This is a genomic window from Bacillus sp. PPSBB_11 (genome assembly GCF_038023285.1).
Taxonomy (GTDB): Bacteria; Bacillota; Bacilli; order Bacillales; family Bacillaceae; genus Bacillus; species Bacillus altitudinis.
In genome coordinates this window covers 1,157,660-1,215,330 of sequence record NZ_CP150633.1, presented here as the reverse complement: position 1 = coordinate 1,215,330, position 57,671 = coordinate 1,157,660, and the positions used below count along the sequence as shown (strand labels likewise).

The 57,671-nt window shown below is 42.0% G+C and carries 60 protein-coding genes and 1 riboswitch; of the genes, 44 read left to right on the top strand and 16 right to left on the bottom strand.

Features of this window, described 5'->3' with window-relative positions; all coding sequences use genetic code 11:
- Positions 1–112: 112 nt before the first annotated feature.
- The 13 genes from sigY (at position 113) to V7L95_RS06110 (ending at position 11,389) form a co-directional block, all read left to right on the top strand.
- Positions 113–643, top strand: coding sequence for an RNA polymerase sigma factor SigY (gene sigY, locus V7L95_RS06170; RefSeq protein WP_007497895.1), 531 nt, complete (start codon positions 113–115; stop codon positions 641–643).
- Entirely contained in the window at positions 643–954 is a 312-nt protein-coding gene (locus tag V7L95_RS06165; protein ID WP_008345570.1) for a YxlC family protein, read from the top strand. The genes sigY and V7L95_RS06165 overlap by 1 nt, the downstream gene beginning before the upstream one ends.
- Positions 951–1,163, top strand: a complete 213-nt coding sequence (locus V7L95_RS06160) for a transcriptional regulator (RefSeq protein ID WP_340968484.1) — start codon at positions 951–953, stop codon at positions 1,161–1,163. The genes V7L95_RS06165 and V7L95_RS06160 overlap by 4 nt, the downstream gene beginning before the upstream one ends.
- Positions 1,164–1,472: 309 nt before the next feature.
- Positions 1,473–2,843: an NADP-specific glutamate dehydrogenase gene (gdhA, locus tag V7L95_RS06155; protein WP_017358690.1), complete on the top strand. Its 1,371-nt coding sequence runs from the start codon at positions 1,473–1,475 to the stop codon at positions 2,841–2,843.
- 83 nt (positions 2,844–2,926) lie between these two features.
- A complete protein-coding gene (locus V7L95_RS06150) occupies positions 2,927–3,040 on the top strand; it encodes a hypothetical protein (RefSeq protein WP_008345567.1) in 114 nt (37 codons plus the stop codon).
- 111 nt (positions 3,041–3,151) lie between these two features.
- Positions 3,152–4,534, top strand: a complete 1,383-nt coding sequence (locus V7L95_RS06145; RefSeq protein ID WP_048002463.1) for a hypothetical protein — start codon at positions 3,152–3,154, stop codon at positions 4,532–4,534.
- Positions 4,535–4,603: 69 nt separating this feature from the next.
- Positions 4,604–5,218: a class F sortase gene (locus tag V7L95_RS06140; protein WP_017368312.1), complete on the top strand. Its 615-nt coding sequence runs from the start codon at positions 4,604–4,606 to the stop codon at positions 5,216–5,218.
- 242 nt (positions 5,219–5,460) lie between these two features.
- Positions 5,461–7,404: a BglG family transcription antiterminator gene (locus tag V7L95_RS06135; protein ID WP_017358693.1), complete on the top strand. Its 1,944-nt coding sequence runs from the start codon at positions 5,461–5,463 to the stop codon at positions 7,402–7,404.
- 121 nt (positions 7,405–7,525) lie between these two features.
- On the top strand, positions 7,526–7,831 hold the full coding sequence (locus tag V7L95_RS06130) for a PTS sugar transporter subunit IIB (RefSeq protein ID WP_007497889.1): 306 nt from the start codon (positions 7,526–7,528) through the stop codon (positions 7,829–7,831).
- Positions 7,832–7,845: 14 nt separating this feature from the next.
- Positions 7,846–9,195 carry a PTS cellobiose transporter subunit IIC gene (celB, locus tag V7L95_RS06125; protein ID WP_007497888.1) on the top strand — a complete coding sequence of 450 codons (1,350 nt, stop codon included), beginning with the start codon at positions 7,846–7,848 and terminating at the stop codon, positions 9,193–9,195.
- 26 nt (positions 9,196–9,221) lie between these two features.
- Positions 9,222–9,548 (top strand): PTS lactose/cellobiose transporter subunit IIA, encoded by a 327-nt coding sequence (locus tag V7L95_RS06120; protein WP_008345561.1) that lies wholly within the window; start codon positions 9,222–9,224, stop codon positions 9,546–9,548.
- Positions 9,545–10,873, top strand: a complete 1,329-nt coding sequence (locus V7L95_RS06115; protein WP_007497885.1) for a 6-phospho-beta-glucosidase — start codon at positions 9,545–9,547, stop codon at positions 10,871–10,873. The genes V7L95_RS06120 and V7L95_RS06115 overlap by 4 nt, the downstream gene beginning before the upstream one ends.
- Before the next feature lie 117 nt (positions 10,874–10,990).
- The gene (locus V7L95_RS06110) at positions 10,991–11,389 is read left to right on the top strand and encodes a hypothetical protein (protein ID WP_007497884.1); all 399 of its coding nucleotides are present in this window, start codon (positions 10,991–10,993) and stop codon (positions 11,387–11,389) included.
- Positions 11,390–11,713: 324 nt separating this feature from the next.
- On the opposite strand, the gene V7L95_RS06105 is transcribed toward V7L95_RS06110, so the two are convergent.
- A complete protein-coding gene (locus V7L95_RS06105; protein WP_008345553.1) occupies positions 11,714–12,805 on the bottom strand; it encodes a branched-chain amino acid aminotransferase in 1,092 nt (363 codons plus the stop codon).
- A 358-nt stretch (positions 12,806–13,163) separates the two neighbouring features.
- Between V7L95_RS06105 and V7L95_RS06100 the strand changes: the two genes are divergently transcribed.
- The 5 genes from V7L95_RS06100 (at position 13,164) to V7L95_RS06080 (ending at position 19,416) form a co-directional block, all read left to right on the top strand.
- Positions 13,164–14,591, top strand: coding sequence for a right-handed parallel beta-helix repeat-containing protein (locus V7L95_RS06100; protein WP_052320535.1), 1,428 nt, complete (start codon positions 13,164–13,166; stop codon positions 14,589–14,591).
- A gap of 117 nt (positions 14,592–14,708) precedes the next feature.
- A riboswitch (SAM riboswitch) is annotated at positions 14,709–14,818 on the top strand.
- A gap of 173 nt (positions 14,819–14,991) precedes the next feature.
- Positions 14,992–16,110 (top strand): sugar ABC transporter substrate-binding protein, encoded by a 1,119-nt coding sequence (locus tag V7L95_RS06095; RefSeq protein WP_007497873.1) that lies wholly within the window; start codon positions 14,992–14,994, stop codon positions 16,108–16,110.
- Between the two features lie 72 nt (positions 16,111–16,182).
- Positions 16,183–17,679: a sugar ABC transporter ATP-binding protein gene (locus tag V7L95_RS06090; RefSeq protein WP_340968472.1), complete on the top strand. Its 1,497-nt coding sequence runs from the start codon at positions 16,183–16,185 to the stop codon at positions 17,677–17,679.
- Positions 17,676–18,689 (top strand): ABC transporter permease, encoded by a 1,014-nt coding sequence (locus tag V7L95_RS06085; RefSeq protein WP_017368303.1) that lies wholly within the window; start codon positions 17,676–17,678, stop codon positions 18,687–18,689. The genes V7L95_RS06090 and V7L95_RS06085 overlap by 4 nt, the downstream gene beginning before the upstream one ends.
- Before the next feature lie 94 nt (positions 18,690–18,783).
- The gene (locus tag V7L95_RS06080) at positions 18,784–19,416 is read left to right on the top strand and encodes a GTP pyrophosphokinase family protein (RefSeq protein WP_007497867.1); all 633 of its coding nucleotides are present in this window, start codon (positions 18,784–18,786) and stop codon (positions 19,414–19,416) included.
- 51 nt (positions 19,417–19,467) lie between these two features.
- On the opposite strand, the gene V7L95_RS06075 is transcribed toward V7L95_RS06080, so the two are convergent.
- Entirely contained in the window at positions 19,468–19,617 is a 150-nt protein-coding gene (locus V7L95_RS06075; RefSeq protein WP_017358698.1) for a hypothetical protein, read from the bottom strand.
- A 19-nt stretch (positions 19,618–19,636) separates the two neighbouring features.
- On the bottom strand, positions 19,637–20,722 hold the full coding sequence (locus tag V7L95_RS06070; protein ID WP_182488984.1) for a Rap family tetratricopeptide repeat protein: 1,086 nt from the start codon (positions 20,720–20,722) through the stop codon (positions 19,637–19,639).
- Positions 20,723–21,251: 529 nt separating this feature from the next.
- On the opposite strand from V7L95_RS06070, the gene V7L95_RS06065 reads away from it, so the two are divergent.
- The 3 genes from V7L95_RS06065 (at position 21,252) to V7L95_RS06055 (ending at position 23,456) form a co-directional block, all read left to right on the top strand.
- Positions 21,252–22,016 (top strand): transporter substrate-binding domain-containing protein, encoded by a 765-nt coding sequence (locus V7L95_RS06065; RefSeq protein ID WP_007497862.1) that lies wholly within the window; start codon positions 21,252–21,254, stop codon positions 22,014–22,016.
- Positions 22,017–22,086: 70 nt separating this feature from the next.
- Positions 22,087–22,731: an amino acid ABC transporter permease gene (locus tag V7L95_RS06060; RefSeq protein ID WP_007497860.1), complete on the top strand. Its 645-nt coding sequence runs from the start codon at positions 22,087–22,089 to the stop codon at positions 22,729–22,731.
- The gene (locus V7L95_RS06055) at positions 22,728–23,456 is read left to right on the top strand and encodes an amino acid ABC transporter ATP-binding protein (RefSeq protein WP_025208197.1); all 729 of its coding nucleotides are present in this window, start codon (positions 22,728–22,730) and stop codon (positions 23,454–23,456) included. The genes V7L95_RS06060 and V7L95_RS06055 overlap by 4 nt, the downstream gene beginning before the upstream one ends.
- Before the next feature lie 87 nt (positions 23,457–23,543).
- Here the strand turns inward: V7L95_RS06055 and V7L95_RS06050 are convergent, their stop codons facing one another.
- Positions 23,544–23,927, bottom strand: a complete 384-nt coding sequence (locus tag V7L95_RS06050; protein WP_008345541.1) for a VOC family protein — start codon at positions 23,925–23,927, stop codon at positions 23,544–23,546.
- Between the two features lie 117 nt (positions 23,928–24,044).
- Between V7L95_RS06050 and V7L95_RS06045 the strand changes: the two genes are divergently transcribed.
- Positions 24,045–25,226 carry a class I SAM-dependent rRNA methyltransferase gene (locus V7L95_RS06045; RefSeq protein WP_340968466.1) on the top strand — a complete coding sequence of 394 codons (1,182 nt, stop codon included), beginning with the start codon at positions 24,045–24,047 and terminating at the stop codon, positions 25,224–25,226.
- Between the two features lie 37 nt (positions 25,227–25,263).
- On the opposite strand, the gene V7L95_RS06040 is transcribed toward V7L95_RS06045, so the two are convergent.
- Both V7L95_RS06040 and V7L95_RS06035 read right to left on the bottom strand, forming a co-directional pair.
- Positions 25,264–25,944 carry a CidB/LrgB family autolysis modulator gene (locus V7L95_RS06040; RefSeq protein WP_007497850.1) on the bottom strand — a complete coding sequence of 227 codons (681 nt, stop codon included), beginning with the start codon at positions 25,942–25,944 and terminating at the stop codon, positions 25,264–25,266.
- Positions 25,938–26,321, bottom strand: coding sequence for a CidA/LrgA family holin-like protein (locus tag V7L95_RS06035; RefSeq protein WP_017368298.1), 384 nt, complete (start codon positions 26,319–26,321; stop codon positions 25,938–25,940). The genes V7L95_RS06040 and V7L95_RS06035 overlap by 7 nt, the downstream gene beginning before the upstream one ends.
- 165 nt (positions 26,322–26,486) lie before the next feature.
- Here V7L95_RS06035 and V7L95_RS06030 point away from each other — a divergent pair, with 165 nt between their 5' ends.
- From V7L95_RS06030 to V7L95_RS06015, 4 genes are all read left to right on the top strand, one after another.
- Complete coding sequence (locus V7L95_RS06030) at positions 26,487–27,374, top strand: LysR family transcriptional regulator (RefSeq protein WP_017360156.1); 888 nt, start codon at positions 26,487–26,489, stop codon at positions 27,372–27,374.
- A gap of 17 nt (positions 27,375–27,391) precedes the next feature.
- The gene (gene thiM / locus V7L95_RS06025) at positions 27,392–28,216 is read left to right on the top strand and encodes a hydroxyethylthiazole kinase (protein ID WP_081114247.1); all 825 of its coding nucleotides are present in this window, start codon (positions 27,392–27,394) and stop codon (positions 28,214–28,216) included.
- Positions 28,203–28,892 (top strand): thiamine phosphate synthase, encoded by a 690-nt coding sequence (gene thiE / locus V7L95_RS06020; protein WP_340968462.1) that lies wholly within the window; start codon positions 28,203–28,205, stop codon positions 28,890–28,892. The genes thiM and thiE overlap by 14 nt, the downstream gene beginning before the upstream one ends.
- A gap of 113 nt (positions 28,893–29,005) precedes the next feature.
- A complete protein-coding gene (locus tag V7L95_RS06015; RefSeq protein ID WP_008345523.1) occupies positions 29,006–29,380 on the top strand; it encodes a nuclear transport factor 2 family protein in 375 nt (124 codons plus the stop codon).
- A gap of 349 nt (positions 29,381–29,729) precedes the next feature.
- Here the strand turns inward: V7L95_RS06015 and V7L95_RS06010 are convergent, their stop codons facing one another.
- From V7L95_RS06010 to V7L95_RS05985, 6 genes are all read right to left on the bottom strand, one after another.
- Positions 29,730–30,068 (bottom strand): DUF4288 domain-containing protein, encoded by a 339-nt coding sequence (locus V7L95_RS06010; protein ID WP_017360152.1) that lies wholly within the window; start codon positions 30,066–30,068, stop codon positions 29,730–29,732.
- Between the two features lie 294 nt (positions 30,069–30,362).
- The gene (locus V7L95_RS06005; protein WP_041091531.1) at positions 30,363–31,901 is read right to left on the bottom strand and encodes a cation acetate symporter; all 1,539 of its coding nucleotides are present in this window, start codon (positions 31,899–31,901) and stop codon (positions 30,363–30,365) included.
- Positions 31,898–32,212 (bottom strand): DUF485 domain-containing protein, encoded by a 315-nt coding sequence (locus V7L95_RS06000; RefSeq protein ID WP_024719499.1) that lies wholly within the window; start codon positions 32,210–32,212, stop codon positions 31,898–31,900. The genes V7L95_RS06005 and V7L95_RS06000 overlap by 4 nt, the downstream gene beginning before the upstream one ends.
- A gap of 107 nt (positions 32,213–32,319) precedes the next feature.
- The gene (locus V7L95_RS05995; protein ID WP_035389886.1) at positions 32,320–32,988 is read right to left on the bottom strand and encodes a glycosyltransferase family protein; all 669 of its coding nucleotides are present in this window, start codon (positions 32,986–32,988) and stop codon (positions 32,320–32,322) included.
- Positions 32,981–33,670, bottom strand: a complete 690-nt coding sequence (locus V7L95_RS05990; protein WP_017368290.1) for a class I SAM-dependent methyltransferase — start codon at positions 33,668–33,670, stop codon at positions 32,981–32,983. The genes V7L95_RS05995 and V7L95_RS05990 overlap by 8 nt, the downstream gene beginning before the upstream one ends.
- A gap of 298 nt (positions 33,671–33,968) precedes the next feature.
- On the bottom strand, positions 33,969–34,109 hold the full coding sequence (locus V7L95_RS05985; RefSeq protein ID WP_008345506.1) for an anti-repressor SinI family protein: 141 nt from the start codon (positions 34,107–34,109) through the stop codon (positions 33,969–33,971).
- A gap of 458 nt (positions 34,110–34,567) precedes the next feature.
- Here V7L95_RS05985 and V7L95_RS05980 point away from each other — a divergent pair, with 458 nt between their 5' ends.
- Both V7L95_RS05980 and V7L95_RS05975 read left to right on the top strand, forming a co-directional pair.
- On the top strand, positions 34,568–34,951 hold the full coding sequence (locus V7L95_RS05980) for a GtrA family protein (protein ID WP_024719496.1): 384 nt from the start codon (positions 34,568–34,570) through the stop codon (positions 34,949–34,951).
- A 26-nt stretch (positions 34,952–34,977) separates the two neighbouring features.
- Complete coding sequence (locus tag V7L95_RS05975) at positions 34,978–35,235, top strand: hypothetical protein (protein WP_340968453.1); 258 nt, start codon at positions 34,978–34,980, stop codon at positions 35,233–35,235.
- 34 nt (positions 35,236–35,269) lie between these two features.
- Here the strand turns inward: V7L95_RS05975 and V7L95_RS05970 are convergent, their stop codons facing one another.
- Positions 35,270–36,115, bottom strand: a complete 846-nt coding sequence (locus V7L95_RS05970; protein WP_340968451.1) for an AraC family transcriptional regulator — start codon at positions 36,113–36,115, stop codon at positions 35,270–35,272.
- A gap of 175 nt (positions 36,116–36,290) precedes the next feature.
- Between V7L95_RS05970 and V7L95_RS05965 the strand changes: the two genes are divergently transcribed.
- From V7L95_RS05965 to qoxD, 8 genes are all read left to right on the top strand, one after another.
- Complete coding sequence (locus V7L95_RS05965; protein ID WP_017368289.1) at positions 36,291–37,475, top strand: galactokinase; 1,185 nt, start codon at positions 36,291–36,293, stop codon at positions 37,473–37,475.
- A complete protein-coding gene (galE, locus tag V7L95_RS05960; protein ID WP_017368288.1) occupies positions 37,475–38,467 on the top strand; it encodes a UDP-glucose 4-epimerase GalE in 993 nt (330 codons plus the stop codon). The genes V7L95_RS05965 and galE overlap by 1 nt, the downstream gene beginning before the upstream one ends.
- A 31-nt stretch (positions 38,468–38,498) precedes the next feature.
- Positions 38,499–40,019 (top strand): UDP-glucose--hexose-1-phosphate uridylyltransferase, encoded by a 1,521-nt coding sequence (galT, locus tag V7L95_RS05955; RefSeq protein ID WP_058213469.1) that lies wholly within the window; start codon positions 38,499–38,501, stop codon positions 40,017–40,019.
- A 7-nt stretch (positions 40,020–40,026) separates the two neighbouring features.
- Positions 40,027–41,109 (top strand): aminopeptidase P family protein, encoded by a 1,083-nt coding sequence (locus tag V7L95_RS05950; protein ID WP_340968446.1) that lies wholly within the window; start codon positions 40,027–40,029, stop codon positions 41,107–41,109.
- A 513-nt stretch (positions 41,110–41,622) separates the two neighbouring features.
- Positions 41,623–42,579, top strand: coding sequence for a cytochrome aa3 quinol oxidase subunit II (gene qoxA, locus V7L95_RS05945; protein WP_089374137.1), 957 nt, complete (start codon positions 41,623–41,625; stop codon positions 42,577–42,579).
- Between the two features lie 27 nt (positions 42,580–42,606).
- A complete protein-coding gene (qoxB, locus tag V7L95_RS05940) occupies positions 42,607–44,565 on the top strand; it encodes a cytochrome aa3 quinol oxidase subunit I (RefSeq protein WP_008345496.1) in 1,959 nt (652 codons plus the stop codon).
- Positions 44,565–45,182 carry a cytochrome aa3 quinol oxidase subunit III gene (gene qoxC / locus V7L95_RS05935; protein ID WP_099682291.1) on the top strand — a complete coding sequence of 206 codons (618 nt, stop codon included), beginning with the start codon at positions 44,565–44,567 and terminating at the stop codon, positions 45,180–45,182. The genes qoxB and qoxC overlap by 1 nt, the downstream gene beginning before the upstream one ends.
- A gap of 1 nt (position 45,183) precedes the next feature.
- Entirely contained in the window at positions 45,184–45,564 is a 381-nt protein-coding gene (gene qoxD, locus V7L95_RS05930) for a cytochrome aa3 quinol oxidase subunit IV (protein WP_007497818.1), read from the top strand.
- 77 nt (positions 45,565–45,641) lie between these two features.
- Here the strand turns inward: qoxD and V7L95_RS05925 are convergent, their stop codons facing one another.
- Entirely contained in the window at positions 45,642–45,905 is a 264-nt protein-coding gene (locus tag V7L95_RS05925; protein WP_008345491.1) for a spore morphogenesis/germination protein YwcE, read from the bottom strand.
- Between the two features lie 477 nt (positions 45,906–46,382).
- On the opposite strand from V7L95_RS05925, the gene V7L95_RS05920 reads away from it, so the two are divergent.
- From V7L95_RS05920 to V7L95_RS05910, 3 genes are all read left to right on the top strand, one after another.
- Complete coding sequence (locus V7L95_RS05920; protein WP_008345489.1) at positions 46,383–47,594, top strand: FtsW/RodA/SpoVE family cell cycle protein; 1,212 nt, start codon at positions 46,383–46,385, stop codon at positions 47,592–47,594.
- A gap of 110 nt (positions 47,595–47,704) precedes the next feature.
- Positions 47,705–48,454 (top strand): oxygen-insensitive NADPH nitroreductase, encoded by a 750-nt coding sequence (nfsA, locus tag V7L95_RS05915; protein WP_017360135.1) that lies wholly within the window; start codon positions 47,705–47,707, stop codon positions 48,452–48,454.
- A 54-nt stretch (positions 48,455–48,508) separates the two neighbouring features.
- The gene (locus V7L95_RS05910; RefSeq protein WP_326115183.1) at positions 48,509–49,513 is read left to right on the top strand and encodes an LLM class flavin-dependent oxidoreductase; all 1,005 of its coding nucleotides are present in this window, start codon (positions 48,509–48,511) and stop codon (positions 49,511–49,513) included.
- An 11-nt stretch (positions 49,514–49,524) separates the two neighbouring features.
- Here the strand turns inward: V7L95_RS05910 and V7L95_RS05905 are convergent, their stop codons facing one another.
- Positions 49,525–49,752 (bottom strand): hypothetical protein, encoded by a 228-nt coding sequence (locus V7L95_RS05905; RefSeq protein ID WP_017360133.1) that lies wholly within the window; start codon positions 49,750–49,752, stop codon positions 49,525–49,527.
- A gap of 81 nt (positions 49,753–49,833) precedes the next feature.
- Positions 49,834–52,257 (bottom strand): S8 family serine peptidase, encoded by a 2,424-nt coding sequence (locus V7L95_RS05900; RefSeq protein WP_052320532.1) that lies wholly within the window; start codon positions 52,255–52,257, stop codon positions 49,834–49,836.
- 501 nt (positions 52,258–52,758) lie between these two features.
- Here V7L95_RS05900 and V7L95_RS05895 point away from each other — a divergent pair.
- From V7L95_RS05895 to V7L95_RS05875, 5 genes are all read left to right on the top strand, one after another.
- Positions 52,759–53,037, top strand: coding sequence for a hypothetical protein (locus tag V7L95_RS05895; protein ID WP_052320531.1), 279 nt, complete (start codon positions 52,759–52,761; stop codon positions 53,035–53,037).
- A 51-nt stretch (positions 53,038–53,088) separates the two neighbouring features.
- Positions 53,089–53,922 (top strand): PRD domain-containing protein, encoded by an 834-nt coding sequence (locus tag V7L95_RS05890; protein WP_026050173.1) that lies wholly within the window; start codon positions 53,089–53,091, stop codon positions 53,920–53,922.
- Between the two features lie 254 nt (positions 53,923–54,176).
- Positions 54,177–55,565, top strand: a complete 1,389-nt coding sequence (locus V7L95_RS05885) for a sucrose-specific PTS transporter subunit IIBC (RefSeq protein WP_008345474.1) — start codon at positions 54,177–54,179, stop codon at positions 55,563–55,565.
- 19 nt (positions 55,566–55,584) lie between these two features.
- Positions 55,585–57,042, top strand: a complete 1,458-nt coding sequence (locus tag V7L95_RS05880) for a sucrose-6-phosphate hydrolase (RefSeq protein WP_265784498.1) — start codon at positions 55,585–55,587, stop codon at positions 57,040–57,042.
- A gap of 188 nt (positions 57,043–57,230) precedes the next feature.
- The gene (locus V7L95_RS05875; protein WP_008359596.1) at positions 57,231–57,485 is read left to right on the top strand and encodes a hypothetical protein; all 255 of its coding nucleotides are present in this window, start codon (positions 57,231–57,233) and stop codon (positions 57,483–57,485) included.
- Positions 57,486–57,671 lie beyond the last annotated feature (186 nt).

The window sequence follows — 57,671 nt, the reverse complement described above, 5'->3', positions numbered from 1 at the left end:
CGCTAAACAACAGGTAGACAAGGCTCCAATTAAAAAAAGAAGGTCTATTTTAAACGATGCGCTCACCGGTGTCGTCTAATCAATAAGAGATAGAAAGGAAGGAGGGACGTGTTTGGAGCAGACCGAGGAGACTTTATGGATCAAGCGAGCAAAACAGGGGGATGATGCCGCATTTACCGCCCTTTATCGGCATCATTATTCGTTTCTTTACCGTTATTTGATGAAATTGACCCTTCAACAAGAGCTGACAGAGGAGATCATGCAAGAAACGATGCTCAAAGCGTACATGAAACTTTCTTCTTTTAGAGGAGATTCATTATTTTCAACATGGCTCATGTCCATTGCATCTAGACAATTTTTAGATCATCAAAAGAAAAGAAAACGTGAACAAACGAGAGAAGGGAAGGCGAATCAAGAAGCCATCCGCCGGTTCAAATGGGATGTTCAGCAAAAAGGCCATACTTGGCATGACATGTGGGATGCTCTAAATGAGTTAAAGGCTCAGGAGAGAGCACCGATCCTTCTCCATTACTATTATGGCTTTACTTACCCTGAAATCGCTTCGATGCTCGGGGTGAGAGAAGGTACGGTGAAATCGAGGGTTCATCATGGGATCAAGAAAATTCGAAAGGAGTGGGACTGATGAAAGAAGATCGTTTCGCCGATCGTTTAAAAGAGGAGCTGCAGGAGCTCGATGAACAAATTGAAGTAGAAAAGCCGAGTGAACAAGCTTTGATGTTGATGCTAAAGCAGGCAAAGGAAAAAGAGAAAAAACGTTTTAAACAAGAAGTGCTGGCGTACATCATCGTCAGTCTGACCATCATGACACTTTTTGCAGCTGCCATTACTCATTTGCCCATCATCTTCATTCTTCTCCAAGTGGTGAGCGTGCCGCTCTGTGTGGTTGTCGGCATCAAGGAATATCAACAGATTAAAGGAGGGTCTTCCTTATGAGTCAGACGGAAATGATCATCTTATTGTGTGCATTGCCGTTACTGTTTGCACAAGGATTTCTCTTATTTATGGATGCCAAGAAAAGAGGACGTTATAAATGGTTCTGGGGCATCATTGGGTTAATCAACTTCCCATCTTCTTCTATTTTATATTGGCTGTGTGTTGTCTTACCTGATCGGAAAAGAGTAGAAAAGCTCAGAAAAGATTGAAAGACGTTGTAAAACTTTTGACCTTTTTTTTTGAATGATCATCATCTAGAAAAAGTGAAAGTTTCATGAATGTGTCAAAGAAAGCGGGATGTTGAACGTCCAGTTCGTCATTTCTAGCACGATAGTCATTCTTTGAGCGGGTCATTTTCATGACGGAAGGTGATTCTGCTTGATCTATCTCATTTCGGCATCGTTTTCATCTGTTATCAATATTGATCAGTTTTTACAAATGGTGTTAAATTAATCTCAATATGCGTTAGAAAATCTAACAACCAAAGAGTGAGATATTGACAAGGAGGCAGATGAGACATGTTGACCTTAGATCGAGCAGCACAAACAGCACAAAGCTACATCCACCGTGTGCTAGAGGATGTAGAAAAACGGAATCCAGGCGAGGCGGAATTCCAGCAAGCCGTGAAAGAAATTCTGGAATCCCTCGTCCCGGTTTTTGCAAAACACCCAGAGTATGAAAAACAGGGGATCTTAGAACGCTTAATTGAGCCTGAGCGGCTTGTGATGTTTCGTGTACCGTGGGTAGACGATGAAGGCAAAGTACAGGTGAACAGAGGATTCAGGGTTCAATTTAATAGTGCCATCGGTCCTTATAAGGGGGGCATTCGGTTTCACCCATCGGTCAATGCCAGCATCATCAAGTTTTTAGGATTTGAACAAATCTTTAAAAACGCACTGACAGGTTTGCCGATCGGCGGAGGAAAAGGTGGATCAGATTTTGACCCTAAAGGGAAATCTGATGGAGAAATCATGCGTTTTGTTCAAAGTTTTATGAGTGAACTCAGTCGTTATATTGGACCTGATCAAGATGTACCGGCAGGAGATATTGGGGTAGGTGCACGTGAAATTGGCTATATGTTCGGCCAGTACAAAAAAATGCGTGGTGCGTATGAAGCCGGTGTCCTGACAGGAAAAAGTCCTGGTTTTGGAGGCAGCTTAGCGAGAAAAGAAGCGACAGGCTATGGACTGGTGTACTTTATGGAAGAAATGTTAAAAGCCCACGGAATGCAATTTGAAGGGCGATCTGTTGTTGTGTCTGGGTCAGGAAATGTATCGATTTATGCGATGGAAAAAGTATTGGAATTAGGCGGAAAGGTTGTGGCTTGTAGTGATTCAAGCGGAGCCATTTACGACCCTCAAGGCATTTCACTTGAGACAGTGAAACAGCTGAAGGAAGTCGATAACCAGCGAATTGGTGCCTACATAGACATTCACCCGCATGCTGAATTGATTGAAGATTGCGAACAAATTTGGTCTCTCCCTTGTGACATTGCGCTGCCATGTGCGACCCAAAATGAAATTTCAGAGTCGCAAGCACAGCAACTAGTGGCAAACGGTGTCATCGCTGTAGGAGAAGGGGCCAATATGCCGTCCACACTTGGGGCCGTCAAAGTATTTGAACAACATGATATTTTGTTTGCACCAGCAAAAGCGGCAAATGCTGGCGGAGTGGGTGTTTCGGCGTTAGAAATGGCGCAAAACAGTGCGAGAATGTCTTGGACTTTTGAAGAAGTAGATGGTCAGTTGAAACAAATGATGCAGTCGATTTATCGTCAGTGTACCGAGACTGCTGAAGAATACGGACACTCTGGAAACTTAATGGTAGGCGCAAATATTGCAGGATTTCGCAAAGTGGCAGATGCCATGATCGCACAAGGCGTCATTTAACTCCTGCTCTCCCGCACCTGTTTATTTCATGACAAGATCGGGAATCGTCTTGTAAGAATGACAATAAGGAGGCGCGGGAGAAAATGAAAAAGTGGCTGAAACAAATTGTCAAATGGGCACCAGTGATTTATCCAGTGGTGAGGAAAATATACAAAGAACGAAAAGCATCCAAAAGTCGTAACGTATCAGCCGGGTAATCCGGCTTTTTTTTATGAAATGAATGAAACAAAAAAATATGCTGTGGGAATGATCCATTTCACTTCTCTCTCCGTTAAGTACATAACAAACGGAAAGAGGAGGCAAAACAGATGAAAATGAAAAAAGCATTTTTAACGATCCCGCTTAGTGCAGCATTATTATTACCAACTGCTCAAATGGCAAGTGCACACGAAGGACATATGCATGGGGATGCAAAAAAGTCGTCATCATCACAAGAGGTGTCAAATAAAGCAACGGATCTTCGCGCAGCGCTTGATCAGCTGTTCTCAGAGCATGCTTATTTAGCAGTGATCACGATGCAAAAAGGAATTGATGGCAGTAAAGATTTTGATCAAGCAGCAGCAGCGTTAAATGAAAACACGAATGATCTATCAGATGCGATCGCCTCTGTGTATGGAAAAAAAGCAGGGAAACAATTCAAAGAGATTTGGTCAAGCCATATCGGTTACTTTGTTGATTATGTACAAGCAACAGCGAAAAAAGATGAAGCAGGTAAAAAGAAAGCGGTCAAAGAGCTTGATCAATACCGCATGAAACAAGCTGATATGCTTGATAAAGCAACGGATGGAAGATTGAAAGCAAGTGAACTTGAAGAAGGTTTAAAAATGCACGTCAATGAACTGCTAAAAGCTTTTGACAGTTACACAGAAAAGGATTTTGATACAACCTATGAAACGGTCAGAAAATCCATTCATCATATGTTTGAAGTAGGTAAAGGCGTATCATGGGCGATTACAGATCAATTTCCTGGGAAATTTGATCAAAAATCAGTGGATACTCCAGCCGCAGATCTTCGTGAGGATTTAAACTACTTGTTCTCAGAGCATTTGGCACTCGCGGTAGTGGCTATGCAAAAAGGGAATGATGGCAGCAAGGACTTTGACCAAGCGGCAGCAGCGTTAAATGAAAACACGAATGATCTATCAGATGCGATCGCTTCTGTTTATGGAAAAGATGCAGGAAAACAATTTAAAACGATCTGGTCAAGCCATATCGGTTACTTAGTTGATTATGTCAAAGCGGATGCATCAGGGGACGAGCAAGCAAAAGAGAAGGCTGTTAAAGATTTAGATGCTTACCGTATGAAACAAGCAAAATTTTTAGATCAAGCGACAGATGGCCGCTTGAAGGCGGCTGACTTAGAAGCCGGGTTGAAAACCCATATTGATGAGCTCATCAAAACGTACACGTCTTATCACAATGGCGAATATGATCAGCTGTACCCGACTGTCAGAGAAGCATACGGCCATATGTTCATGGTTGGTCAAGATGTCGCATCAGCTATTGTCGATCAGCATCCTGAATTATTCAAATCCAACATGCCAAATGAGATGCCGAAAACAGGTATGGGAGGCACAGCCGGTCCATTAGGTATGTCATATGAAGCATTTGCTGGGATGATGGCAAGTCTCATCTTAGCCGGAGGTGCAGTGGGCGCGTTCTTCCTCATTCGCCGTAAACCATCAAATTAAGCAGGCGTCAAGACAAGAGGGAACGTGCACAATCGTGCCGTTCCTTTCTTCAAAAGGAGGTCGACTTGCGTGAAAAGATGGCTGTTTAGTATTCTTACGCTTCTCATCATCACGGGCTGCGCATCCCAATCAATAGATGAAAAGTCATCCTCTGAAACTGCATCATCTCCTGAGCCAATGACAGCAAAACAAGCCAAGAATCCATCTCATTCACACGACACGTTAAAAGATGAGCCATCGGGTATTGTCCCCGCTGACATCTCCATTCCAGCGATTGATGTCCAAGCAAAAGTGGAGAAAACGACTTTATCAAAGGATGGCAGTATGGGTGTTCCGCAAAATACAGATCACACGGCTTGGTTTGAAGATGGTCCGAAGCCTGGTGATAAAGGGAATGCTGTCATAAATGGTCATGTTGATAATAAATGGGGTCCAGCTGTTTTTTATCGATTAAAGGAGCTAAAAAAGGGAGACAAAGTCATTGTGACATCCTCGTCAGGGGAAAAGCGAACCTTTGAGGTTCTCAAGGTGAAAAGCTATCCGCGCGAAGAGAAACCAAATGCTTTTTTCGGGTACGCCTTTACACGGAATCTCAATTTCATCACATGTACGGGAACTTTTGATCATGCAGCCGGTACACATGAAAAAAGATTGGTTGTCTTTACACAACTGATTTCCTCATAAGAAAAAGGCGGATACACGGAGGTGTAACGCCTTTTTTTCATGATTTCCACAACAGCATCTTAGAAGAAGATTCATAGGTCATTAGATATGGTTGGATGTATAAATAGGGGCGTTTGTCATATAAATGAGTTGGCAATTTTTATTTCTTTTCAGTAGAATATGAGTAATGAAGAGAACTGTAAGCGTATACAACCTGTCCAAACAAGGCAGATTTTCCACCCTAAATGAAGGAGGCCGACCTAATGCTGAGTAAAAGACTGGCGCACATTTTAAGTCAGCTGATGGCAGCTGAGACTCCTCTCACGAGCGCTGCGCTTTCTGTCAGTTTACAAGTGACAAGCCGCACCATCCGAACAGACATCAAGGAACTGAATGAGCGTCTAGCCCCTTATCAAGCAGCTGTATCAGCTGTTAGGGGCGCTGGCTATGAGCTGTTGATCAACGATGAGAATGCCTTTCGCCGTTTTATGAAGGAAGAAGTCGAACAGGAAGAACCGCTTGCTGTTCTTCCAGAAGAGCGAGTTCGATTTATTTTGAAAAAGCTGCTTCTAGCGGAATCATATGTGAAGCTGGAAGACTTACAGGAGCAGCTGTTTATTAGTAAATCGACGATGAGTAATGACATGAAATGGGTCAAACGTAAGCTCGAACCCTTTGATCTGAAGCTGGAAGCAAAGCCGAATAAAGGCTGCCGGATTAAAGGATCTGAGATGAAAATCCGTTATTGCATGTCAGAATATTTATTCAATGAACGGCGTTCCTATCAAACCATGCTGAACACGGCGGTTACGATTTTGCCGAAACATGAGCTGGAATTGATTCAGAGAACCATGATTGATTATATCAACGAGGAAAAAATGAATCTATCAGACATTTGCATGAATAATTTAATTGTTCATATTGCTATTGCCTGTAAACGGATTAGACACGGAAACTATGTATCTGTGCTGCCTGAAGAAATCAACGAAATCCCAAGGGCAAAAGAATACAAGGTAGCCAAAAAAATGGTTGAGCGTCTTGAAGGGTTGCTGGATGTCTCATTCCCACAAGAGGAAATCGTTTATATCACCATTCATTTGCTAGGAACAGCCAAAATGGTACAGTCTTTTTCAACGGGCGGTCAAAAACAAATTGTGGATGATGACACGAGCCGTCTTGTTCAGCTGATGCTGAAAGCCATTGATCAAAAATTGCAGCTGGATTTAGCGGGAGATGCGGAATTGCTGATTGGCCTCAGTTTGCACTTAAAGCCAGCGATCAATCGGTGTAAGTATGGAATGAATTTAAGAAATCCAATGCTTGATGAGATCAAAGCGGGCTATCCAATTGCCTTTGAAGCAGGGATTGTGGCGAGCAGGGTCATTGAAGAAGAGACAGGTTTGTCCATTCATGAAAATGAGATCGGCTATATGGCACTTCATTTTGGTGCGGCCTTAGAGCGCAGGAAAATGGAGATACCACCGAAGCGATGCCTGATTGTCTGTGCGTCTGGTGCAGGGAGTGCAAGGCTACTTCAAGATCGTTTGCGGTCACAATTTGGGTCAAAGCTGACCATTTTAGGCACAGCAGAGCTTTATTCGCTTCCGCATGTCTCTTTACATGCATTGGATTTAATTATTACAACCATTCCCATTCATATGGATTTACCGATTCCGGTCATTCAAGTGAACACGATTTTAGGAGGCAGTGATTTTTTAAAAATAGAAGAAGCTTTGACAAGTGAAACAAGAGTGACATTAGCCACGCAATATATGAAAAAGGAATTGGTCTTTACAAAACGCGCCTTTCAAACAAAGGAAGAGGTCATACACTTTCTCACGCAAAAGGTCATTGACATGGGCTTAGCGCCAGCAGAACTTACACAATCTGTGATGGAAAGAGAAGAGTCTGCACCGACTTCATTTGGGCATTATACAGCGATTCCGCATCCGATGACCCCGCTAACAGAAGAGACGTTTTGGGCGATCTGTACATTAGAAAAACCGATCATTTGGGGAGAGAAAAAAGTTCAATTTGTGTGCTTGCTTTGTGTCGAAAAGGAGAACGCCAAAGACTTAAAAGGCATGTACCGTCTGCTTGGAGAGCTTGTCCATCATGTGAAATTTATTCAGCACCTCATCACCTGTGACACCTTTGAAGACATGCTGGATGTCATGGATAAAAAAGCGCCTTCGTACAAGAACTAATGGTGTGATATTAACTTTTTCCGCTTCCTAAAGGAAAAAGTATGGGTGTTTATGAAAGCGGTTTCATAATATGATGAATGTGTAAAGAAAAGCTTCATACTTCAAAAAGGGGGCGTTTACAATGAACATTTTATTAGTTTGTGCAGCAGGTATGTCAACAAGCTTACTTGTCACAAAAATGGAGAAGAGTGCACAAGAACAAGGAAAAGACTATCGTATTTGGGCAGTATCTGGAGATGCTGCTAAAAATCATATTGATCAAGCCGATGTGCTTTTATTAGGACCTCAAGTTCGTTATTTATTACCGCAAATGAAAAAACTCGGAGAAGACAAAGGAATTCCAGTAGATGTGATTAATACCGTGCATTATGGCGTATGTAATGGCGCTGAGGTTTTAAAATCTGCTGAACAGTTAGTGAACGGATAAAGGGGGCGGAAGGGATGAATGGATTCAACCGATTTCTAGAAGAGAAGGTTATGCCGTTTGCAGGGAAGATTGCCGCTCAAAGACATTTACAAGCATTGCGTGACGGAATTGTTTTAACCATGCCTCTCATTATCGTCGGTTCACTGTTTCTTATTTTAGCCAACCTTCCGATTCCAGGATACAGCGATTTTATGGCAAGTGTCTTCGGAGCCGAATGGGCCACGAAACTATCCTATCCTGTGAATGCCACCTTTGACATTATGGCACTTGTTGCGACCTTTGGGATCGCGTACAGGTTAGCTGAAAAGTATGCAGTCGATGCACTGTCATCTGGTGCAATTGCTGTCGCAGCTTTCCTCCTAGCCACACCTTATCAAGTACCGTTCACACCTGAAGGATCAACAGAAGCTATCCTAGTGAATGGCGGTATTCCCGTCACACTGATGGGCAGTAAAGGGCTATTCGTTGCCATGATTATTGCCATGCTTTCCACCGAAATTTATCGCTTTATTGTACAGCGGAATATCGTCATCAAAATGCCTGATGGTGTACCGCCAGCAGTTAGTAAATCGTTTATCGCACTTATTCCAGGTTTTGTGGTCATCACGCTGATCTGGGTCGCTAGGCTTCTGATTGAGATGACACCTTTTGAGAGTATTCATAATATCATCACGGTCTTAATCGGCACACCACTATCCATTCTTGGTGGAAGCTTAGGCGGAAGTATCGTTGCCATCGGTGTGCAAATGCTCCTCTGGGCATGTGGTATTCACGGAGCCACCATTGTCGGAGGAGTCATGGGTCCGATTTGGCTCGGTGCGATGGATGAAAACCGTCTTGCCTTCCAAGCAGGAGAAGTGCTGCCGAATATTTTCACAGCGCAGTTCTTTGAAATCTTTATCAATGTCGGCGGAAGCGGCGCGACGCTTGCTTTGGTACTGACCATGATCTTGCGTGCGAGAAGTAAACAAATGAAACAGCTTGGCCGTCTTGCGATTGGGCCAGCCATCTTTAACATCAACGAACCGATCATTTTTGGAATGCCGATTGTGATGAACCCAATGCTTCTCATTCCGTTTATCCTTACGCCAATTATGATGATCATCACCACATATATCGGAATGAGCACAGGACTTGTAGCAAAACCGGCAGGGATCGCTGTCCCGTGGACAATGCCGCCAATCATTTCAGGCTATCTCGCAACAGGCGGGAAAATCTCTGGCGCGGTCATGCAGCTGATTAACCTTGCCTTGTCATTTGCGCTATACTATCCATTCTTTAGAATGTGGGATAAGCAGAAATTGAAAGAAGAAAATGAGCTTGAAGCAAAAGCATCAACAGATGAAAATGTCGTCAGCATGTAATAGAGGGAACAAGGGGGATGCGGCCGATGGAAATGGAACAAATTGTGTTTCAACTCATCTTGCACGGTGGTAATGGCAGAAGCTCGGCCATGGAGGCCATTACATGTGCAAAGCAAGGCAATTTTGATGAGGCGAAGCAAAAATTGCAGGAAGCACAAGACGCGTTAAATGAGGCGCATCACGCACAGACAGAGCTGATCCAAGGAGAAATCAGAGGAGAGAAAACCGACGTCAGTCTCTTGATGATTCATGCACAGGATCATCTGATGAACGCTATGACTGTCAAGGAGCTTGCAGCTGAAATCATTGAGCTCCATGAAAAAATGAAGCAATTCGGAGGTGTCAATTCATGAAAGACGGAATCAAAATTGTCACAATAGGCGGTGGATCAAGCTATACGCCTGAGCTCGTCGAAGGGTTTATTAAACGATATCAAGAATTGCCTGTAAAGGAATTATGGCTTGTGGATATTGAAGCAGGTCAGGAAAAGTTGAACATCGTGGGTGCCCTTGCAAAACGTATGGTCGAAAAAGCAGGTTTGCCGATTGAAGTGCACCTCACCCTTGACCGCCGAGCAGCTCTGAAAGATGCGGACTTTGTCACGACACAATTTCGTGTAGGACTGCTCGAAGCCAGAGCCAAGGATGAGAGAATCCCGCTTAAATATGGCGTCATTGGACAGGAAACGAATGGTCCAGGCGGTTTATTTAAAGGTCTACGCACCATTCCAGTCATTCTAGACATCGTGAAGGATATGGAAGAGCTTTGCCCAGATGCCTGGCTGGTGAACTTTACAAATCCAGCAGGCATGGTCACAGAGGCGGTGTTACGCTACACGAATCTGAAAAAAGTAGTCGGTCTATGCAATGTGCCGATTGGAATCAAAATGGGCATTGCGAAAGCGCTGGATGTCGATGTCGAACGCATTGAAGTACAATTTGCAGGCCTCAATCACATGGTCTATGGCTTAGATGTGTATTTAGACGGGGTCAGCATTATGGATCAAGTGCTCGATGAATTAGGAAATCCAAATAGCCAGTGGTCCATGAGGAATATTGAAGCGAAAAACTGGGAGCCTTCTTTCGTCAAAGGCTTAGGGGTCATTCCATGTCCGTATCATCGTTATTACTATAAAACGAAAGATATGCTAGAGGAAGAACAAAAAGCGGCTCAAGAAAAAGGAACAAGAGCAGAGGTTGTGCAGCAAGTCGAGCATGAACTATTTGAGTTATATAAAGACCCAGATTTATCGATTAAACCGCCGCAGCTCGAAAAAAGAGGCGGGGCTTATTACAGCGATGCAGCATGTAATTTGATCAGCTCCATCTATAATGATAAACATGACATTCAACCGGTAAATACAGTGAACAGAGGAGCGATTGCCAGCATTCCGGCCGAATCAGCGGTTGAAGTGAACTGTATCATTACAAAGGACGGACCAAAACCAATCGCGACAGGTGATCTGCCTGTGGCTGTAAGAGGACTCGTTCAACAAATCAAGTCCTTCGAGCGTGTGGCAGCTGAAGCAGCTGTGACAGGAGATTACGAGACGGCTCTTGTCGCCATGACCATCAATCCACTCGTTCCATCTGATGAAATTGCAAAGCAAATCTTAGATGAAATGCTTGAAGCGCACCGTGAATATTTACCGCAGTTCTTCAAATCAGTGAATGCTTAAAATAAAATGGCCCCTTTATGGGGTCGTTTTTTATGATTTTTTCATATGGAAACCGGAGAAATCAGTGTATGATAGAAAAAACAACATGTACTGTTTCACAGAAAGGACGGTTAGAATATGGTGGCAATTGGGTTAATGCTTTACGGCTTTATCGTTCAACCTCTACTTAGTTACGGCACAGTGGTTTTGTTTTTGTATGGAATCATCGCTTCATTTATTGGCCTGATTCGGCATAGACAGGATGTGTGGATGTATGTTCTCCGCTTGCTCGTTTGTTTTACCATTCCAGTAACCAATCTGTTAATGTATTTCGCAACCATCGGTGGAGATGAAAGAGACTTTGATTTCCAGCCGATGCCGCCAGTTTATCATCTTGTTTTTATCCTAGAAATCATCATCGTCTTTTTACCAGAGATCTTTTTACTGATCGAGAGAAAGCGGAGTATCAAAGGGAAACAGTGGATATATGCAGGGGCCATTGTGGGGATATCGGTCTTGTTTTGGTGCACGCTTTGATGAGAGGCTGATGGACATCTAAGTCTTTTTCGCCTTTTTGTTGCGTAACCTCTTTCGCCTCACTTTTACAAAAGTAATGGAAAGAACAAAGATAGAAATTCCGAGAAACTTAAATAGAAAACGGGTGAAGAACGGTGAATCGTCGAAACATGTAGCGATGATGATCGATCCGATGCAAATCCCAAAGAACGCAAGTAAATAAGTAAAAAACATACCATCACTCCTTAAGTGTGGAATAGATCCATATTTTCCATTATGAGGTAGTGGAGGAGATAAAGAAACAAAAAAAGAACCCTTCATCAAATGAAAGGTTCTTTCGCTAGCTTATGCCTGCTTGACGACCGAATCGACTTCTACTGTCCAGCCGAAGATGTCTGGCTGAGTTCCTTTTTGGATTCCGGTAATCGCTTCGTACAATTTCTTCGATACTTCGCCTGTTTGACCATTTTGAATGACGTATGGCTGATCGTGATAAATTAATTCACCGACAGGAGAAATGACGGCTGCCGTTCCTGTTCCGAAGATTTCTTCAAGTTCACCTGACTGATGTGCTTCAATTAACTCATCAATTGAAATTTTACGTTCTGTCACAGGGATTTCCCAATGCTTTAACAGCTCAAGCACAGAATTCCGTGTGATCCCTTCTAAAATGCTGCCGTTCAGTTCAGGCGTCACGATTTCTCCATTGATTTTAAAGAAGATATTCATACTACCGACTTCTTCAATGTACTTTTTCTCGATGCCATCAAGCCACAGGACTTGTGAAAATCCTTTCGTTTCAGCAACTTGCTGTGCTTTCAGGCTTGATGCATAGTTTCCAGCTGTTTTGGCATTTCCTGTTCCGCCTTTAACGGCGCGGACAAATTCGTTTTCCACCGCAATTTTGACCGGATGGATGCCTTCTTTATAATAAGAACCTACTGGAGATAAAATGATGATCAGCTTATAGGTGCTTGACGGTGCAACACCTAAATAGGGCTCAGTAGAAATAATGAATGGTCGAATATACAAAGAAGTGCCCTCTGCATCAGGTACCCAATCCTTATCAATGCGAATGAGTTCATTTAAGCCTTCTAAAACCGTTTCTGTATCAATTTGCGGGATACATAGGCGGTCATTTGATCTGTTTAAGCGTTCCATATTTTTTTCAGGACGGAATAAGAGAATCTTTTGATCCTCAGACACATACGCCTTCAAGCCTTCAAAAACAGATTGGCCATAATGATAAACCATAGAAGCTGGGTCCATTGGAATCGCCTGATAAGGAATAATTCTCGGATCATACCAGCCTTTATCAATTGAATAATCCATCACAAACATGTGGTCTGTGAAGATTTTTCCGAATTCAAGTTGATCAGATTGAGGTTTTGGTTTTTTTGTTGAACTAAGTTCAACGCGGATGGGTTGTTTTGGCATCGTAAATCTCCTTGCTGTTTGATTATTTGAAAATTCTAATAATATGAAATAATTATGATTCTATTCTATACCTTCACAAAATATTAGCAATAGGTTTTCTGGAATTCAGACAAGAAAAATCTGTTAAAGCGCTTTCCTCCTCTCTGTCGTGGTTTTACTGTTTTTACCCTTAGAAATAAAATCCAATTTCGTTAATAACTGATTAATCTGACAATTTAAAAGCGACTTATTTTCCTGTAAGATATTCTTTCAACCATACACCTTTTGACTAGTACATTGCAAGGGGCATTGCCATATTTTAATCCTCTTTTTTTTAACCGATAAAGGTAGAAGAGAGTGGAAGGGAGCAAACAACGAGATGAAACGAATGATATCAGGTGCCTTTTTGATTTTATTGATGACCGCCATTAGTTTTGGCTGTCAAGCGATGACGGAGGAGGCTGGTGCGAAGCAAGGTACTGCCTATTACGTCGCAACAAATGGGAACGACAAATATCCAGGGACGAAGCAAAAGCCTTTCCGTACGTTGAAAAAAGCGACAAGTATCGCGAAAGCTGGGACAACAGTTTATATGAGAGGCGGTACATACAAAGAGAGATTGATTGTCCGCCATTCTGGAACAAAGAAAGCACCAGTTGTTTTTCAAGCGTATGGAAAAGAGAAGCCTGTCATTAGCGGAGCATCTCTTAAAGGAAATCAAGCAGACGGTGGTCTTGTGAAGATTGATCAAAAAAGCTATATCACCCTGAAAGGGCTGACAGTCGGTCATATTAAAACGAATCAAGAAGATGTGACACCCATCGGTATATTCATCACAGGAAGCGGCAAAGGCGTCAAACTGCTTAACAACCGTGTGTACGACATTCAGACGACACATCAAAATGGGAATGCTCATGGCATTGCGGTCTATGGAACGAAAGCACCTGCAGCCATTGAAGACATTGAAATCAAAGGAAACACTGTGGAAAAGTTAAAGCTAGGTTTTAGTGAAGCCCTTGTGCTAAACGGAAACGTTAAAAAATTCCGCGTGACACATAATACAGTCCGGCATACGGACAATATCGGGATTGATTTAATTGGTTTTGAGAATGTCGCACCTTCTAAAAAGTATGATCAAGTGCGAAATGGTGTCGTATCTAGAAACAAAGTTTATGAGATTACGAGTGTTGGGAATCCAGCGTACGGCAAGGACATCTCCGCAGGAGGAATCTATGTGGATGGCGGGAAAGACATCGTGATTGATCATAACATCAGCCATCATAATGACCTTGGGATTGAGGTCACAAGTGAACATAAAGGGAAGATGGCCGAACGCATTCGCATTGAGCACAATCAAGTATATTTAAATCGTTATACAGGCATCTCCATTGGCGGCTATGACAAGAAGCGCGGCGGAACCACAAACACGACCATCTCCCATAACATTTTGTACAAAAATGACACAGCCGGCTTAGAAGGCGGTCAATTGCTCATGCAATATCAATCGGTGAACAATCGAATCACGAATAATATCATGACAGCCAGTGCTTCGCATTACTTAGTCGTGAATCTCTACGAAGTGAACAAGAAAAATACATTCCAAAAGAATGTCTACGATGACCGCAAAGGTGCAAAAGCCTCACAGTGGGTATGGCGCGGGAAATGGCTGGAAGGCTACAAAACGTATCGCTCGAAAAGCGGTCAAGATAAAGGTTCAGCACACCTCAATCCCCAATTTGTGAATGAGAAAAAATATGATTTCCGTCTTAAGGCATCATCACCTGCTAAGAAAATCATCGGCAGTTAAACAAGGCATTCGGTGCAAATGATCATTTTAGAAATTTTCAAAAAAGTCATTGACATTGATGAGACATCACATTAAAGTAAAGAAGACATTTCAACTAAAACAAATTTCATAACGGATCTCTTATCAAGAGAGGCAGAGGGACTGGCCCTATGACGCCCAGCAACCGTTTCTATTTAAGAAATTGGTGCTAATTCCTGCAAAGCTGTTACAGCTTTGACAGATAAGAGAGGAAGACTTCCCGATACATGTTTCATGCAACGGTGATCAAGCCTCTCTTTATCAAGAGAGGCTTTTTTTGATCTCTTTTTTGAGAATCAAACGACGGGGTTCACAGGCATATTTCCACTTTTTTACCTAGTTTTCCGATGTGAAAAATAAAACAACTTGAGGAGGAACAGCAATGAAACGTAAATATTGGACATCATCTCTTGTATTATTGACGGTCCTGACCGTGCTATTATCTGGTTGCGGTACGGGATCAAGCGCAGGCTCAAAGGCTAATGCAAACGAAAAGGTTTCCTTTGACAATGTCCCGAAGCGATTTGCAAAAGGACAGGGAGCAAAAATTAAAGTCATCCGTAAAATTGGCGGGGACGATCATACTGCTCAGTTTTTAGCAGGAACGAAGGCAGAAGGGGAAGCGCTAGGCTTTACAGTAGATGTCTACACGGCAAATGGTGATACGGCGAAGTTTCATGATGCCATTTCTCAAGCACTAGAAGAAAACTATGATGGCTTTATCATCTCTCATGGGGATGATGAGGCGACAGTCGCTGATGTGAAGAAGATCACGGCGAAAGGCATTCCAGTTGTGGCGTTTGATTCAAATCCGAAGCTGAAGGATATCAAAGGAGTCACAGTGACGTCTCAAGATGACGAGCAATTAGCGAAAAAATCATTAGATGCACTCGTGGCTGATTTTAAAGGGAAAGCAAATATTGCGTATCTTTGGGTAGATGGATTCCCTCCAATGGTGAGACGAAACAAGGTGTACCAAGAAACGCTCAAACAGCATACAGGGATCAAGGAACTTGACCGATTTGGCGTTGCGGCCTCTGATACATCAGTTCAAACACAAAATGCGGTTGCGGCTATGCTGAATAAATATCCAAAGGGTAAACTGGATGCGATTTTTGCCACGTGGGATGCATTTGCGATTGGTGCCGCAAGAGCTTTAAAAGAAGCAGGAAGAACCGAAGTGAAAATATACGGTATTGATGTGTCTAATGCCGATCTCCAAGAAATGACTGCGAAAGACAGTCCTTGGAAGTACACTGCCGCTGTCGATCCGAAGCTCATTGGCGCAATTGACGTAAGGATTCTTGCGAAGAAACTAGCTGGCGAGAAAACGCCATCTTCCTATGACCTTGAGGCCTCTCTCATTTCACAAAAGCAGCTTCAGGATGCAGGAAAGGCCATCAATATGGTCAATCTTGCAGATGAAGTAAAAGGATTCGGTTCTTCGACTGCTTTTGAAGAAGACTGGATGAAGACCTTGAAGAAGCATTATGCAAAATAAACCACGTGCACTCTCTTTTCATAGAGGGTGTTTCGTTTTTCAATTGACGATCAGGAGAGAAGGAGGACACCTATGACAACGCCGCTTGTTCATATGAAAAACATTTCGATTGAATTCCCAGGAGTCAAAGCGTTAGATCAAGCAAATTTCACATTAAAAAAAGGCACAGTCCATGCCCTGATTGGGGCGAACGGTGCTGGGAAGTCAACGTTAATGAAAGTTCTCTCTGGTGCTCATTCACATTTTGAAGGAACCATCCACATCAATGGCGAGGCGGCGACCATTCATACACCGAAGGATGCGGCCTCATACGGTGTGCAGACCGTCCATCAAGAAGTGGATACAGCTCTAGTGCCATATTTAAGTGTTGGCGAAAATATGATGATTCATGAAATGGAGAAAAAACCATTCGTCCGCTGGAAAGAGATTCACCGCAAGGCAGCACAGCTGTTAAAAGAGATGGACATTGACATCTCGACGAAGCGTCTTGTGAGTGATTTGACACTGGCAGAAAAACAAATGGTGCTCATTGCCAAGGCTGTGTCGATCAAATGCAGCATTTTAATTTTAGATGAACCAACCGCTCCACTTAGTCATGCAGAAACAAGCAAGCTATTCTCAATGATTCATCAATTGAAAAAGAACGGCACAGGCATCATTTTTATCTCGCATCGCATGCCAGAAATTTTCAACATCTGTGATGAACTGACTGTGATGAAGAATGGAACCGATGTGGCGGCGCACCTCATTAAAGAAACCGATCCAAAGCAGGTCATTGAAGAAATGCTTGGCGCGCCATTAGAGGATCAATTCCCATCCCGTACACCGCTTGAGGATGCACCGATTGTGCTTGACGTGAAAGAGTTGCATGACCAGCATAAATTAAACAACATTCATCTTCATGTGAAAAAAGGAGAAATTCTCGGGATTGCAGGACTAGTCGGTGCTGGTAAAACAGAATTGTGCAAAGCCCTATTCGGCGCCTCAGAAAAAAAGTCAGGCACTGTGCAGCTGCATGGTCAAACCATTCATATCAAGTCGCCTCATCACGCTGTGAGAGCGGGTATTGCCCTTGTGCCTGAAGAACGGAGAAAAGAAGGGATTCTAACAGAAGAAAATGTTGGATGGAACGTAACAGCTGCAAGTCTACGTTCGTTTACACGGCCGTTCAGCTTCTTACATCGTTCTAAGGAACGGAAGGCAGCAGATGGAATCGTCAAGCGGCTTGGCGTCAAGACACCTTCTCTTGAAGCGAAGGTGAAGCATCTATCTGGTGGAAATCAGCAAAAGATTGCGATTGGAAAATGGTTGTTGGCTGAGGCGGATGTCTATCTCTTTGATGAACCAACCAAAGGTGTAGACGTTGGAGCAAAAAAGGACATTTTCTCTCTCATTGCAGAACTAGCTGAAAGAGGAAAAGCGGTTATTTATGCTTCAAGTGAGCTTTCAGAAATTGCAGGAATCGCCGACCGAGTATACGTCTTATATGATGGCAGCATTGCCCGGGAAATGACGGCACCAATGACTGAAGAAGAGCTTTTATATCATTCAACAGGAGGACAATCATGAGTGAACGACAAGTTTCAGCCCCAGTTCAACAAATCAAGAAACAGCGGCCATCCTTTCATCTGTTTGATTTCTTTTATCAATATGGCACCATCTTAACGATTGTCGTATTGATTGTTGTCTTTGCGGCAGCCAATCCGGCATTTTTACAGTCAGGAAATATCATCAATATTTTACGATCGATCTCGATTGTAACCATCATTGCGGTAGGGCTGACGATCTCCCTAGCAGTGAATGGCTTTGATTTATCTGTAGGCTCAGTTGCTACGTTATCAAATGCAATTGTGATCTCCATGTTTGTATGGTTCTCGCAAAACCCACTCATTGCGATCCTTTCTGCGCTGGCGGCTTCTCTTATTGTCGGTTTGCTGAATGCTTGGATGATTGTCAAAATGAAGATTCCAGATATGCTCATGACACTAGCCATGATGTTTATCATTCAAGGGCTGGCACAAACCTATACGAAAGGTGCGACCATTTCTGAAAATATGGTGCTGCCTGATGGCACTTTTTCAACTGGCACCATCCCTGCCTTTTTCAGCAAGATTGGGCAGGTCCCCTATATCATTTTGATTATGGCGGCCATTGTGCTTTTTGCCCATGTTTTTATGACTTACACAAAGCATGGGCGGTTGATGTATATCATTGGTGGAAATAAAGAAGCCGCTCGATTGTCTGGTATTCATGTGAACAAATACAAAATCGCAGCATATCTGTTGTCTGCCTTATTTGCGGCGATCGGTGGTATCGTGCTGGCATCAAGGGTGATGACAGCAGAAATTAACGCAGGAACGCCATATTTAATGGATGGGGTAGCTGCTGCTTTTATCGGGTTTTCAGTCATGGGAGCAGGTAAACCAAACGCATTCGGTACGTTTATTGGTGCGGTGCTCATCGGTATTTTGCAAAATGGACTTGTGATGATGTCTGTCCCGTATTATGCAATGGATATCGTGAAAGGATCTGTGCTTGCACTGGCACTCGCGCTGACTTATTACAAACAACGGGGGTAAGATGTACTTTTTTAAAACCATTTGAGTTCTCTCTCCGTCTAGTAAACGGAAAGCAGTGTAACAGCTGTTTGCCAAAAGGAGATGACAAAAAGAAATGAATATGTCAGCAACTCATGTAGAAGATTTGAAAAGTGTCATGGAAGACTGGAAAAATGAATTATTAGTATATAAATTTGCATTAGATGAAATGGATACAAAGTTTTCGATTATTAGTCAGGAATATAATTTAATCCATGGACACAACCCAATAGAGCATACAAAATCACGGATCAAATCCTTTGAAAGCATCGTGAATAAACTAGCGAGAAAAGGATGTGACATCACCACACAATGTGCCAAGGAGTACATACATGATATCGCTGGTGTCCGCATCATCTGCTCGTTTATTCAAGATATCTATAACATTATTGATGTTCTGAGGCAAAGAGAGGATTTAAAGATCCTTGAAGTGAAAGATTACATTCAGCATCCGAAACCAAATGGCTATCGAAGTCTTCATTTAATTGTTGAAATTCCTGTTTACTTAACGAATCGTGTGGAGCATGTGAAGGTTGAAATTCAGGTGCGGACCATTGCGATGGATTTCTGGGCGAGTCTCGAACATAAAATCTATTATAAACTGCAAAACGATGTTCCTCATCAGCTCACCGATGAACTAAAGGAAGCGGCAGATATCGCTCACTACTTAGATGAAAAAATGCAAAATATCAAACGAGAAATTGATTAACCAATCAAAAAGAGTAGCTGTTTTGAATGACAGCTACTCTTTTTAGTCTTATTAAGGGTTGGTGCCTCGATCTCTCTTTTGAATGATCGTACCGTCATCTTGCGATTGTGCAGACTGGCTTTCTTTTTGAGTAGAAGTGCCAATCAAAACACCTGTAATCAAGAACGTAAAAATCGCACTTGAGATCAGCCATTTTTTCATCATACATCACTCCATCTTCTTAACAAGTTTTGAATGACAACGCCTTGTTCTGAAAATAAATCGCTTCTTTAGGAAGACCATTTTCAGTTAAGTAGGCGGCTACATCCTGACAGATAGCCTCAAGATCAACAAGGAAATTCATAGATTCTAATTGATCACAATAAGAAATGATCTGCTCAATCATGTTGTTTGGCTGGAGCATCAATGTTTCTAAAATGGATAATTTAAGTGAAATGTTTCGTTGTTTTAAATTTTCTGCTTTTTGAAGTGAAAGCTGTACATAATAGTGGAACAAACCAGGCTTTTTCAGCTTAAACAGCGCTTTCGTGTAGGCATACAAGGCCAGTAAATAGCCGCCTGGGGAAGAAGTTTCGAATGACTCAATCAATAAAGCTTTTTCTAGGAGCGGCACAGCTTCACTGTATTCATTTCTTAGACTTTTAATAAAAGCTGCATTGCAATACGCGTGACCAAGTAAATCTGGATCCTCCATCTGTTCTAGTGAGTGAATTACCTGTTGAAACAAAGTTTCTGCCTCATCATATTTCGATTGATCCGCATAATTCAGAGCAAGCATCATTTGACAGCTGATTGATTTTTTCACATAACATGGATCTGCGTCGTAAATAGACGAAGCCTTTTTTAAGTGGTGGATGGAGAGAAGTGTGGATCTTATATTATAGTATAGACAGCCTGTTTTATAATGGAATTCTGCTTTTTCAATGTCATCATGTACGAGATCTAATTTATCCTCTGCCAATTTCAAATGGTGAAATGCTGAATCTTGATTCCCTCTGCGCATTTCATACATGCCTTTAAAGAAATAGAAATAGTAGCTGAGCATATCATCTGTACGAATCGCATTTTCATCCACAAAAAGACTGTGATCTAACGAAGCTGTATCTTCGATTAAATCTTTGAAACGGTATTCTAAAAGTTGATAGTAGAGTAAGACGTCTTGATTCTCTTCCATTCGATCAAATGCTTGAAGAATTTCTTCTTTTAGCTGTATTGCTTCTTGTATGTCTCTTTTTTTCATCAAGACATACCAGTCATTTAGCATATTTGCTACATCAACGGATGACAAAACACCTGTTTCTGCCAATTGGTATCCTCCTTTCTTCACCTATTCATTTCTGCTGATTCTTATTTGTCTGAATCATCTTTCCATATTAAGTATCTTCTTATATTTTAAGCGGTCTATCTCAATTTGTAAAACATGTTTTTTGATGTAAATTCAACCAGTAGTGAAAAAAATAGGGAGTAGCGATCAAATTGTATACGCTTACATTTTTTTAGGTAAAAAGAGGATGTTGGAAAAAATATATCAGGATATCAATAGAGGAAGAGAGACAGTGAAAGAGGGTTTTTTCATAGGTGAGAAAGAAGTGTTATTTATAAAGGAGTGTTCTCGGTTTTTTGTGAGATTATATCACATGAATATTGTGAAACATGCTTCTTTCAGAATAAAATGAGTTATTCGCAAAAAAGTAAAATTTAAAGAGACTATCGATCTAGAATTGTATGGATCTTTGGTATTGATAAAAAATATCACACAGTATAGCTTTAGCGTGGTATAGTAAGATTGTTGTTGCGAATATTTAGACAAAACTGACAATTGGGGGTCGTGTTTTATGAAGAAATCGATGTTACTGATCATGGGACTAATTGTTGTGCTCGTCATGGCAGCCTGTGGTTCAAAATCAGACAGCGGTTCGGGAGAAGGCAAAGGCACATATAAAATCGGGATAGATGTAACATATCCGCCATTTGAATTTGAAAAAGGCGGTAAAACTGTGGGAATAGACGTTGATTTAATTAACGCCATTGCGAAAGACCAAGACTTCAAAGTGAAGCTTGAAGCAATGGATTTCTCAGGGATTATTCCAGCGATGCAAGCAGGTCAGCTTGATGTTGGAATGGGTGGTATGAGTATTACAGATGAGCGTAAAAAGAAAGTGGATTTCTCAGATCCATACTTCGACGCTGGTCTGACAGTTGTTGTGAAAAAGGACAGCAGCATCAAATCGATTGATGATTTAAAGGGGAAAAAGCTAGCTGTTAAAAATGGGACAACAGGTGCAAAATTTGCAACAGATAACGCAGACAAATATGGGTATGAAGTAGTTCAATTCAATGACAGTCCATCTATGTTCCAAGAAGTATCTAATGGAAATGCAGATGCTTTAATTGAGGATTATCCTGTCATTACGTATGCGATCGCACAGCAAGACTTGAAATTGAAAACAGTTGGAGACCGCTTGAATGGCGACCAATACGGGATCTCAGTCATGAAGGGGAAAAATCAGGACTTATTGAAGAAAATCAATAAAGGGCTTGAAAACCTAAAGAAAAACGGTGAATATGACAAAATTATTGAGAAATATTTGAAGTCATAACACAAGCGAGGCGCGCTCAGAGCGCGCTTTCTTTATGTGTCAACCGTATGTGAATTAGGGAGGGAGAAACATGGATACGATTGTTAATGCATTTCCGTATTTAATGGATGGTTTGCAAACCACTTTATATATCTTTGTTGTTGCTATCATTTTAGGTTTTATTATCGGGTTGATTGTGGCGCTATTCCGCCTGTCACCATTTAAAATCTTGAACTTTATTTCACTCGTTTTTGTCAATGCCATTCGAGGTACGCCATTTATCGTACAGCTATTCTTCATTTATTTTGGGCTTAATACACTTGAATTCATTTCGCTTGATCGAGTGCCGGCAGGGATTATTACAGTAGCGATTAATGCAGGAGCTTATTTCTCAGAAATTATTCGTGCAGGGATTCAGTCCATTGATAAAGGACAAACAGAAGCCGCACGCTCTTTAGGATTCACAGGTGGACAAAACATGCGTTTTATCGTTCTTCCACAGGCATTCCGCCGTATGCTTCCAGCCATTACGAACCAAGCCATCATCAGTTTGAAGGACACCTCTCTCTTATCGATTATCGGTATTGCTGATATCATGCAGCGGGGACAAGTTCAAGCATCGGCTACATTTGATCCTTTGAATGTCTGGCTCATTGTCGGTGTCATTTATTTCGTGATCATTTATTTACTTTCTCTACTGGCTAGCTACGCAGAAAGGAGATTTGATGTGAAATGAGTATGATTACGGTGAAAAACTTGAAGAAATCCTTTGGTGATAACGAAGTCTTAAAGGATATTAATGCAGTCATCGAGGAAAAAGAGGTTGTATGTGTCATTGGTCCTTCAGGATCAGGGAAAAGCACATTTCTAAGATGTCTCAATAAATTAGAGGATATTACGGCTGGGGAAGTTGTTGTCCACGGACATACGATTACAGACCCAAAAGTGAATATCAATAAAGTACGACAAGAAGTTGGCATGGTGTTTCAGCACTTTAATTTATTTCCTCATAAAACCGTGTTAGAAAATATCACGATCGCACCGGTGAAAGTAAAAGGGATGGAGAAGAAAGCCGCAGTCGATAAAGCATTAGACTTGCTTGAAAAGGTCGGCTTGAAAGACAAGGCCAAAAGTTACCCTAACCAATTATCTGGTGGACAAAAACAGCGTGTTGCCATTGCAAGAGCCTTGGCGATGGACCCGAAAGTGCTCTTATTCGATGAGCCGACATCTGCTCTTGACCCTGAGGTCGTTGGGGATGTTTTAGCTGTTATGAAACAATTAGCAGTCGAAGGAATGACGATGATTGTCGTCACACATGAAATGGGCTTTGCAAGAGAAGTGGGAGATCGCGTGATCTTTATGGATGGCGGATATATCGTCGAAGAAGACAAACCAGAAGCACTCTTTGGAAACCCTCAGCATGAGCGTACCAAATCATTTCTTAGTAAGGTGCTATAAAAAAAGAGTAAGAGCAGGTATGCTCTTACTCTTTTTCTTTTGTGACGAGAATGAATATACCGATTCGCATGCATTTCCTAGGAAATATTATCGCTGGAAGAACTCAATCCACTCTTGGTCTGGCCCTCGGAAAAAGAAGTAGCAATAGCCATTGGGCAATGTTGTGATTTCTTCATCTATTAGCTCAATTTGCAGCTTTTGAATACGGTTGAATTCCGCGTGGATATTATCTGTTGTGAAGGCGAGATGGTGGACCTTTCCTTCAGATGGAAGGTCACTGCTATACCCTTGAATGAGTTCAATTTCCGTTTCCGCTTCGTCTTTAAAGCCAAGAAAGGCAAGTTCAATGACTCCGTTTGTATGAGTGATGCGATCCTTTAATTTCATGCCCACCACTTTTTCATAAAAATCAATGGACTGATCAATATTTGTCACCATAATCCCTGTATGATCTAAGCGTAATGTTGTCAAAAAAGAGCCTCCTCTATGTCGAGTTGATATTTTTCTCCTCATCTTATCATAATAGAAGTATCGTATACATTCATATGGTAGGATAGAGAGAGTCAATTTAGGATAAGGATGACACAAATGAAAAAAATCTCATTAAAACAAACATTTGCAGAACAAGTGAAAAATGGATATCCGCTTATTTCAAAAGATGCTGTGTCGCGTGTGAACGGTGTACAGGAAGGCGAGCTCATTGAATGGGTAGATGAAAGAGGCTCTTTTTTAGGGAAAGGATATTATGGTGTGCAAAATAAAGGCATCGGTTGGGTGCTTTCCTTTGACGCTAACGAAAAAATAGATCAGGCCTTTTTTGTTTCTAAACTTGAACAGGCATCCAAAAGCAGAACGCATCTATTTCGTGATGCACAGACGACGGCTTTCCGTGTGTTCAATGGAGAAGGGGATGGAATTGGTGGAATCACGATTGATTATTATGATGGATTCTATCTCATCCAATGGTATAGCGAAGGTGTTTATACATTAAAAGAAGATGTATTGGCTGCGATTGAGCAGGTGTACCCTGACTATAAAGGCATTTATGAAAAGAAACGATTTGATACGTCTGGACAATATATCGAAGATGACGATTTTGTAAAAGGGGAGAAAGGTGAATTTCCTCTTATCGTCAAAGAAAATGGGATGAACGTGGCGGTTTATCTAAATGATGGTGCGATGACAGGTATTTTCCTTGATCAGCGTCATGTGCGAAAAGCAATTCGAGATCGCTATGCAAAAGGAAAGACCGTCCTTAATACGTTCTCTTATACCGGCGCTTTCTCTGTAGCAGCAGCGCTTGGCGGGGCAAGCCGTACGACAAGTGTAGATGTTGCAAACCGCAGTTTGAAAAAAACATCTGAGCAGTTTGAAGTGAATGGCATTGATGTAGACGGGCAGGATATCAAAGTCATGGATGTCTTTAAATATTTCCCGTTTGCGGCGAAAAAAGGCTGGAGCTATGATGTCGTGATCTTGGACCCACCATCCTTTGCACGAACGAAGAAACACACATTCAGTGCAGCGAAGGATTATAAGAAACTATTAAAAGAAGCCATCCAGATCACAGCTGAGAACGGCGTCATTGTGGCGTCAACCAATAGCAGTGCATTTGGGATGAAAAAGTTTAAAGGATTTATTGCACAGGCCTTTAAAGAATCTGGGAAAACGTATCGTATTCTTGAGGAATATACACTTCCTGAGGACTTCCGTACAACGAAAAATTATCCTGAGGGGAACTATTTAAAGGTTGTCTTCATCCAAGCATAAGAAAAAGCCATTTTCCGATAAGGGGAAATGGCTTTTTCTATAGGGCAAACGACATCAGGATAGGCGCTGCACATAATGTAATAATGGCCGAAATGATCATGGACACACTTGAGATCGTGCCTGAGACGGAGCTCAGTTCAAAGGCCTTCGATGTGCCTGCACCATGTGCTCCTGTACCAAGCAGAACGCCCATTGCAATGTCATTATCAATACGGAAATAACGGATAACCAATGGTCCAATGATTGAGCCAAATAATGCTGTTAAAATGACGAAGACAGCCGTAACGGACGGCATCCCGCCAATCATTTCAGACACACTCATTGCAACAGGTGTTGTGACGGATCTTGGGACGAGGCTCTCGATCAGACTCGTATCCAAATGAAACAATTTGGCGATAAACGCTGTTGATAAAATCGCAACGATAGAACCGCAAGCCACATTTAAAATAATTTCTACTGCATGCTTCTTCAGAATGTGAAAATACTTATATAAAGGAATGGCAAATGCCACAGTCGCAGGTTGAAGCATATTTGTCAGCCATTTTCCGCCTTGATTGTAAGCATCGTAAGGAATGTTCACGATTAACAGCAAGACCACAAGAACAACCGGTGTCACAAGTAAAGGGGAGACATAGACTTTCGGGTGACGTTTATAAACCGCTTTTGATCCGAGATAGATCAGAATGGTTAGGATCAAGAATAGTCCACCAACTAACATAGCTTTTTTCGCTCCTTTCTTTTCGCAATCATCTGCGTCATTATGCCAGTCGAGAGCATGACCACAAAGGTACTAAGTAAAACCACAAGGACAATACTTGTGCCAGATTGAGAAAGTAATGTTCCGTAATCAATCACACCTACTGCTGAAGGGATAAAGAAGAGTAGCAGTTCTCCGAGCAGCCATACGGCGCCAAGTTCAATCCATTTTAATTTAATGATGTTAAAATGAAGTAATAAGAAAATGACAAGAATGCCTAAGATCGTGCCCGGAATTCTTAAATGCAAAAAGGCCGCCAGCACATTCATCAATTTCGCAAAAGCAAATAAAGCCATAATCTGAAGGGTAGCAATCAGCGACGTTTTGAGCAATTGCACTTTCTGTTCACTCCTTTTTCTATATAAATTGTTCACTGTTTCACAAAAACAACACAACGTTCTAATCGGTGAGCTTACTTTAAAGTGTACAGCACGTTCTATTATAGGTAAAATACATATATTGAATAGTTAGTATTCCTTTTGTCTATAGAAAGGGTGAACCATGTGGACATCAGACATTTAACATATTTCTTAGAAGTGGCACGGTTAAAGAGTTTTACGAAAGCATCACAATCGCTCTATGTGTCGCAGCCGACCATTTCCAAGATGGTCAAAAACCTAGAGGATGAGCTAGGTGTGCAGTTGTTTTACCGTAATGGCAGACAGGTTGAAATGACAGATGCTGGACAAACCATGTATACACAGGCGAGTGAAATCACACAATCCTTTCAGAATTTAACGAGTGAATTAAATGATTTAATGAATGTGAAAAAAGGACATATCCGAATAGGACTGCCGCCCATGATTGGATCAAGCTTTTTCCCAAATGTGATGGGAGAATTCCGCCAGCAGTATCCAGATGTCACCTTTCAATTGGTGGAGCACGGCTCCATTAAAGTAGAGGAAGGGGTAGAGGATGGATCATTAGATATTGGTGTCATTGTTCTGCCTGCAAATGATAAAATTTTTCATACATACACCATCATTAAAGAGAATATGAAGCTTGTCACCCATCCATCACATCCGATGGCAGGACGTGGTGAGGTTCATTTGGCTGATTTAAAGGAAGAGTCTTTTATTTTCTTTCGAGAAGATTTCGTTCTGCACAGCCGAATCTTAAATGAATGTATGAATGCTGGATTCAGGCCGAACGTTATTTATGAAACGTCACAATGGGATTTCATCAGTGAAATGGTTGCTGAGAATCTTGGGATTGGGCTTCTGCCTGAACGGATTTGCCGTGATCTAGATCCAGATAAAGTGAGGATCATTTCCTTAAATCCGTCTATTCCGTGGCATTTGGGTGTCATTTGGCGAAAGGACCGCTACTTGTCCTTTGCTGCAAGAGAATGGTTAAAGCATACAAAATCCTATGTGTGGGATGCAGAGTAAAAGGGAGGACGATACAGATGAAATTAAGCTGCGTGTCTCATCTTTTGGAAAAGGTTCGAGCGGAAAATCCGCTTGTTCATAATATCACCAACCAAGTTGTGACGAACTTTACAGCGAATGGACTGCTTGCTTTAGGTGCTTCTCCAGTCATGGCAAATGCCAAAGAAGAAGTGGCAGAAATGGCGCAATTAGCGGATGCACTTGTGCTGAATATTGGCACACTAACAAAGGATACAGTGGAGGCAATGGTCATTGCTGGACAAGCGGCCAATGAAAAAGGTGTACCGGTTCTATTAGATCCTGTTGGTGTTGGTGCGACAACGTTTCGGACGAGTGCGGCGAAACAGCTGTTACAGCAAGTGGACATCACTGTTGTTAGAGGGAATGCTGCTGAAATGGCTCATTTAATTGGAGTGAATGGCTGGCAGTCAAAAGGGGTTGATGCAAAAGGGGCAAATGGAGATGTATCGTCTTTAGCAAAGCAGGCGGCAAAAGCACTTCAAACCGTTGTGGCGATTACGGGGAAAGTGGATGTCGTGTCAGATGGAGAAGAGGTTCTATCTATTCATAATGGACACGAATGGTTAACCAAGGTGACAGGGACTGGCTGTTTACTCACCTCTGTCATAGGGGCATTTTGTGCAACAGGGGAACGTCCAATTCATGCGTCGGCATCAGCTCTGCTGTTTTATGGTGTCGCTGCAGAAAAGGCAGCTCAGCAGACAGATGAGAAAGGGCCAGGGACCTTTCAAATCGAATTGCTAAACGCGCTGTCCAATACAAATGGTCAAGATGTAATCACGTTAGGGAAAATAGGGGGAGTTTTGCATGACGAAGGTTGATCAGCAGCTAATCAAACAGCAATTATCGGTTTATTTTATTATGGGAACAGCGAATACAAGCCGGCATCCGCTTGATGTGGTAAAAGAGGCCATTCAAGGCGGGATCACGATGTTTCAGTTTCGTGAAAAGGGTGAAGGTGCTCTGCAAGGTGAAGAAAAGAAAAAAATCGCTCATCAGATTCAAGCACTTTGCCAAGAAGCGAATATCCCCTTTATCGTAAATGATGATGTACAGCTTGCAATCGATCTTGATGCAGATGGTGTCCATGTTGGGCAGGAAGATACAAATGCACTAGACGTACGGCAAAGAATCGGGAATAAAATATTAGGCGTGTCCACGCACAATCTAGATGAAGTGAGGCAAGCGATGAAGGACGGGGCAGACTACGTTGGGATGGGTCCAGTCTATCCTACAGAAACAAAAAAGGATACACGCAGTGTCCAAGGTGTTTCTTTAATCAACGAAGTACGTCAACACGGTCTTCACATTCCTATTGTGGGCATCGGCGGGATCACGTATGAAAATGCGGCACCAGTCATCCAAGCGGGAGCCGATGGCATTAGCATCATCAGCGCCATTAGCCAAAGCGCTGATCCGAAAAAAGTTGCGGAAGAACTAACATCTCTTGTCGAGTCAGAGAAAGCAGCTCTTTCATCTGTAAAAGACATGGATTAACTCATCCATGTCTTTTCTTATCTGCGTGAAAAATAGACAGAAGAGATACAATTGTGTACAATCTAATTGTTTGATTATTTTCGAAATGACAGGTAAATAAAGGAGAATGAATCATGGAAGTGCTCGATACGTATTTTCGCCGATATGATGAAGCGGGAAAAGGGCAAGAGCAAATGAACGAATTGCTGGCATTGTTTTCAGATGATGTCATGATTGTCTTAAATGGTGCTGAAAAGCCTGGCATCCAAGCGTTCACACAGTTTTTGAACACATTTTTCCACGTACATGAAGACATTAAGCACATGTGGGATGGCTGGGTGAAACGAGAAGATGGGAAGTATGAAACAAACTGGGCTGTTTGCGGAAAGTTAACAGACGGTCGTGTATATACAGCAGAAGGCATTGATATTGCGGAGCTGGATGATCAAGGAAAGATCGTTTATTTAGAAAACGTCCCGAAAAACCCAGAGTTATTCCAGCGATATTAAAAAGCCGGCAGAGCGGATATTATCCCCTCTAATTAGACAGTATGAGATAATAAGCAAGCATGAGGCTTGCTTATTATTAGATTTATTTATCCGTAAATAGCTTATCAATCAAACTTATAGCAACAAAACAAAATGGAAATGCAATGAAAATGTACAGAACGTTTTTAGGTACAAACATATTGTAATAATAGAAAAATACACTCATAAATAAAATCATCACTGCATACTTGATTATCCTCTTCACAACAGTCCTCCTAATATATATCTACCCAACCATTATTAGTGCACTTATCCCTCTTATCTAACTGTTTAGCAATTTGAGTTCACACACTGGTAGCTTAGACTTCTTTTATTTGTCTAACGAATAAGCGTCAATCGCTTCTTTAGCAGATGTTTCTTGATCAAAAAGAAGATATCGGCTGTACACTTCGCTTAAATGCAGGGGGCCTTCGTCTAAGTTTTCAACTAGCTCAAAGATATCTAGTACGGCTACTAGTTTTGTGGTTGTTTGTCCATGATCTCCATTTTCAAATGTCTCATCTGGAAAATGGTCTTTGACGATTTGTTTCACTTTTCGATTGTTTTTTGCTCTCACTAAAATGATTCGTTCCTCAAAGATTTTATCCGGTCTCACCTTTGGTGAGGAGCTAGATTCAAATAATAATTTTGCTGAGTACAATTTATGCATATGTTTCACTTCTTCCTTGTGGGGTGAATTTCCAGTATGTGTTTAAAATGATAACATAGGAATAACAAGAGAAGTCTATGGGGGTAATAGGGTTGAAAAGAATCATTGATAACAGAGGAGAAGTTCATGAAATTCTGCTGATCGTCATCACATGCTGTTCGTTGATCACGTTGAGGAAATGTGACAAGTTAGAAAGATATAAAGAGAGATTAAAAGGCCAATTTATCCCATATTGAGTACAGTTTTGAAATAGCAAGCACTGAAAAAGCCGGCAGAGCAGCCGGCTTTTTCTCATCAATCTGTATCCATATGCATACCTGTGTGTGCTTTTACCTGAATTTCTGTAAAGGTGTCTTCATCTGCTTTTTCAGAGGAGAAAATGGTGCCTAAGTAAGCCGCAAGGAATCCGAGCGGGATCGAGATAATCCCAGGGTTCGATAGTGGGATAAGCGGTTCTCCTGTGAAAATGGCTGCCCCTGATGGGTCCCAGACGCTTGGGCTGAGTGACACGATCAGGAGTGCGCTCAGAAGGCCTGTTAAGCTTCCTGCGATAGCACCTGTTGAGTTAAATCGTTTCCAAAAGACAGTGAAGATAATCAACGGTAAATTCGCACTTGCTGCCACTGCGAAGGCAAGTGACACAAGAAAAGCAACGTTTAAAGATTGCGCAAATAATGCAAGAATGATGGAAAGGATGGCCACGCCGATGGAAGCAAAGCGTGCCGCCTTCACCTGTTCCCGTTCACTCGCTTTCCCTTTGCGGATAATCTGGCTATAAAAATCATGGGCAAAGGCAGACGCGGCGGATAAAACAAGACCGGTCACCACTGCTAAAATGGTCGCAAAGGCAATAGCGGAAACAAAGGCAAATAATAAATCTCCTCCAAGCGCTTGGGCGAGTAGTGGAGCGGCCATGTTTCCTGCTGCATCGGCTGCCGTGATCGCTTCTGTTCCGACAAAAGCAGCGGCACCGAAGCCGAGGAAAACCGTCATTAAATAAAAAATCCCGATGATCCACGTAGCGGATAGAACAGATTTACGCGCAGAAATGGCATCCTTTACTGTATAAAAACGGATCAAAATATGCGGCAAACCTGCTGTTCCAAGCACAAGTGCAAGGTTCAGAGACAGGGTCTCTAAAGGCACATCATATTTATTTCCCGGGTGAAGAAAAGCTTCACCAAGCGGGGTCGCTGTTTTCATCTGTTCAAACATCTTCAGCAGGCTAAAATCAAACTTGGCAAACACAAGCAGCGAAATAATCAGCGTGCCCAGCATGAGAAGCACAGCTTTCGTGATCTGTACCCAGCTTGTTGCGATCATGCCGCCAAACACGACATAAATGGTCATCAAGACACCTACGATCAGCACCGCAATCCAGTAATCAATGCCAAGAAGCAGCTTGATTAATGCACCTGCCCCAACAAGCTGCGCAATCATATAAAAAGTGGAGACCGTGATGGTGTTAAAAGCAGCCACGCCTCGAATAGCAGGGCGTTTGAATCGTGCAGCAATCATATCAGCCATCGTATATTTTCCTAGATTTCGAAGCGGTTCAGCCACGACATAAAGGACGACAAGATACGCTACAAGAAAACCAATACTATAGAAAAAGCCGTCAAATCCATTTAAGGCGATCATGCCGGCGATCCCTAAAAATGAAGCAGCAGACATATAGTCCCCGGCAATGGCAAGGCCGTTCTGAAACCCAGTCAGACCGCCGCCTGCGGTGTAAAAATCACTCGCATTGCTTGTTTTTTTCGCGGCAAAATACGTGATGACCAATGTGAGCCCTACGATCGCTATGAATAAAATAAAAGCGGTCATGCTCATTCGTCATCACCTCTTGATTCAACTTTTAAAGCGCTTACATATTTGTCGAACTGAGCTGCTTTTTTTGCATAAAGTCCACATAAAACCCATGTCATCACAAATTGCGTGAGGGCAAATAACCAAGCCCACGTGATCGCTCCAATTGCTGGCGTGTTCAAAAAGGTGAAGTAGGATGTAGCAACCGGAAGTGAAAAGTAAAAGAGAAAAAAGAAAATCGTCATCGGTACGATAAATCTGCGTTTTTCCTCAAGAAGTTTTCGAAAATCCTTTGAAGCGGCAACCTTCTTATAATGAACGTTTTTGTCTGCCATCGTTTCCTCCTTTGTACGAATTAGGGACAAGGTACTCCAATGCATATGAGACGATCTGGTTGTTTATGACAGTATATCATAAAAAAGGCACCCGAAAAGGGTGCTTTCTACCGATAATGCGCAAGAAATGTTTGTCTTGCTTTTTCATATGCTTCTGCATCAAAATGATCTCCGCATTTGTGAATACACCAGGGCTCCACTTGCCTTGCAATCCCAACCTCATATCCCTGCTGTGCGAACTCAAAAGACTGTGACACATCATAAAAATGAAAGCCGTCTAAAAGATCCTCACGCCATTTGATATCATATTGTGTTGCCATAAAAAGACCGTCAATCGCAGAAGCTTTGATATAACCTTGGGGCTCTGTCTGTGGATGACCAGATTCAAACGTCAGTAGCTGATAGGTGTCGTGCCGATATTCAATGACTTTCCCTCTGCAATCATGGCTCTCCCACCAGATTCCATTGTCTGGCACACTTTCTGCACCTATTACCCCAAGCATGCCAAGTGACGGATTTTGCAAGAAAAGTGGGATCAGCTCGAGAAGCATATGCTGTTTGACGATGAGTGTATCTTGATGAAGATAAATTTTAAACTGTGCAGGATGAGTGAGAGCTTCATTGTATCCAGAGGCCATACTTGATGCATGTCTAATGGGCAAAACCTCTACATGATACCCGTGCGGAGCAGGAAGTGAAGCGAGCTGCCGGAAGCAAGCTTGAAACATCGACTCATCATTTACACATAAAACAAATAAGATGGTGGGGCTACTCATTGAGTTGAACCGCCTCAACCACGTATTGATAGGCTGTCGCTGCCTCGTTAAAATCAAAACGGATGCCATGTTTTACGAGTAATTCATGTAGATCATTCATGACGCCCGTATAGGAAGGGTGTTGTACACGAATGGTTTCAAGCTCACGAACATGAAACCCGGCTGACTGAAAGAGGGCATGAATTTCGTGAAGGGTAAAGAAGCGTAAATGTGTTTGATCCATTAATCCTGCATCTGTATAAGAAAATCTCCCAGCCAGTAATTCTAAAACCGTTGAAATATGACCAATATTCGGAATGGAAGACAAGATGACCCCTTCCTTTTTCAGAAAAGGTTTGACCTTTTTTAAAACGGCCCAAGGGTCCAATAAATGTTCAAGAACATCTCCGAAAATGATGCAGTCAAATTGTTCATGCTGATAAGGCAGCGCCATCTGTTCAATATTGCCGCATAAAACATGATCCAGCGCTTTCTCAGCCTGCTTTGCTGCATCTTCAAAAGATTCAATTCCATATATGGTACGGTCTTGTTGTTTTAAGACTTTTCCAAGCTGGCCTGTGCCGCATCCGATATCCAAGATAGACGTCCATTCCTTGCGAATACGATGGACAATCACAGGGTTCACACCGTGATAATATTGATCCTTCTTTTGATGATAATAAGATAGGGAATCTGAACTCACGCGCCACCCACCTTTCTTCTTTCTTGTGTCTTATGCTTAATATATGGGTGGGGAGCTTGGTTTTATAACGAAAATGGGCAATTTTCATGAATGACAGCTAAAAAGGGGTCATATAAAGAACAGGGAACGGACTGTCCTCCTAAAAATAGAAAGACAGAACCCCATTGAGTGGAAGGGATTGGTATGATGAGGTGTTCAATTATTGTAGCGTATCGTCATGAAAGGATGTTTAAAAGGTCAATTGACAGGTTAGAACTTTAGCCAAAGCAATCTGAAAGACAAAGGATAACGGCGTTGATTACGGTTTGTTTATCATCTTCTGATCACCGTTGGATGTTAAAAAAGCTTGTATTTCCTCGATGCCTAGTCCAATTTTTTTCGCTTCTTGAATCAAATAAACCCACTCTTCGTCAACTCTTCTTTTCACTTGCGTATCCATAATATCCTCCAGTTCAATAAGACATATTCATCTGCAACCAATGACTTGAACAAACCGTCTAGTAACTGTACGTGTATGTGAATGGAGTACAAAAATAGATTTTTGTCGAAAAATGATGACATTTAACCTATTTTGTAAAATCTATCACCTACCACGTCCCTAAAAAAATGACTAAAAAACCCATAAATATTGAATTCTTACTTCTCATAATAAACAATTGTAAAGTCAGTTAAAAGATTATAAATTAAAATAATGATAAAGACCTAAATCATTTGACTCATATAAACCCATAAGGTTGACATATGCCATCAGCGAGAACAAATTTCATCTTTACAGGACGCACATATTGTTCGTTTGGGAAGTTCTTCTTAAGATGGTATTCTAAAAGAAACAGAATTCACCAAGAAGGAATGAAGAAAGACATGTATAGCCTTTTTCAAAAGTATCAAGAAGTTGTCATGTATCTGATCATGGGTGTGTGTACAACCATTGTCAACATAGTCAGCTTCTATTTATTCGTTGAGATGTTTTCTATGGATTACAAAACAGCAACGGTTGTTTCATGGGTATTTGCTGTGCTCTTTGCTTATATCACCAATAAGAAGTATGTCTTCAAGCAAAAGGCTCGTGACACAAAAAGCCTGATGCGTGAGCTTTCTTCATTTTTTAGTGTCCGTCTCATGTCTCTAGGTGTAGATCTGGGGTTGATGATTTTATTTGTGAGCCAAATGGCGCTCAACGAAACCGTCGCAAAAATTCTTGTTAACTTTGTGATTGTCGTGGTCAATTATGTCGCCAGTAAATGGTTCGTCTTCAAGAAAACAAAAGAAGATGCGATTTAACACATGAAAAAGATAGGTGATGTGAAATGAGCAGCAGGCCAGACGAATTATATGATGCCATATATCAACAAACAGAAAAGCAGCATGAACAAGTGTTGAGGCTAGTCAAGGAAATGACCGTACATCCAGAAGCATTTTCTGAGCAAGAAAAGGAAAAGATCAACCGAATGGACATTGCGCTTCAAACAGCAACGGACATTTTAGAAAATTTAATGACCCCTGATACGCAAATGACCATTGTTTTAAGACAAGGGAGAATTCGTGTTGACCTGACGAAAGCGTAAAAGAAGCAGCCAATTGAAAAGCGGCTGCTTTTTATTATGCATCGCTTGTTTCCCGGAGTTGCTTTGGAGACATGCCGATTTTCTTTCGAAAGACTTTATTCAAGTAATTCGCGTTTCGGTAGCCGCACTGTATGGCGATTTCTTCAATCGAGTATTTCGTTGTTTTCAGTAACGTTTCCGCCTTTTCTAAACGAATATTGGTTAAATAATGAATCGGTGTGAAGCCAGTGGCCTTTTTGAATTCCCTCGTAAAATGACTTTTGGATAAACGTGCCGCAGCTGCCATATCGTCAGGCCCAATCTCCTCGTGAAAATGGTGGCTTGCAAATAAGGCCGCTTGGACGATGGGCTCAGGCCATTTCTCCATTTGTCCCTCAAGCTTTGGCAAATATGAATACAGTTCCATGACAAATTGATAAGCAAGGCTAGACCCCTCAAATGGATTGGTAATCCGTCTTTCACTGGCTTCATCATAAATCTTCTTTAGCAGGCGGATCGGTTTGGAATTCGGATGAAAACGCATGACCTGCTTTCCTTGATCGATAAATTGATCAAAGCAAAGGTCACAGGCTTCCCCATAAAGTGTTAAATAGAGAAATTCCCAATGTTCACTGTCTTCTGGAAAATAGTATTGATAAGCACTGGGGCTTTTCACCAGAAAGGCCTGTCCAGGCAATACTTTGAATCGTTTCTGTCCGATTTCAATCATGCCGTGTCCAGACAGTGTGAGCTGAAAGATGCACTTGCCCTGATCCTTCCGCTCTTCGCCATTCCAGCTGTATAACGAAGATGATTGAACTTCCCAGCCAACAGACCAGATTTGGGCCGGCAATGTCACATCAGAATGGTGAAAACGAAATGCAAATGCTTCCTTCTTCAAATTGGAAACCCTCCTTCACAGCAAAAAACAACCTTTTTCTATTTTGAATCATGTTACACCTCATATCACATCGTACCATTCACAGCAAAAAAAGGGTATTTTTTAACGATTTTTTTACCATTGAACTTCAGCTGACGGGGCAACTAAAATAAGATTATCAGAAGAGAAAAGGGGAATGGATATGATCGACACATTACGAGCAGCATTTCACCAGCAATTTGGAGATCAGGAAGAACTCCGCTATTTTTTCGCCCCAGGCAGAGTCAATCTGATTGGTGAACACACAGATTATAATGGGGGCCATGTCTTTCCATGTGCACTCACTCTTGGTACATATGCTGCGGGAGCAAGACGATCAGATGGACGCGTCAGAATGTATTCCTTGAATTTTGAAGAAGAAGGTGTGAAAGAGTTCGACCTTTTTGAAATCGCTTTCTCAAAATCGGACGGCTGGGCGAATTATCCGAAGGGAGTATTCCAACAGTTTATCGAAGCAGGCATGGATGTGAAAGAAGGCTTTGATATTGTGTATGCTGGCAATATTCCAAATGGCGCAGGTCTGTCATCTTCTGCCTCTATTGAGCTCGTCACGGCTGTCTTGATCAATGAATGGTCGTCATTCGGTGTAACGCAAATCGACCTAGCCCTTCTTGCGCAGCGTGCTGAAAATGAGTTTATTGGCGTGAACTGCGGCATTATGGATCAATTTTCAATTAGTCTTGGAAAAGATGGTCACGCTATTTTGCTCAATTGTGACACGCTTTCCTTTGAATACAGCCCATTTCGGCAAGAGGGTCTGGCACTTGTCATTGCCAATACAAATAAAAAACGAACACTTGCAGATTCCAAATACAATGAGCGCCGTTCGGAATGTCAATCTGCTTTAAGCGATCTTAGAAAAGAATTAGATATCGGTCATTTATGTGAGCTCACGGAGGATGAATTCGCTAAGCATGATCATTTGATACAAGATGAAACGTGTAGAAGACGTGCAAGACATGCCATCACGGAAAACGAGAGGACCATGAAAGCAGTAAATTTTCTGAAAGATGATAAAATGGAAGAACTAGGTGCACTCATGAAGGCATCTCACCTTTCTTTAAAGAATGATTATGAAGTCACTGGGCTTGAGCTAGATGCACTGGCTGAAGCCGCATGGCAACATCCAGGGGCGATTGGTTCCCGTATGACAGGTGCTGGCTTTGGGGGCTGTACCGTCAGCATTGTGAAAGAAGAGCTTCTGGACTCATTTATAGAAGAAACAGGTGCGATTTATCAAGAAAAAACAGGCATTCAAGCCTCTTTTTACACAGCTGGAATTGGAGGCGGCGCTAGAGAATTAACGAAGGAGGAATTTTGATGGCAATTTTAGTATGTGGGGGAGCAGGTTTTATTGGCAGTCATGCGGTAGCGGCTCTTTTGGCTAAAGGAGAACAAGTAGTAATTGTGGATAATTTGCAGACAGGTCATAAAGAGGCAGTCGTAAAGGGTGCCGTATTAGAAGAGGGAGATTTAAGGGATCATGCTTTTTTAAGACGGGTTTTTCAAACGCATGACATAGAAGCGGTCATGCACTTTGCGGCAGATTCACTTGTTGGAGAAAGTGTAACAGACCCGCTGAAGTACTATGACAACAATGTCGGAGGGGCAACGGCTTTACTTCAGGTGATGAATGAATTTGATGTGAAACGCATTGTATTCTCTTCAACTGCTGCGACATATGGTGAACCAAAGCGTGTACCGATCGTTGAAACGGATGAGACGAACCCAACAAATCCTTATGGGGAAACAAAGCTCGCGATTGAGAAAATGCTGAAGTGGTCTGAGCAGGCATATGGTATTGAATATGTTGTGCTTCGTTATTTTAATGTAGCCGGTGCTCATACAGAAGGGATTGTCGGGGAAGATCATCAGCCAGAAACGCATTTAATCCCAATTATTTTGCAAGTGGCATTAGGAAAACGTGATCAAATCATGATTTACGGTGAGGATTATGAAACAGAGGATGGCACATGCATTAGAGACTACATTCATGTCATGGATTTAGTAGAGGCGCACATTCTAGCGGTTGAGCGTCTGCGTGAAGGAAAAGGAAGTGCGACGTACAACTTAGGGAACGGCACAGGCTTCTCTGTGAAGCAGGTCGTAGAAGCTGCAAGAGAAGTGACGGGGCATGCCATTCCAGCACAGGTGGCAGAAAGACGTGCGGGTGATCCAGCTAAGCTGATTGCTTCATCAGAAAAAGCGCTGAAAGAACTAGGATGGAAGCCGCAATATGCAGATCTCCACACCATCATTCAAAGTGCATGGGATTGGTTTCAGAAACATCCAGATGGCTATCAAAGTGAGTAACGTGTAGCAGGCAGGGGAGGAGACAAAGGGAATGGCGATTGATATTTTTGAAAAGCTAGAACAGCTGATTCAATATGGGGTTAATAAAGAGCTGATATCACCACTAGATATGGATTATACAAGGAACCGGCTGCTAGAGGTGCTTGGTCTCGATGATGCTGAGGCAAGAACAGTCTCAGGAGACAGCGACCTTGAAGACATCTTAATGCCGATGCTCGATTGGGCAGTTGAAACAGGTCTTATTCCTGACGGGACAGATACGTATCGTGATTTATTAGATGCCAAAATCATGGGCTGCTTGGTGGCGCCTCCGAGTGTCATCTATGCAAAGTTTGAAGAGAAACGCAAGCATTGCGGACCAAAGGCAGCGACAAGCTGGTTTTATGAAATGCAGCAGCATGCCCACTATATTCATACAGGCAGAATCGCCAAAAATGTGCAGTGGTTTACACCGACAGAAGATGGTGAGCTTGAGATCACGATTAATCTATCGAAACCGGAAAAGGACCCAAAAGCGATCGCTGAAGCCAAACAGCTTAGTCAAAAGCAATATCCTCTTTGTCTCCTTTGTAAAGAAAACGTTGGGTTTGGGGGACGCATCAATCACCCAGCAAGACAGAATCACCGGATTATTCCGGTAACACTTACAAATGAGTCGTGGTTTATGCAATTCTCGCCGTATGTGTATTACAACGAACATTGTATTGTGTTCAAGGGCGAGCATGAACCAATGCAGATATCTAAAAAGACCTTCGAGCGTCTGCTTTCCTTCATATCTATATATCCGCACTATTTTATAGGATCAAATGCTGATCTTCCCATTGTTGGAGGCAGCATATTAAGTCATGACCACTTTCAAGGTGGTGCTCATGAATTTCCGATGGCGAAAGCAAAGATGGAAGAAGTGTTTTCTCTCGAAAAGTTTCCGAGGGTGAAGGCGGGTATTGTGAAATGGCCGATGTCAGTGATCAGGCTTCAAAGCAGCGACCAGCAGACGCTTGCGGAGGCAGCGGATTTTATATTACATGAGTGGAAAATGTATTCAGATCCAGAAGCGGGGCTGTTCTCACATACAGGAGAGACCCCGCACAATACCATTACACCGATCGCACGCCGCCATGGGGATGAGTACGAATTAGATCTCGTGCTACGAAATAATCGTACAGACAAGCAGCACCCAGGCGGAATCTTCCATCCGCACAAAGAAGTTCATCATATTAAAAAAGAGAATATCGGATTAATCGAAGTCATGGGTCTCGCCGTGCTTCCTGGAAGATTAGCAGCGGAATTAAGCCAGCTAAAAGCGGCGCTGCTATCCAAAAACCCTCTTGAAGAAATCAAAGCCTGTCCGCCTATCATGAAGCACGAGTCATGGGCAGAGCGTCTGATCGAAGAGAATACCTTTACGAAGGACAACGTAGAAACCATTTTACAAAAAGAAATCGGCCTCATTTTTTCTCGTATACTCGCGCAGGCGGGTGTGTTTAAAAGAACAGAGCAAGGGAAAACAGCATTTAAACGTTTCGTTCAAACACTCCATACAGGCAGGTGATGAGTTGATGATTGAACAGGTAAGAACTTTAATGGAAGAAAAACAACTCGATGGTGTTCTGATTCAAAAGCGTAATAACTTTTCTTGGCTTACAGGAGGAAGAAGAAACCACATTGTGTTAAACACGCCAGAGGGCGTTTGTCAGCTACTTGTGTTGAAAGACGACATTGTTCTAGTTGTGAATCAAATGGAAGAAAAACGAATCATTGAAGAAGAAATGGCGTATTTTGACCATCCCTTTCAAGTCGTCACAATGGATTGGTCTGAGGATGAGACTCCTTACATTCAAACACTCATAAAAGACAAACGAATCGGTGCGGACATTCACATGGAAGGAGTGGAGTGGATCGAACCCGATTTGTCTCGTGTTCGATCGATCCTTTCAGCGCCACAGCTCAGCCAATACGAAACCCTTTGTCATGACACAGCGGTTATTGTAGAAAGTGTCTGTCAAGAAATCGTTCCAGGACAGACGGAGCATGAAATTGCTTCGCTTGTTGCTCAAAGAGCGATTGGGCAGGGGATGACGATAGAAGTGCTGCTCGTGGCGACAGATGACCGGATTCATCAATATCGCCACCCGATCCCAACAGAAAAAGCACTTCAAAAGCATGCACTGGTTGTCCTTTGTGCTGAACGGCATGGACTCGTGGCAAATGTCACAAGATCCGTTTACTTTGGACAGCTACCAAAGGAGCTTGAAGAAAACAAAGAAAGGCTTGCGCGAATTGACACGGTCATGAATGCGGCCACTCGTCCAGGGAACACCATTGGAGATGTATTGAAGGCAGGCATTGCTCAATATGAAAAAGAAGGCTTTCCTGATAGCTGGAAAAAGCTTCACCAAGGAGGCAAGACTGGATTTGTGTCTAGAGAGATCATTGCAGTTCCTTCATCCGTGGAAGAGATCCAGCTTCATCAAGTATTCACTTGGAATCCTTCCTTACCAGGATTGAAATCAGAAGATACGATGGTCGTCGAGAAAGAAGGAAATCGCTTTTTAACCTATACAGGCAAGTGGACGTATATAGACATAGAACATGAAGGAAGCATCTATAGACGACCAGACATTTTGGTGAGAGACGAATAATGAGAAGCCGGCGATGAGCCGGTTTTTTGCTGGAAGTCTTTAGCGAGTTTCCACTCATTTATCACCATTACCAATCATTACAGCGCATAGGGGGAGGATCGATACTTTCTTTTCTTGTCGACTTGCGTTAAAATGAGTAAGGTTTTTGTTAAATATGGGGATACCTATTTTAGAATTGTTTACCTAGATAAAATTTCATAAAGTTAAATTGAAATTTGACCAAACTTTTTTATTGTGGTAAACCTAAATTTGACAAAGTTCTTGATTGTTTGTCCTTTGCCTTCAACTCTCAACTTTTCAAATTCCTAGAAATTTATTGTGTGTGCAATAATATAAATTTATGGCGAATTTATGACATTTCAATAGAAATCTGTTGAAAAATAAATGAACTTTTGAAAAAAGGGGAGCTAACTCCAACAGATTTTGATAGCATTACAAAGGGAAGAAAAGTTTTCGAAGGCAGATGGCTTTTCACAATTATTCAGCAATTTATACATTATTTAAGGAAGGATGGTGATCTTCTTGTTCAGAGCCATTAAACCTATGCTTTTATTAGCGATGCTCGTGAGTGTTTTTGTATTAGGAGGTTGCAGCAATATCGCTGTTTTAGATCCTAAAGGACCAGTCGCAGCACAACAAAAAGACTTAATCCTTTTATCTATTGGATTCATGCTCTTTATCGTTGGTGCGGTATTTGTACTGTTTACCATCATTTTGGTTAAATACCGTGAGCGTAAGGACGTTGGAAACGCCTCTTATAACCCAGAACTACACGGGAATACGCTTCTAGAAGTTGTCTGGACAGTGATCCCAATATTAATCGTTGCTGCCCTTTCAGTTCCAACTGTAAAAACCATTTACTCTTTGGAAGAGGCGCCTCAAGCAACAAGTCATAAAGATCCACTTGTCGTTTATGCTACAGCAGTTGATTGGAAATGGATCTTCAGCTATCCAGAGGAAAATATTGAAACAGTGAACTACTTAAACATTCCAAAAGATCAGCCGGTTTTATTTAAAATCACTTCCGCTGATACAATGGCATCACTATGGATTCCTCAGCTAGGCGGGGAGAAGTATGCGATGGCTGGAATGGAAATGGAACAATATCTTCAAGCTGATGAAGTAGGCACATATGAAGGAAGAAACGCCAACTTCACAGGCGAAGGCTTTGCTCAGCAAAAATTCAAAGTCAATGCGATGACGCAGTCTGACTATGATAAATGGGTAAATAAAACGAAAAAAGAAGCACCAAAGTTAACGAAGAAAACGTATGACTACTTGATGCTTCCTGATGCTGCAGATGTGCAGACATTCTCATCAACACATTTATCTTTTGCGAAGCACGGAGAGGATTCTGAATATGCACTCCAAGCACGCAAACGTTTAGGTTACCAATCAGTTTCTCCGCATTCCAAGACAGATCCTTTCGAGAATGTGAAGAACTATAAAAGAAAATTAGAAAACGAATAAACTGACTAAGGAAAGGAGGAGGCCGTTATGCATTTAAAATGGGATGAGTTTTTTGTAACTGGAGACCCATTAATTCTTGGTGCGCAAATTTCTATCGCTCTTACTTCCATTGCCATTGTGTTTGTTTTAACCTACTTCAAAAAGTGGAAATGGCTCTGGAAAGAATGGCTGACATCAGTTGATCATAAAAAGCTTGGAATCATGTATATCCTTGCTGCTGTGATTATGTTCTTCCGCGGTGGGGTAGACGGACTGATGATGCGCGCGCAGCTGGCGCTTCCTAATAATACGTTTTTAGATTCAAACCACTATAATGAAATTTTCACAACGCATGGTACGATCATGATTTTATTCATGGCGATGCCATTCTTAATTGGTTTAATCAACGTCGTGGTTCCTCTTCAAATTGGTGCACGTGACGTAGCATTCCCGTATTTGAACAACTTGAGCTTCTGGACATTTATGGTCGGAGCAATGCTGTTCAACATTTCCTTCGTTATTGGAGGATCACCAAGTGCAGGCTGGACGAGTTACATGCCGCTCGCCGGAAATGATTTCTCACCAGGACCTGGACAGAACTACTACTTGCTCGGGCTCCAAATTGCAGGTATTGGTACACTAATGACAGGTATTAACTTCATGGTGACCATCTTAAAAATGCGTACAAAAGGTATGACGCTTATGCGTATGCCGATGTTTACATGGACAACATTGATCACGTCTGTCATTATCGTTTTCGCATTCCCTGTTTTAACAGTTGCTTTAGCACTTATGACATTCGATCGTTTATTCGGTTCAGCATTCTTTACACTCGAAGCGGGCGGTATGCCAATGCTTTGGGCGAACCTTTTCTGGATTTGGGGACATCCTGAGGTATATATCGTTATCCTGCCGGCTTTCGGTATTTTCTCAGAAATCTTTGCGACGTTCTCAAGAAAGCAGTTGTTTGGTTACAAAGCGATGGTTGTATCGATTGTGGCAATCTCTGTTCTTAGTTTCCTTGTGTGGGTTCACCACTTCTTTACAATGGGGAACAGTGCAGCGGTTAACTCATTCTTCTCGATCACAACAATGGCGATTTCTGTACCAACAGGTGTGAAAATCTTTAACTGGCTCTTTACAATGTATCGAGGCCGTATCAGTTTTACATCTCCAATGCTTTGGGCACTTGGTTTCATCCCGAACTTCGTAATCGGTGGTGTGACTGGAGTTATGCTTGCGATGGCAGCTGCGGATTACCAGTACCATAATACGTACTTCCTTGTATCCCACTTCCACTATGTATTAATCGCAGGTACTGTATTTGCTTGTTTTGCAGGTCTTGTTTTCTGGTATCCGAAAATGTTTGGTTACAAGTTAAACGAACGAATCGGCAAATGGTTCTTCTGGGTATTCATGATCGGATTTAACATCTGTTTCTTCCCGCAGTACTTCTTAGGACTGCAAGGAATGCCAAGACGTATTTATACGTATGGACCAGAAGATGGCTGGACTGCACTAAACTTTATTTCAACAATTGGTGCATTCATGATGGGTATCGGATTCATCATCCTTTGCTATAACATTTACTACAGCTGGAGACACGCGAAACGTGAAGTGTCTGGAGACAGCTGGGGAGAAGGACGTACGCTTGACTGGGCGACATCTTCTGCAATTCCGCCGCATTATAACTTTGCAGCACTTCCAGAAGTGACGTCACCAGATGCATTCCATCATTGGAAGCAAAACAATGTAGACGTTCATCCTGAAAAAGAATTCAAGAAAATTCACATGCCGCACAATTCAGGCAGACCGCTTATCATGTCTGCATTCTTCGGACTTGGTGCATTCGGTCTTGTATTTGAATGGTACTGGATTGGCGTTATCGGCTTAATCGGTGTATTCGCAACAATGATTTTACGTTCATTTGAATATGACGATGGCTACTATATTCCTGTTGAAGAAGTGATTGAAACAGAGAAAAAGAATAAGGAGGCGCAGAAGTAATGGGACATAATGATAGCAGCTATGCAAATGCACCGCTTGAATATCAGTCTGAAACAGGACGTTTAAACATCCTTGGTTTCTGGATATTCCTTGGCGCGGAAATCGTGTTATTCTCAACACTTTTTGCGACCTACTTTGTTCTTCATGGCAGAACAGCTGGCGGCGTTTTGCCAGCTGAGCTATTTGATATGAAGCTTGTATTGATCATGACATTCCTGCTATTGGTGAGTTCATTTACATGCGGGATTGCCGTTCATGAAATGCGCCGTGGAAGTACAAAAGGGGTTGTCATTTGGACGATCCTCACACTGCTTCTAGGTGCAGGCTTCGTTGGGTTTGAGATTTACGAGTTCTTCCATTATGTACATGAGGGTGCGAGCATTCATACAAGTGCATACTGGTCTGCATTCTTTGTTCTTTTAGGAACTCACGGATTACACGTATCCATCGGTATCTTCTGGATTACCGGGGTCTTGTTCCAAATTAAAAAACGTGGATTAACTCCACAAACAGCAGCGAAGATCTTTATCTCAAGTCTATATTGGCATTTCCTTGATGTTGTATGGATTTTCATCTTCACAGCTGTGTACTTGATCGGATTAGGGGGGCTTTTGTGATATGGCTGGAAAAACACATTCCTCAGCAGAGCACGAACACTTCCCTTGGAAACACGTAGTTGGCTTCATTCTCTCCATTGTGCTAACCATCTTAGCATTCTGGATTGCCATCGGAGCTGAAATTGGCAGTTCTGCAAAACTATGGATTATCTTTGGTTTTGCCTTCATTCAAGCATTCTTGCAGCTGTTCATGTTCATGCACATGACAGAGAGTGAGAACGGGACTGTTCAAGTCGGAAATACTTTGTTTGGTCTGTTCTGTGCGATCATTTTCGTCATCGGGTCTGTTTGGATCTTCGCGGCTCACTACAGCCACGGAGAGAACAGCAAAGACGGTTATTCACCATCTGCGCCAAAGCAGTCTGAGCATTCAGAGAAATAATAAAAAACCACTCATCTTTCATAGGTGAGTGGTTTTTATGCTGATTGTGATAACGCTTCCAATTGATGATGAGATATCTATCTGCTGCTGAATCTTTTGCGAATGAATGGAAGTCCATAGATGAGGAAAGCTGCAATGTGAGCCAGAATCACGTTAATGGCAAAGAATGCGATCATGAAGGTATGTCCTGCTGGAGATAAACTGCTTGTCATGTAAAGACCGAAGAAAATCCACATAATCATGATGGGTGGAATAGATGCTAATGCAATCTTTCTGTTTTCCAACCATAAAAACAGGGGTGTAGCTGTTGCAATACATAGGTACGCAAAGAACATATCCATCGTATCCAACTCCTTTGTAAGTTGATGTTCAATTCAAATGAGAGGTCAGGATGCAATTGTGTCTGTTTTTAGGAGATATTGTGAACATTTTGTTACAAATATTATACCACAATTGACTTTGAAGTAAACTTAATAATTGGAAAATGGGCCTTATTCCGCAGAAATTGTTTTTTTTTCTTATACCTCAGTTAAGCTTATGCTGGCAAGATGTTCACCTTTCATATCGCCACATAAGTCATTGAATTTTCCCCTTAAAATCTGTAAAATAATCTTTTTAAAGGACTTATGATCGGTTGTCATGATAGAGTGGAAAGGAATTTTTTCCTATTGTTAGGATGAAAAGTATTTCATTTTTTGAAATTAGAATGGAACCTTTCAGGTGTCACTTCCGTCATATTTAAGGTGAGTTGCTTTTGTGAAAATTTCAATCTAATATAAATAAGGGCTTTTATGTTTTGTAATAAGGGTGGTTAGTTCATGAACAAGCAGAATACATCTCCTTACTATCAAGGAGATTTGATTTTTATATTTTTAGCCTTCTTTGCCATCAGTGTCATCGCTATTTATGCTGCGGGACAGTTTGGGCAATATGGATCTAATGCATGGACCAGACAGATCATTTACTACATGGTCGGGGTCATCTGTATTGTGGCTATTAATTACTTCGATCTGGAACAATTAGAAAAGTTAAGCCTATATATTTTTATAGGCGGCATTATGCTCTTAATTCTTTTAAAAATTGCTCCTGCACAAATTGCAGGTCATGATTTTGCTCCAATTAAAAATGGTGCAAAAAGTTGGTTTGTGTTACCGGGAATTGGAACATTTCAGCCTTCAGAGTTCATGAAAATTGGTTTGATTATGATGCTCGCCTCTGTCATTGGGAAGGCAACCCCAAGAGGAAAACGAACATTAGAAGATGATATTTTCCTACTATTAAAAATTGCCGGCGTGGCTGCTGTACCAGTCGGACTCATCTTTTTGCAAGATGCAGGTACGGCTGCGGTATGTATGTTTATTGTCGTTGTCATGGTCTTTTTATCAGGGGTCAACTGGAAATTGATCTCTCTCATCGGTTCAGTGGTTGTGCTCTTAGTTGCCGCTGTGTTAGCCGTGATTATTCTATTCCCTGATTTCGCACAAAAGATCGGGATTCAGCAGTATCAGATCAATCGGATTACCGCTTGGCTGCCTGATAGTTCTTCGACAGCCAACCAAGCCCAGACACAGGATGCATCTGGATCTGATAAATATCAAGTCGAGCAAGCCATTATGGCAATTGGGGCAGGACAAATTTTCGGGAACGGTGTTAAAAACTTAAAAGTGTATGTTCCAGAAGCACAGACAGATATGATTTTCTCTATCATAGGGGAAGCCTTTGGTTTTGTCGGCTGCGCATTTGTGGTGATCATGTTCTTCTTCCTGATTTACAGGCTTGTTGTGCTGATTGACCGTATCCATCCTTATAGCCGGTTTGCGTCATTTTTCTGTGTAGGATATACAGCATTGATTGTCATCCATACATTCCAGAACATTGGCATGAACATAGGCGTCATGCCTGTAACAGGGATACCGCTCTTATTCATCAGCTTCGGGGGAAGCTCTGTTTTATCTGTTCTGATTGGATTTGGTATCGCCTATAATGCAAGTGTTCAATTAACGAAATATCAAAGTTATTTATTTAAATAAAACGGGTAAAGGGCAGTCTAAGCGTAGGCTGCCTTTTTGGTGTGAGTTCTAACTTTTGAAAAGCAATATTCATTTGTCTTATGATAGTAGGAGTGAAGGAGGTCTTCGAATTGAATAAAACGATAGAAACCATCTTAAATCATCGGTCCATCCGTTCGTTTACAGATGAGCGTCTGACAGACGAAGAAGTGCTGACACTTATCAAAAGTGCACAGGCTGCTTCGACATCAAGCTATGTACAGGCGTATAGTATCATTGGTGTAACAGATCAGGAGAAGAAGGCGAAGCTTGCTGAACTGGCTGGAAATCAGCCATACGTTGAGAAGAATGGGCATTTTTTTGTTTTCTGTGCAGACTTGAAACGCCACGACTATATCGCAAAAAAAGCAGGGAAAAACCATCAAGAAGCGCTTGAGAATACTGAAGCCTTTCTGATCAGTGTGATTGATGCGGCGCTCGCTGCGCAAAATGTCAGTGTCGCCGCAGAATCTATGGGACTTGGCATCTGCTATATCGGCGGACTGCGTAATCAGCTGAAGGAAGTATCAGAATTACTTGAAACGCCTTCCTATGTGCTGCCGCTATTCGGCCTGGCCATAGGACATCCTGCCAATTCATCATCTCAAAAGGAACGGTTGCCCGTTGAGCTGATCTATCATGAAAACACATATCAGCAAGACGAAGCTCATGTGGATCGTTATTTAAAAGAATACGATGATCGTATTTCATCATATTATGAAGAACGAACAAACGGTGAGAGAAAAGATACATGGTCTGAGCAAATGCTTCGAGGCTTTAGCCAGCCAAAACGTGCTTTCCTCGGAGATTTTGTGAAAGAGAAGGGCTTTAATCGAAAATAAATCAGGAGATCCCCCTTTCGAGTGAGAGAGGGGGATTTCTGTAAGAGGTGCGACATCATGAAATTAAGTATACTGGATCAATCTCCTTTAATTGGAGATGCGACGCCTGCTGAGGCGCTGAAGCAAACAGTCGAGCTGGCGAAGCAGGCAGAGAAATGGGGTTATCATCGATTTTGGGTATCAGAGCATCACTTTTCAAACCGGCTCGCAGGATCGAGTCCAGAGGTGCTTCTCGGTCATTTATCAGCTGTGACGTCACATATCCGTATTGGCTCAGGCGGCGTCATGCTTCCCCACTACAGTGCCTATAAAGTAGCAGAGAACTTCAGAGTGCTCGAAGCCTTGGCTCCGGGCAGAATTGATCTTGGCATTGGACGTGCTCCTGGAGGTATGCCGATCTCCTCCATTGCCCTTCATCATGGAGAACGGAAGCGACTTGGTGATCAATACCCTGAGCAGGTAGAAGAATTGAAGGTGTATTTACATGATTTAGCCGATGAATTTTATCCGCTGCCTCACTTGACCGCTTCTCCGAAAGTAGATACTGCCCCAGAGGTATGGATGCTAGGTTCCTCTGGAGGAAGTGCACGGCTTGCCGCAAAAGCAGGTGCAGGCTATACGTTTGCTCTTTTCATTAATGGAGAAGGCGGAGAAGACTCTGTGTCGCAGTATATTAACCGATTTGAACCTTCAGAATTTGGTGCTGAGCCGCGTGTCAGTCTTGCGGTCTTCGTTTTATGTGCAGAAACAGAGGAACAGGCAGAAAAATTGGCTGTCAGCTTAGATTTATCATTATTAGCCAATGAGCAAGGACAGAACCTTGGCGGCTTTCCTTCATTTGAACAGGCAAAGGCCTATTCCTACAGTTCATATGAACAAAAACGAGTAGCAGCCAATCGACAGAGAATGGTTGTTGGCACACCATCTTCTGTGAAGCAGCAGCTGACAGCACTCGCAAAGGTGTATCGTACAGATGAAGTGATCGCTGTGACCATCACACATCACATGCAAGACCGTCTCACATCGTATCGTTTATTAAAAGAAGCTTTTGACGCATAACTTATGTAAATTTACCGTCTGCGCAGCCAATAAAAGGGATAGAGGAGCATCATGGTGAGAATAAAGGCAGCTGTCACCGCCAAGCTAAGCGGATAAATGCAGGTGGTATAGACAGTCAGTTCACATGCTTGATGAAAAGGACGAGGCTGTTTTGCATGTAAAAAGGTAAAAAAATAAACCAAGGTGATCGTGAGAAAAAAAGCCGTCATAAAAGAAACGATCCATAGCCATATCAACATGAATTTCTCTTTCCTCCATATATGATAGAAAAGCCTTGTTGAGCTGATGGGCTCATACAAGGCTTATTATGTGATTCTTGTTTATTCAGGATAAATATCGAATGGTTCTTTCGTTTGAACCGTATCTGATTTGCCTTTCAGGCTTGCATACGCAAGCATTGTATACTCACCTGCTTCTAACTTCTGTCCTTTATTGATCGTGCCATTCCATTTCACACGATGCTCTCCTTTATCAACATGTTGATAAACTCCTGCTTCACCTAAATACTCTCCATCTGTCGAGTAGACGAGGAATGCAAGATTTTCAGCACCGCCTGGGAGATAGCTACTAATGACATAGCTTCCAGCACGGTTATCAGGCTCTACGGAAACCGAAGTGACGCGCGGGTAATCAGGCTCTTTTACAATCAATAAAGTAGGGATTTCAGTGACCTTTCTGCCATTTTCGCGAATGGTGATACTGCCTTGGTACGTTCCTTTTTTCGTTTTTCCATAATTCACTTGTACTGCGGAAGTAAAGGACCCTGTGGAATTCCCTTTTACTGTGATTTTTTTCGTGCCGTTTGTGCTAATGCCATTGCCATCGAACTTGTAATCAATGGTATAGGTTTTCGGTGCTTTTGACAGGTTTTCTACCTTGAACTTCTTCGTTTTGATTTGAACGCCCTTTTCTTTTAAGAAAGTGCCGTACGAATAGCTTGCATCAGACACAATAGAAGACGCTTGAAGTGATTCGATGATTCGAACGCTGCCTGTGCCCTGCGTATTGTGAGGGAACTGGCTGCCATTTGGGTCATACAATGTTTCTGCTGTATTCATCATCAGCGCTTTAATTTGCTCTGTAGAATACGATGGTTTTGCTTGTTTAATAATCGCTGCTACTCCGGCTACATGAGGAGATGCCATGCTTGTTCCTTGCTTCGATCCATAGCCGTATGGCTGAGAAGGATCGTGTGTCGGAATGGTGCTGACAATACTCACGCCAGGTGCTGAAAGATCTGGTTTGATCATCCACGTATCGACAACAGGTCCGCGAGATGAGAAGTCAGCGACTTGTTCACTTAACTCTTTCACAAATTGAATCGAGAAAGTTGTTGTATTGTTACCAGCCTCAATGGCTTTAACAAGTGCTGTTCCTTCCGCTTTTGACAGCTTAATCGTCGGAAGGGCTAGACCTGGTACATCCACAGGGATTTCTCCATCGGTATTGTTGTACATGACAACGCCGATCGCACCAGCAGCTTTCGCATTGTCCACTTTATCAACAAAGGCAATGGCTCCACGTTCAATCACTGCCACCTTTCCTTTGACATCGATGTTTTCAAAATCTTTTTCGTCACCGATGCCTGCTTGGACGAGTGTGACTTGTTTTTGGTCAAGTGCTTTTAAATCATTTTCTTGATAGTAGCCCATCACTTTTGCTGTTGAATAGTTCGGGAATTTCACGTTGTATAAACTGTACGGAAGCTGAGTGGCTCCGACAGAAATAGCATCTCTTGATGTCCCAGGAGATCCAACGGTCCAGCTGTTTGGCCCACTGTTTCCGTTTGATGTCACAGCAACAACCCCTTCAGACATGGCCCAATCCAGTGCGATGCTTGTTGCATAATCAGGGTTATTCACACTGTTCCCAAGAGAAAGGTTCATGACATCGGCTCCGTCAGTGACAGCCCGGTCGATGCCTGCAAGGACATTTTCAGTTGTTCCTGATCCGCCTGGTCCAAGGACACGGTAGGCGAGAAGGGTAGCGTCTTTAGCGACACCTTTAATTTGTCCATTTGCCGCAATTGTTCCTGCGACGTGTGTACCATGATCTGTCGATTCGCCTCTAGGATCTCCTTTTGGTGTTTCTTGTGGAGAATAGTCATTATCAACAAAGTCATAGCCTTTGTATAATCCGAAGTTTCCTTTTAAATCAGGGTGGGTATAGTCTACTCCAGTATCAATGACAGCGACTTTTACCCCTTTTCCAGAGTAGCCGGCATCCCATGCTTTTGGGGCACCGATAAATGGAGCACTTTTATCCATGAGTGGAGAGACATCCTCATTAGGAAGCTGGACGCTTTCCTTTTTCACTTCATCTGTTTGATATGTAACATCCGGATAAACGGCTTTTACTCCGTCAACTGCGAGCAGTTTCGGGATTTCGTTTGCAGGAAGTTTCATAGAGAAACCAGAGAAGACTTTTTCATATTCTTGACGAACACTCGCTTTATCTAACTTTTTGAGTGCTGCATTCTTTACTTTCGTTCGAGATTTTTTGAGGGAGGCCTTTGTTTGTGCTTCGCCTTCTTGCTTGGCTTCAACTAAGGATTTTTCCTTTAATTCAACAATGACAGTGGTGTGTTTTCTAGACTTAACATTGATTTCGCCGAAGATTTCTGCTTTTTCCAGTTCCACCTGTTTGTTCGATGGAGCGGCAGCAGCCTGACCTGAAAAGAATGTGGATAAGGTAAAAATAGTGGAGAACAATAGAACAGAAGAACGAGAGATTACTTTTTTCAATTAATTTTCCCCTTTCTAGCTGTGTATTTAGGGAGATAGCCTTTCTTTTTGTGGATAAATAGGAAAGATTCACTGCCCGTTATTAAGTATTCCATACGATGAAACCAATTCCTTTACTGAAATGGTCTTATTTTACATAGTCATAAAGAACTATTTTGTTTATAAAGTCACACTTATGCACAATAATCTGTTGATAACTCGATTATTCAGATATATATATGGAAAATAAAAAAATCTCATACACAAAATCTAGTAAGAGGGTGTTGATATGTGGATAAACCCTGTTGATAAGATGTGCTTATCTTTGGGATAGTGTGTGTATAAAATTTTCATAGAAACATTGTGGAACATGATCATCTTCTGCACTTTTCAACAAAACTTCTGAAAACTAGTTCGTTTTTTCACCCAGATTGTGACAAACCTCTCTTTTTTCTCGGGATATGATAGGAACAGTTAATTTGCTAGAACTGCTAGATTCTAAGGAAAGCGGAGGGATGTTCAGTGAAGAAATGGAAGAACTGGTTGAGTGTATGGTTTGGTTTTGTGATGAATGTGCTTGTGAATCCTGGTGAGCTGCTGAAGAAGCAAGGGGTGAAAGTGATAGCAGTGGATGGAGGATTCTTTCTTGCGGTGAATGAGAGAAAGCTAGAGAAACTGGCAGATGAAAAGAAGAAGAAGCGCAGGATAGAAAAGCCGTTTCAAGAAAGTCTGATGATGCTTGATGAAAAGACAACGAGAGAGGCTCGTGCCGGTCCGTTCTTATCTTTACAGAAAAGTTGAAACAGGGTAAAATCCCACATAAGACACGTTATCTGTGGGAGAGGATGCCCCTTGAAGATATATAAAATATTGAATAACAATGCAGTGGTTGTAAAGGAGGGTGATCAGGAGAAAATTGTGATGGGGCCCGGAATTGCTTTTCAGAAGGGGAAAAATGACGTCGTTCCCGTTCAAAAAATAGAGAAGATTTTTGTTGTGCGTGAAGAAAATGAGAAATTCAAACAAATTCTTGCGACATTGCCAGAAGCGCATATTGAGGTGGCAGAGCATATTATTAGTTATGCAGAGGGTGAACTCATGATGCCGCTCAGTGATCATATCCACATTTCACTGACAGATCATTTATCCTTTGCCATTGAACGCGTTCAAAAAGGCATTGTCTTATATAATAAATTGCTTGGTGAGATCAAAGTCTTATATAAGCAGGAATATGATATTGGAAAGTATGCCATTCGTTATGTAAAGGAGCGGCTTGGGGTTGACCTGCCGGACGATGAGGCAGGGTATGTGGCACTTCATATTCATACGGCCAAAATGAATACGGAGTCCATGAAGAAGACGGTCAAATACACAACGATGATCAAAGAAATGATCGAGCATATCGAAAGCGTTTTTGAGCGCTCGATTGATGAGGATAGTATTTCATATCAGCGCCTTGTGACACATTTGAGGTATGCATTAGGCAGGTTGGAATCGAATGAAGCATTTCAAATCATGGACGATGACATGCTGACTTTTATCCAAACAAAGTATGATTCGGCTTACCGGTGTGCACTTGGACTGGCTGATTTGCTGAAAAAAGAATATGGACTTCATCTCCCTGAATCGGAGATCGGCTACATCACGCTGCATGTCCAGCGTCTGCAGGATGCCGAATTGGTGTAAAGGTTGTGCCTGTCCGCAGGCTTTTTTTATGCACACTACTCTAATTAGTGTATATGGGTCATTTGATTCGAAAAAATAGGTTGACGCAGGTCACGCTCTTATACTATGATGAAAGCGTAATCAAAAACCAATATCGTGGGATTGTGACTGTCAGGCAGGCAAGACCTAAAATTTGCGTAACGAGGGGACGTGTATGTCCTTTCATCGTTAGTGAATTTTAGGTCTTTTTTGTTTTAAAAAAAGGGGGAGACAACATGGATTATCAAAAAACAGCCAAAGAATTAACAACATTATTAGGCGGCAAAGAAAATGTCATTAGCGCAACACATTGTGCCACACGACTCCGATTGGTGATGAAAGATGAGGCGTTGATTGACAAAGATGCCATTGAAGAACTTGAGGGTGTGAAGGGTGCCTTCTCAAGCTCGGGTCAATTCCAGATCATATTTGGAACAGGTTCTGTCAACAAAGTATATGAGCCTTTTGCGCGTGAGGCGGGTCTTGAGGCAGACGACGAGAATCAAAAACCAGCCAGCCATGATGAAGCCGTGAAGCAAAAAATGAATCCACTTGCACGTTTTGCCAAGACGCTATCGAATATTTTTGTACCAATCATTCCAGCGATTGTAGCAAGCGGTTTATTAATGGGCCTATTAGGTATGATGAAAGCCTTCAAATGGGCTGATCCAAGCTCTGCCATCTTCCAAATGCTAGATATGTTCTCAAGTGCTGCCTTTATCATTTTACCGATTTTAATTGGGGTTAGTGCAGCCAAAGAGTTTGGTGGAAATCCATATTTAGGAGCTGTCATTGGGGGCATTATGATTCACCCGAGCTTGCTGAATCCATGGGGACTGACAGACGCAAAACCAGAATATATGCATCTATTCAACTTTGATATTGCGCTTCTTGGTTACCAAGGAACGGTCATTCCCGTGTTATTAACTGTGTATATCATGTGCGTGATTGAAAAGAACTTAAGAAAAGTTGTGCCGAACAGTATTGATTTACTTGTGACGCCGTTTGTGACGGTGATTGTGACTGGATTTGTGACGTTTATTGCTGTAGGACCGCTAGGGAGAATGCTCGGTACAGGGATCTCGAATGCACTCACTTATGTTTATGACCATGCAGGATTCTTAGCTGGACTGATTTTCGGAGGTGCTTATTCTTTAATTGTACTGACAGGTGTTCATCATAGCTTCCATGCGATTGAGGCAGGACTTCTGAATGATATTGGACGGAATTATTTGCTGCCGATCTGGGCCATGTCCAACGTCGCTCAAGGCGGAGCTGGGCTAGCGGTCTTTTTCTTAGCAAAGCGTGCAAAAACGAAAGAAATTGCTTTACCAGCAGCATTTTCTGCTTTCTTAGGTATTACAGAGCCGGTCATATTCGGTGTGAATCTTCGTTATCGTAAGCCATTTATTGCTGCAATGATCGGAGGTGCATTAGGCGGGGCGTTTGTCGTCTTCACGAAGGTAGCCGCCAACGCTTATGGTTTAACAGGGATTCCGATGATTGCCATTGCAGCTCCATTTGGTTTACAAAATGTGGTAAATTATGTTATTGGTATGTTAATAGCTGTTGCTGTTTCATTTATTCTTACCATCATCTTTAAAGTCAAAGAAGTCGAAAAATAATCAAGGAGTGGTCACAGTGATGACAACAACGGACGCAGCACTTCGTCAAAAGGTAACAGATCGTATTCGAAACTATGAGCATTTGGTGAAAAAAGATGTGTACCGTCAGAACTTCCATTTAATGCCGCCAGTCGGTCTTTTAAATGACCCGAATGGATTGATTCAGTGGAAGGGAGTCTACCATGTGTTTTATCAATGGCAGCCATTTAAAACAGGACATGGGGCAAAATTCTGGGGTCACTACACATCAACCGATCTAGTGAATTGGCAGCATGAAGAGGCTGCCCTCACGCCAAGTGATTGGTTTGATCAGAATGGATGTTATTCTGGCAGTGCAGTCATTGATTATGGTCGTATGTATGTGATGTATACCGGAAATGTCCGTGATGAGCAAGGAAATCGTGAGACATATCAATGTTTAGCTGTGTCAGAGGATGGGATTCATTTTGAGAAAAAAGGTGTCGTGGCGACTTTGCCAGCGGGATTCACTGCACATTTTCGTGACCCGAAGGTGTGGAAGCGGAATGGAAAGTGGTACATGGTCCTTGGAGCACAAAGTGAAGATCTCAAAGGACATCTTGTCTTATTTACATCTGATACATTAGACAATTGGACGTTTCAAGGCATTATTGCAGGCAGTGGAAAGAATGGTTTAGATCATTTCGGATACATGTGGGAATGTCCAGATCTGTTTGAATTAGACGGTCAGGATGTATTGATCGTGTCACCACAGGGGCTGAAGCCTGATGGATTCAAATACAACAATACACATCAATCTGGTTATTTTGTTGGTACATTGGATGATCGTACCTACCAATATACGCATGGAGCGTTTGAGGAGCTGGATCGTGGCTTTGACTTTTATGCACAGCAGACTTTCCAAGATGAATCGGGCAGACGCATTTTAATGGGATGGATGGGTGTACCAGATCAAGGGGAAGAGCATCATCCAACCATCTCTTATCAATGGATCCATTGCTTGACGATTCCGAGAGAGCTCCGTTTAGATGATGAAGGACGTCTTATTCAACAGCCGGTAAGTGAACTTCGATCTATGCGGACAAATGAGCAGGAGCATGTTTTTCACGTTAAACGATCTGTTCACTCCATTCCTGTTGAAGATTTGACGAGCGCAGAGGTATTCATTGATCAAATTGAAACACAAAAAGGGTTTGAATGCTGTATCCGTGCTGCTGCTCGTATCATTTATGATAAAGATGAAGGCAAACTAACATTAGAGCGAGATCGATTTGAAGATCGAACAAAGGAAGTTCGTGAAGTAGAAATTGATGAATTACAGGATCTGCATATCTTTATTGATGCATCATCGATTGAGATTTTTGTCAACGGAGGCCGGGAAGTATTTACTGCACGTTACTTTCCTTCCCCGGGAAATAAATCAATCTCCATCAGTGGTAGAAATGAAACGAAGCTTAAATTGAAGACGTGGCATTTGCAAAAAGAAGCAGATCAATGATCTGCTTTTTTCTAGTGAGATCAGCCTGTATCTTAAAGCCTATATCATGTATATACAAGGTTGGCCTGAAGCGGTTTGATGACGTTTTACATATATGATAACAGGTTCAATTATGGTATCATTTTAAAATATATACAGCTGAGGCTGACGTTTATCCAAATGCGGTAGGACAAAAAGGGGTTGTTTACTTGAATTCAAAACAGCAGCCGACGACTAGAAAACGCTTGGAGACAATGGCAGATCATGTTGAAGATAAACGTGAAGAATATAAAGAATTGCTAATTCAAGTCCAATCTATTCTCGGTGAACCTTCTCTAGAGCAGGAAGAATTAAAAGAGAAGCTGTCAGATACGTATAAACAAATGAAAGAATATGCCTTATTTGTTGAATCCATTGAAGCCTTTATTCGAAAAATGGCGAAAGAATCTGATCAGCAAAAGTAGGTGAAAAATTATGGTGAAAGAGTGTACCTGGGAGCGGGTATGCTTTTTTTATTTAAAGATTATCTATGTCAGTTTTATTCTAAATCTTAATGTATGAAGATAATAGAAATTTGTAGATAGAATATTTAATGTATATGAGTTATAAAAGTGCAAGAAACATTACAATGCGGAAGGATAACCATTCTT

Excerpts from the sequence above, each read along its gene's own strand:
- V7L95_RS06165 (WP_008345570.1), top strand. The coding sequence starts at position 643 with ATGAAAGAAGATCGTTTCGCCGATCGTTTAAAAGAGGAGCTGCAGGAG.
- V7L95_RS06160 (WP_340968484.1), top strand. The coding sequence starts at position 951 with ATGAGTCAGACGGAAATGATCATCTTATTGTGTGCATTGCCGTTACTG.
- gdhA (WP_017358690.1), top strand. The coding sequence starts at position 1,473 with ATGTTGACCTTAGATCGAGCAGCACAAACAGCACAAAGCTACATCCAC.
- V7L95_RS06150 (WP_008345567.1), top strand. The coding sequence starts at position 2,927 with ATGAAAAAGTGGCTGAAACAAATTGTCAAATGGGCACCAGTGATTTAT.
- V7L95_RS06145 (WP_048002463.1), top strand. The coding sequence starts at position 3,152 with ATGAAAATGAAAAAAGCATTTTTAACGATCCCGCTTAGTGCAGCATTA.
- V7L95_RS06135 (WP_017358693.1), top strand. The coding sequence starts at position 5,461 with ATGCTGAGTAAAAGACTGGCGCACATTTTAAGTCAGCTGATGGCAGCT.
- V7L95_RS06130 (WP_007497889.1), top strand. The coding sequence starts at position 7,526 with ATGAACATTTTATTAGTTTGTGCAGCAGGTATGTCAACAAGCTTACTT.
- celB (WP_007497888.1), top strand. The coding sequence starts at position 7,846 with ATGAATGGATTCAACCGATTTCTAGAAGAGAAGGTTATGCCGTTTGCA.
- V7L95_RS06120 (WP_008345561.1), top strand. The coding sequence starts at position 9,222 with ATGGAAATGGAACAAATTGTGTTTCAACTCATCTTGCACGGTGGTAAT.
- V7L95_RS06115 (WP_007497885.1), top strand. The coding sequence starts at position 9,545 with ATGAAAGACGGAATCAAAATTGTCACAATAGGCGGTGGATCAAGCTAT.
- V7L95_RS06110 (WP_007497884.1), top strand. The coding sequence starts at position 10,991 with ATGGTGGCAATTGGGTTAATGCTTTACGGCTTTATCGTTCAACCTCTA.
- V7L95_RS06105 (WP_008345553.1), bottom strand. The coding sequence starts at position 12,805 with ATGCCAAAACAACCCATCCGCGTTGAACTTAGTTCAACAAAAAAACCA.
- V7L95_RS06100 (WP_052320535.1), top strand. The coding sequence starts at position 13,164 with ATGAAACGAATGATATCAGGTGCCTTTTTGATTTTATTGATGACCGCC.
- V7L95_RS06095 (WP_007497873.1), top strand. The coding sequence starts at position 14,992 with ATGAAACGTAAATATTGGACATCATCTCTTGTATTATTGACGGTCCTG.
- V7L95_RS06090 (WP_340968472.1), top strand. The coding sequence starts at position 16,183 with ATGACAACGCCGCTTGTTCATATGAAAAACATTTCGATTGAATTCCCA.
- V7L95_RS06085 (WP_017368303.1), top strand. The coding sequence starts at position 17,676 with ATGAGTGAACGACAAGTTTCAGCCCCAGTTCAACAAATCAAGAAACAG.
- V7L95_RS06080 (WP_007497867.1), top strand. The coding sequence starts at position 18,784 with ATGAATATGTCAGCAACTCATGTAGAAGATTTGAAAAGTGTCATGGAA.
- V7L95_RS06075 (WP_017358698.1), bottom strand. The coding sequence starts at position 19,617 with ATGAAAAAATGGCTGATCTCAAGTGCGATTTTTACGTTCTTGATTACA.
- V7L95_RS06065 (WP_007497862.1), top strand. The coding sequence starts at position 21,252 with ATGAAGAAATCGATGTTACTGATCATGGGACTAATTGTTGTGCTCGTC.
- V7L95_RS06060 (WP_007497860.1), top strand. The coding sequence starts at position 22,087 with ATGGATACGATTGTTAATGCATTTCCGTATTTAATGGATGGTTTGCAA.
- V7L95_RS06055 (WP_025208197.1), top strand. The coding sequence starts at position 22,728 with ATGAGTATGATTACGGTGAAAAACTTGAAGAAATCCTTTGGTGATAAC.
- V7L95_RS06045 (WP_340968466.1), top strand. The coding sequence starts at position 24,045 with ATGAAAAAAATCTCATTAAAACAAACATTTGCAGAACAAGTGAAAAAT.
- V7L95_RS06040 (WP_007497850.1), bottom strand. The coding sequence starts at position 25,944 with ATGTTAGTTGGTGGACTATTCTTGATCCTAACCATTCTGATCTATCTC.
- thiM (WP_081114247.1), top strand. The coding sequence starts at position 27,392 with ATGAAATTAAGCTGCGTGTCTCATCTTTTGGAAAAGGTTCGAGCGGAA.
- thiE (WP_340968462.1), top strand. The coding sequence starts at position 28,203 with ATGACGAAGGTTGATCAGCAGCTAATCAAACAGCAATTATCGGTTTAT.
- V7L95_RS06015 (WP_008345523.1), top strand. The coding sequence starts at position 29,006 with ATGGAAGTGCTCGATACGTATTTTCGCCGATATGATGAAGCGGGAAAA.
- V7L95_RS06010 (WP_017360152.1), bottom strand. The coding sequence starts at position 30,068 with ATGCATAAATTGTACTCAGCAAAATTATTATTTGAATCTAGCTCCTCA.
- V7L95_RS06005 (WP_041091531.1), bottom strand. The coding sequence starts at position 31,901 with ATGAGCATGACCGCTTTTATTTTATTCATAGCGATCGTAGGGCTCACA.
- V7L95_RS06000 (WP_024719499.1), bottom strand. The coding sequence starts at position 32,212 with ATGGCAGACAAAAACGTTCATTATAAGAAGGTTGCCGCTTCAAAGGAT.
- V7L95_RS05995 (WP_035389886.1), bottom strand. The coding sequence starts at position 32,988 with ATGAGTAGCCCCACCATCTTATTTGTTTTATGTGTAAATGATGAGTCG.
- V7L95_RS05985 (WP_008345506.1), bottom strand. The coding sequence starts at position 34,109 with ATGGATACGCAAGTGAAAAGAAGAGTTGACGAAGAGTGGGTTTATTTG.
- V7L95_RS05980 (WP_024719496.1), top strand. The coding sequence starts at position 34,568 with ATGTATCTGATCATGGGTGTGTGTACAACCATTGTCAACATAGTCAGC.
- V7L95_RS05975 (WP_340968453.1), top strand. The coding sequence starts at position 34,978 with ATGAGCAGCAGGCCAGACGAATTATATGATGCCATATATCAACAAACA.
- V7L95_RS05965 (WP_017368289.1), top strand. The coding sequence starts at position 36,291 with ATGGATATGATCGACACATTACGAGCAGCATTTCACCAGCAATTTGGA.
- galE (WP_017368288.1), top strand. The coding sequence starts at position 37,475 with ATGGCAATTTTAGTATGTGGGGGAGCAGGTTTTATTGGCAGTCATGCG.
- galT (WP_058213469.1), top strand. The coding sequence starts at position 38,499 with ATGGCGATTGATATTTTTGAAAAGCTAGAACAGCTGATTCAATATGGG.
- V7L95_RS05950 (WP_340968446.1), top strand. The coding sequence starts at position 40,027 with ATGATTGAACAGGTAAGAACTTTAATGGAAGAAAAACAACTCGATGGT.
- qoxB (WP_008345496.1), top strand. The coding sequence starts at position 42,607 with ATGCATTTAAAATGGGATGAGTTTTTTGTAACTGGAGACCCATTAATT.
- qoxC (WP_099682291.1), top strand. The coding sequence starts at position 44,565 with ATGGGACATAATGATAGCAGCTATGCAAATGCACCGCTTGAATATCAG.
- qoxD (WP_007497818.1), top strand. The coding sequence starts at position 45,184 with ATGGCTGGAAAAACACATTCCTCAGCAGAGCACGAACACTTCCCTTGG.
- V7L95_RS05925 (WP_008345491.1), bottom strand. The coding sequence starts at position 45,905 with ATGGATATGTTCTTTGCGTACCTATGTATTGCAACAGCTACACCCCTG.
- V7L95_RS05920 (WP_008345489.1), top strand. The coding sequence starts at position 46,383 with ATGAACAAGCAGAATACATCTCCTTACTATCAAGGAGATTTGATTTTT.
- V7L95_RS05905 (WP_017360133.1), bottom strand. The coding sequence starts at position 49,752 with ATGTTGATATGGCTATGGATCGTTTCTTTTATGACGGCTTTTTTTCTC.
- V7L95_RS05885 (WP_008345474.1), top strand. The coding sequence starts at position 54,177 with ATGGATTATCAAAAAACAGCCAAAGAATTAACAACATTATTAGGCGGC.
- V7L95_RS05880 (WP_265784498.1), top strand. The coding sequence starts at position 55,585 with ATGACAACAACGGACGCAGCACTTCGTCAAAAGGTAACAGATCGTATT.